This is a genomic window from Lentzea aerocolonigenes (assembly GCF_000974445.1).
Taxonomy (GTDB): Bacteria; Actinomycetota; Actinomycetes; order Mycobacteriales; family Pseudonocardiaceae; genus Lentzea; species Lentzea aerocolonigenes.
On record NZ_BBOJ01000002.1, the window covers coordinates 284,351 to 342,021 of the forward strand.

General features: G+C 69.5%; 44 protein-coding genes and 4 pseudogenes (2 of these 48 running past the window's edge). 9 read left to right on the plus strand and 39 right to left on the minus strand.

Annotation, left to right across the window (positions count from 1 at the left end):
- Together AOM45_RS05165 and AOM45_RS05170 are read left to right on the plus strand one after the other, a co-directional pair.
- Positions 1-38 carry the 3' end of an ATP-binding cassette domain-containing protein gene (locus tag AOM45_RS05165; protein ID WP_030470190.1) on the plus strand. The gene continues 2,341 nt to the left of window position 1, outside the view, so only the last 38 of its 2,379 coding nucleotides appear in the window; its start codon lies beyond the left edge, outside the window; its stop codon occupies positions 36-38.
- A gap of 17 nt (positions 39-55) precedes the next feature.
- Positions 56-613, plus strand: coding sequence for an EF-hand domain-containing protein (locus AOM45_RS05170; RefSeq protein ID WP_030470191.1), 558 nt, complete (start codon positions 56-58; stop codon positions 611-613).
- Here the strand turns inward: AOM45_RS05170 and AOM45_RS05175 are convergent.
- Positions 610-1,032 (minus strand): SRPBCC family protein, encoded by a 423-nt coding sequence (locus tag AOM45_RS05175; RefSeq protein ID WP_030470192.1) that lies wholly within the window; start codon positions 1,030-1,032, stop codon positions 610-612. The two genes, AOM45_RS05170 and AOM45_RS05175, sit on opposite strands and share 4 nt — an antisense overlap.
- 10 nt (positions 1,033-1,042) lie before the next feature.
- On the minus strand, positions 1,043-2,173 hold the full coding sequence (locus tag AOM45_RS05180) for a Glu/Leu/Phe/Val dehydrogenase dimerization domain-containing protein (RefSeq protein ID WP_030470193.1): 1,131 nt from the start codon (positions 2,171-2,173) through the stop codon (positions 1,043-1,045).
- A 93-nt stretch (positions 2,174-2,266) separates the two neighbouring features.
- On the opposite strand from AOM45_RS05180, the gene AOM45_RS05185 reads away from it, so the two are divergent.
- On the plus strand, positions 2,267-3,760 hold the full coding sequence (locus tag AOM45_RS05185; RefSeq protein ID WP_051784121.1) for an APC family permease: 1,494 nt from the start codon (positions 2,267-2,269) through the stop codon (positions 3,758-3,760).
- Here the strand turns inward: AOM45_RS05185 and rho are convergent.
- The 8 genes and pseudogenes from rho to AOM45_RS05215 all read right to left on the minus strand — a co-directional run.
- Positions 3,741-4,757 (minus strand): annotated as a pseudogene (rho, locus tag AOM45_RS05190) (transcription termination factor Rho); the annotation flags it as partial. The gene AOM45_RS05185 and the pseudogene rho overlap by 20 nt on opposite strands.
- Before the next feature lie 258 nt (positions 4,758-5,015).
- Positions 5,016-5,579, minus strand: coding sequence for a DUF4360 domain-containing protein (locus AOM45_RS05195; RefSeq protein ID WP_030470196.1), 564 nt, complete (start codon positions 5,577-5,579; stop codon positions 5,016-5,018).
- A 70-nt stretch (positions 5,580-5,649) separates the two neighbouring features.
- Entirely contained in the window at positions 5,650-9,294 is a 3,645-nt protein-coding gene (locus AOM45_RS05200; protein ID WP_236703157.1) for a hypothetical protein, read from the minus strand.
- A 600-nt stretch (positions 9,295-9,894) separates the two neighbouring features.
- Positions 9,895-10,683 (minus strand): annotated as a pseudogene (locus AOM45_RS53715) (hypothetical protein); the annotation flags it as partial.
- 52 nt (positions 10,684-10,735) lie between these two features.
- Positions 10,736-11,737: a thiamine pyrophosphate-binding protein gene (locus tag AOM45_RS05205; protein WP_269083630.1), complete on the minus strand. Its 1,002-nt coding sequence runs from the start codon at positions 11,735-11,737 to the stop codon at positions 10,736-10,738.
- A gap of 34 nt (positions 11,738-11,771) precedes the next feature.
- Positions 11,772-12,068 (minus strand): annotated as a pseudogene (locus AOM45_RS54010) (thiamine pyrophosphate-binding protein); the annotation flags it as partial.
- Complete coding sequence (locus AOM45_RS05210; RefSeq protein WP_035911820.1) at positions 12,065-14,035, minus strand: acetate--CoA ligase family protein; 1,971 nt, start codon at positions 14,033-14,035, stop codon at positions 12,065-12,067. The pseudogene AOM45_RS54010 and the gene AOM45_RS05210, both read right to left, overlap by 4 nt.
- Positions 14,032-15,198, minus strand: a complete 1,167-nt coding sequence (locus AOM45_RS05215) for an acyl-CoA dehydrogenase family protein (protein ID WP_030470199.1) — start codon at positions 15,196-15,198, stop codon at positions 14,032-14,034. Before AOM45_RS05215 ends, AOM45_RS05210 begins: the two co-directional genes overlap by 4 nt.
- A 111-nt stretch (positions 15,199-15,309) precedes the next feature.
- On the opposite strand from AOM45_RS05215, the gene AOM45_RS05220 reads away from it, so the two are divergent.
- On the plus strand, positions 15,310-15,798 hold the full coding sequence (locus AOM45_RS05220) for a GyrI-like domain-containing protein (protein WP_051784124.1): 489 nt from the start codon (positions 15,310-15,312) through the stop codon (positions 15,796-15,798).
- A 58-nt stretch (positions 15,799-15,856) separates the two neighbouring features.
- On the opposite strand, the gene AOM45_RS05225 is transcribed toward AOM45_RS05220, so the two are convergent.
- The 12 genes from AOM45_RS05225 to AOM45_RS05280 form a co-directional block, all read right to left on the minus strand.
- A complete protein-coding gene (locus AOM45_RS05225; RefSeq protein WP_030470201.1) occupies positions 15,857-16,183 on the minus strand; it encodes a GntR family transcriptional regulator in 327 nt (108 codons plus the stop codon).
- 99 nt (positions 16,184-16,282) lie between these two features.
- Positions 16,283-16,594 carry a putative periplasmic lipoprotein gene (locus AOM45_RS05230; protein WP_030470202.1) on the minus strand — a complete coding sequence of 104 codons (312 nt, stop codon included), beginning with the start codon at positions 16,592-16,594 and terminating at the stop codon, positions 16,283-16,285.
- Positions 16,595-16,610: 16 nt separating this feature from the next.
- Entirely contained in the window at positions 16,611-17,927 is a 1,317-nt protein-coding gene (locus tag AOM45_RS05235; RefSeq protein ID WP_030470203.1) for a nickel/cobalt transporter, read from the minus strand.
- Complete coding sequence (locus AOM45_RS05240) at positions 17,924-18,949, minus strand: tetratricopeptide repeat protein (RefSeq protein ID WP_051784125.1); 1,026 nt, start codon at positions 18,947-18,949, stop codon at positions 17,924-17,926. Before AOM45_RS05240 ends, AOM45_RS05235 begins: the two co-directional genes overlap by 4 nt.
- Positions 18,950-18,965: 16 nt before the next feature.
- The gene (locus AOM45_RS05245) at positions 18,966-20,375 is read right to left on the minus strand and encodes a DUF4331 domain-containing protein (RefSeq protein WP_051784126.1); all 1,410 of its coding nucleotides are present in this window, start codon (positions 20,373-20,375) and stop codon (positions 18,966-18,968) included.
- A gap of 69 nt (positions 20,376-20,444) precedes the next feature.
- Positions 20,445-20,813: a 3-aminobutyryl-CoA ammonia lyase gene (kal, locus tag AOM45_RS05250; protein WP_236703159.1), complete on the minus strand. Its 369-nt coding sequence runs from the start codon at positions 20,811-20,813 to the stop codon at positions 20,445-20,447.
- Between the two features lie 26 nt (positions 20,814-20,839).
- Positions 20,840-21,586 carry a lysine 5,6-aminomutase subunit beta gene (gene kamE, locus AOM45_RS05255; protein ID WP_030470207.1) on the minus strand — a complete coding sequence of 249 codons (747 nt, stop codon included), beginning with the start codon at positions 21,584-21,586 and terminating at the stop codon, positions 20,840-20,842.
- Positions 21,583-23,151, minus strand: coding sequence for a lysine 5,6-aminomutase subunit alpha (kamD, locus tag AOM45_RS05260; protein ID WP_030470208.1), 1,569 nt, complete (start codon positions 23,149-23,151; stop codon positions 21,583-21,585). The genes kamE and kamD overlap by 4 nt, the downstream gene beginning before the upstream one ends.
- Positions 23,152-23,154: 3 nt before the next feature.
- Positions 23,155-24,702, minus strand: coding sequence for an amidohydrolase (locus AOM45_RS05265; protein WP_030470209.1), 1,548 nt, complete (start codon positions 24,700-24,702; stop codon positions 23,155-23,157).
- Positions 24,695-25,705, minus strand: coding sequence for an L-erythro-3,5-diaminohexanoate dehydrogenase (gene kdd / locus AOM45_RS05270; protein WP_030470210.1), 1,011 nt, complete (start codon positions 25,703-25,705; stop codon positions 24,695-24,697). Before kdd ends, AOM45_RS05265 begins: the two co-directional genes overlap by 8 nt.
- A 70-nt stretch (positions 25,706-25,775) precedes the next feature.
- Complete coding sequence (locus AOM45_RS05275) at positions 25,776-27,284, minus strand: alpha-amylase family protein (protein WP_030470211.1); 1,509 nt, start codon at positions 27,282-27,284, stop codon at positions 25,776-25,778.
- Positions 27,281-28,240, minus strand: coding sequence for a TIGR03885 family FMN-dependent LLM class oxidoreductase (locus tag AOM45_RS05280; RefSeq protein ID WP_030470212.1), 960 nt, complete (start codon positions 28,238-28,240; stop codon positions 27,281-27,283). Before AOM45_RS05280 ends, AOM45_RS05275 begins: the two co-directional genes overlap by 4 nt.
- A gap of 102 nt (positions 28,241-28,342) precedes the next feature.
- On the opposite strand from AOM45_RS05280, the gene AOM45_RS05285 reads away from it, so the two are divergent.
- Positions 28,343-28,738: an SsgA family sporulation/cell division regulator gene (locus tag AOM45_RS05285; RefSeq protein WP_030470213.1), complete on the plus strand. Its 396-nt coding sequence runs from the start codon at positions 28,343-28,345 to the stop codon at positions 28,736-28,738.
- A gap of 96 nt (positions 28,739-28,834) precedes the next feature.
- Positions 28,835-28,963 carry a hypothetical protein gene (locus AOM45_RS53420; RefSeq protein WP_269083629.1) on the plus strand — a complete coding sequence of 43 codons (129 nt, stop codon included), beginning with the start codon at positions 28,835-28,837 and terminating at the stop codon, positions 28,961-28,963.
- Here AOM45_RS53420 and AOM45_RS05290 read toward each other — a convergent pair.
- Positions 28,960-29,520 (minus strand): GNAT family N-acetyltransferase, encoded by a 561-nt coding sequence (locus AOM45_RS05290; RefSeq protein ID WP_030470214.1) that lies wholly within the window; start codon positions 29,518-29,520, stop codon positions 28,960-28,962. The genes AOM45_RS53420 and AOM45_RS05290 overlap by 4 nt on opposite strands.
- Positions 29,517-29,981 carry an FxsA family protein gene (locus AOM45_RS05295; protein WP_030470215.1) on the minus strand — a complete coding sequence of 155 codons (465 nt, stop codon included), beginning with the start codon at positions 29,979-29,981 and terminating at the stop codon, positions 29,517-29,519. Before AOM45_RS05295 ends, AOM45_RS05290 begins: the two co-directional genes overlap by 4 nt.
- A 130-nt stretch (positions 29,982-30,111) precedes the next feature.
- On the opposite strand from AOM45_RS05295, the gene AOM45_RS05300 reads away from it, so the two are divergent.
- Positions 30,112-31,500: a KamA family radical SAM protein gene (locus AOM45_RS05300; protein ID WP_030470216.1), complete on the plus strand. Its 1,389-nt coding sequence runs from the start codon at positions 30,112-30,114 to the stop codon at positions 31,498-31,500.
- A 90-nt stretch (positions 31,501-31,590) separates the two neighbouring features.
- Here the strand turns inward: AOM45_RS05300 and AOM45_RS05305 are convergent, their stop codons facing one another.
- The 3 genes from AOM45_RS05305 to ccrA are packed head-to-tail and all read right to left on the minus strand — an operon-like array spanning position 31,591 to position 34,779.
- Entirely contained in the window at positions 31,591-32,448 is an 858-nt protein-coding gene (locus AOM45_RS05305) for a 3-hydroxybutyryl-CoA dehydrogenase (RefSeq protein WP_030470217.1), read from the minus strand.
- Positions 32,445-33,428: a 3-oxoacyl-ACP synthase III family protein gene (locus tag AOM45_RS05310; protein ID WP_030470218.1), complete on the minus strand. Its 984-nt coding sequence runs from the start codon at positions 33,426-33,428 to the stop codon at positions 32,445-32,447. Before AOM45_RS05310 ends, AOM45_RS05305 begins: the two co-directional genes overlap by 4 nt.
- Position 33,429: 1 nt before the next feature.
- Positions 33,430-34,779: a crotonyl-CoA carboxylase/reductase gene (gene ccrA, locus AOM45_RS05315; protein WP_030470219.1), complete on the minus strand. Its 1,350-nt coding sequence runs from the start codon at positions 34,777-34,779 to the stop codon at positions 33,430-33,432.
- A gap of 214 nt (positions 34,780-34,993) precedes the next feature.
- Between ccrA and AOM45_RS05320 the strand changes: the two genes are divergently transcribed.
- Positions 34,994-35,275 carry an Rv0250c family protein gene (locus AOM45_RS05320; RefSeq protein WP_030470220.1) on the plus strand — a complete coding sequence of 94 codons (282 nt, stop codon included), beginning with the start codon at positions 34,994-34,996 and terminating at the stop codon, positions 35,273-35,275.
- Positions 35,276-35,316: 41 nt separating this feature from the next.
- On the opposite strand, the gene AOM45_RS05325 is transcribed toward AOM45_RS05320, so the two are convergent.
- Positions 35,317-35,634 (minus strand): winged helix-turn-helix transcriptional regulator, encoded by a 318-nt coding sequence (locus AOM45_RS05325; protein WP_308202523.1) that lies wholly within the window; start codon positions 35,632-35,634, stop codon positions 35,317-35,319.
- 157 nt (positions 35,635-35,791) lie between these two features.
- On the opposite strand from AOM45_RS05325, the gene AOM45_RS05330 reads away from it, so the two are divergent.
- Positions 35,792-36,442, plus strand: coding sequence for an NAD(P)-dependent oxidoreductase (locus AOM45_RS05330; RefSeq protein WP_030470222.1), 651 nt, complete (start codon positions 35,792-35,794; stop codon positions 36,440-36,442).
- A 62-nt stretch (positions 36,443-36,504) separates the two neighbouring features.
- Here AOM45_RS05330 and AOM45_RS05335 read toward each other — a convergent pair whose 3' ends face one another.
- From AOM45_RS05335 to AOM45_RS05385, 11 genes and pseudogenes are all read right to left on the minus strand, one after another.
- Positions 36,505-37,932: an MFS transporter gene (locus AOM45_RS05335; RefSeq protein ID WP_051784127.1), complete on the minus strand. Its 1,428-nt coding sequence runs from the start codon at positions 37,930-37,932 to the stop codon at positions 36,505-36,507.
- Positions 37,933-38,023: 91 nt separating this feature from the next.
- On the minus strand, positions 38,024-38,713 hold the full coding sequence (locus tag AOM45_RS05340) for an NAD(P)-dependent oxidoreductase (protein WP_030470224.1): 690 nt from the start codon (positions 38,711-38,713) through the stop codon (positions 38,024-38,026).
- Between the two features lie 43 nt (positions 38,714-38,756).
- Positions 38,757-39,860 (minus strand): Gfo/Idh/MocA family protein, encoded by a 1,104-nt coding sequence (locus AOM45_RS05345; protein WP_030470225.1) that lies wholly within the window; start codon positions 39,858-39,860, stop codon positions 38,757-38,759.
- A gap of 2 nt (positions 39,861-39,862) precedes the next feature.
- On the minus strand, positions 39,863-41,053 hold the full coding sequence (locus AOM45_RS05350) for a cytochrome P450 (protein ID WP_030470226.1): 1,191 nt from the start codon (positions 41,051-41,053) through the stop codon (positions 39,863-39,865).
- A 14-nt stretch (positions 41,054-41,067) separates the two neighbouring features.
- On the minus strand, positions 41,068-41,292 hold the full coding sequence (locus AOM45_RS05355; RefSeq protein WP_030470227.1) for a ferredoxin: 225 nt from the start codon (positions 41,290-41,292) through the stop codon (positions 41,068-41,070).
- Entirely contained in the window at positions 41,289-42,491 is a 1,203-nt protein-coding gene (locus tag AOM45_RS05360) for a cytochrome P450 (protein WP_030470228.1), read from the minus strand. Before AOM45_RS05360 ends, AOM45_RS05355 begins: the two co-directional genes overlap by 4 nt.
- Positions 42,492-42,546: 55 nt before the next feature.
- Positions 42,547-42,891 (minus strand): nuclear transport factor 2 family protein, encoded by a 345-nt coding sequence (locus AOM45_RS05365; protein ID WP_030470229.1) that lies wholly within the window; start codon positions 42,889-42,891, stop codon positions 42,547-42,549.
- Positions 42,892-42,910: 19 nt separating this feature from the next.
- Complete coding sequence (locus AOM45_RS05370) at positions 42,911-44,134, minus strand: cytochrome P450 family protein (RefSeq protein ID WP_030470230.1); 1,224 nt, start codon at positions 44,132-44,134, stop codon at positions 42,911-42,913.
- Positions 44,135-44,147: 13 nt separating this feature from the next.
- A pseudogene (locus tag AOM45_RS05375) lies at positions 44,148-47,816 on the minus strand (type I polyketide synthase); the annotation flags it as partial.
- Positions 47,817-47,832: 16 nt separating this feature from the next.
- The gene (locus tag AOM45_RS05380; protein ID WP_059362225.1) at positions 47,833-55,710 is read right to left on the minus strand and encodes a type I polyketide synthase; all 7,878 of its coding nucleotides are present in this window, start codon (positions 55,708-55,710) and stop codon (positions 47,833-47,835) included.
- Positions 55,711-55,742: 32 nt separating this feature from the next.
- Positions 55,743-57,671, minus strand: partial view of an SDR family NAD(P)-dependent oxidoreductase gene (locus AOM45_RS05385; RefSeq protein WP_439646817.1) — the final stretch only. It continues 8,097 nt past the right edge of the window; the window shows 1,929 of its 10,026 coding nt (coding positions 8,098-10,026); its start codon lies beyond the right edge, outside the window; its stop codon occupies positions 55,743-55,745.

Consider the following 57,671-nt stretch of genomic DNA (forward strand, 5'->3'; position numbering starts at 1 on the left):
ACTACGTGGGCGCCCCCGCCCGTCGCAAGAAGCGCTGACGGGGTAAACAGGCCGCATGCACATCACGGCGTTCCTGGATCGCAAGCTCACCCGCAGGTTCGAGACCTACGACAGCGACCAGGACGGGTACGTCGAACGCTCGGACTTCGAGCAGGCGGGCGCGCGGACGACCGCGGCGTTCGGCCTGAGCGACGACGACCTGCGGGCGAAGCGGTTCCAGGAGCAGCTGCTGGGCGTCTGGGACCACCTCCACGCCGTGACGGACGCCAACGACGACGAGCGGATCAGCCTCACCGAGTACAAGGCGGCGTTCGCCCTGGGCCTGCTGGAACGCCCGGAGTCGTTCGACGACGTGTACCTGCCGTTCCTCGACTCGCTGATGGCCGTCGCCGACCACGACGGCGACGGCCATCTCGGCGTCGACGAGTACGTGCGCTGGACGGGGGCGTTGATGAACCTGCCGCCGTCCGTCGCGCGAGGCGTCCACGCCAGGCTCGACCACGACGGGGACGGTCTGATCAGCACGGACGACCTGCTGGCCGCGATCAGGGCGTACTACTTCTCCGAGGATCCGGAGGGGCCGGGAGCGTGGTTGCTCGGCCCGTTGGACTAGGAAGCCTCCGCGACCTTCTTGATCGAGGCGGCCTCGGTCTCGACGTACTGCCGGGTCATCTTGCGCGTCAGCAGCCAGCCGAGCCCCGCCATCGCGCCGGACACCGTCAGCGAGAGGGTGAGCCGGCTGCCTTCCGGGTGCGGCTCGACGAGGTGCGCGGCGACGACCGTGACGCCGCGCGACTTCGACTCCCAGGTGTACGACCGACCGTCGGTGAGCTCGGTGACCGTCCACACCGCTTCGGGGAGGCGGGGTTGCCGGAGACGGGTGCGGGAACCGACGGCCAGCGGTCCGGCGTCCAGTCGTTCCACCTCGTCGACCGTCGGGATCCGTTCGGGCCAGCGTTCGATGTCGGCGACGACGTCCCAGACGCGCTCGGGCGGGGCCGCGATCGTGGCGACGTGCTGCAAACCGGGCATGCGCCAGAGTCTAGAACCGTTGCTCGATCTCCTTCACCGCAGCGGCGGCGATGTCAGCGGCCGCGGCCCGCGGTGACGGCGCCGCGACGACCTGGGCCACGAGCCGGCGCATGTTCGTGCCGATCTTCTCGAACGCCGACTCGGCGGTGGGCTCGATGTCGCCGAACAACGTCCACCACCACCAGGAGTTCGTGGCGGAGTTCGCCACGACGTCCGGGATGACCAGCGCGTCGATCTCGGCCTCGGCTTCCGCGGTGACCGGCATGTTCGCCGCCTCGACGATCAGCGTGGCGCGCACGGACTTCGCGTTGCCGGCGTTGATCGCGTAGCTCGCGGCGGCGGGGACCAGCACGTCCGCGTCGACGTCGAGCCACTCGTCGCGGTCGAGCTGGAGATCTCCTGGACGCAGTTTCGCCCGATCGATGCCGCCGTGCGAATCCCGGGACAGCAGAAGGGTTTCCACGTCGAGTCCGTCAGGGTTCGATATGACACCGTTGACATCCGCGAGCCCGACGACCTTGACGCCCGCACGGGCGAGATAGCGGGCCGTGGCGCCGCCCATCGAGCCGAAGCCCTGGACGAACGCCCTGGGGTCGCGCAGCTTCAGGTGGTCGATGCCGGCGAGCGCGGCCTGCGCGACGCCGTAGCCGCCGACCAGTTCGTCGAGGCTCACCCCGTCGACCGTGACGGCGAAGGCGTCCGCGAGGCGTCGGCGGGCCTTGTCCTCGTCGTCCAGCAACGGGTACACGGCCTGGATCGACGACTGGAGCCCGATGTTCTCGATGGCCTCGTCGATCTCCGACTGCCGCAGCCCGAGGTCCTCCCCCATCGTCCAGAACCGTTCGATGTACGGCGACATGGCGAACAGGTACGCCGTGAGCACGTCGTTCGCCCTGGGGTCGCACGGATCGAAGTCGATGCCGCCCTTGGCGCCCCCGAGCGGCACGTAGCGCGCCCCGGGGTCGTAGTTGAGGGCTTCCTTGGCGGTCATCCCCTCGGCCAGGCCGCGGACCTCGTCGAGCGTGCAGCCCGCGCGCATCCGCAGGCCGCCGCTGCTCACCCCGCGCACCAGCCGGTCGATGACGAGATAGCCACGCGCGGCTGTGGCCGGGTCGGTCCAGGTGACCTGGAGAAAACTCATCGAAAAACACCCCCTTGACTTCAGCGTATGACCGCGGTCACATGGTCCGGGAAAATAACTGACTGACGAATCAGTCAACCATCCGGAGGGACCGTGAGCGAGGTACAGCCTCTCAGTGGCAACTGGCTCAGCGAACGCACCCACCTGCGCACGTCGCTGCGGCGGGTGGACGTAACGTTCTACCTGCTCTGCACTCTCGTCGGCCTGGACACCATCGGCAGTGTCGCCGCCAACGGGCCCCAGGGCCTCGTCTGGATGGTGATCCTGGCGGTGGTGTTCTTCCTGCCGTACGGGTTCCTGACCACCGAGCTGGGCACGGCGTTCCCGATCGAGGGCGGCCCTTACGTGTGGACGAAGCTCGCGTTCGGACGCCTCGCGGCGGGCGTGAACCAGGTCCTCTACTGGCTGTCCAACCCGTTGTGGACGGGCGGCACGCTGGCGATCATCGCGGTGACGACGTTCGAGAAGTTCTTCCTGCCGCTGGGGTTGGCGGGCAAGCACATCGCGGGCCTGGCGTTCATCTGGCTCGGCGTTCTCGCGGTCGCGGCGTCGTTGCGGATCGGCAAGTGGGTGCCCATCGCGGGGGCGTTCGCCCGGATCGTGCTGCTGGGGTTCTTCACCGTCTCCGTCGTCGTCTACGCGGTGAAGAACGGCGTGCAACCGTTGTCGGGTGGGGATTTCGTGCCGACGTGGACCGGTTTCGTCGCGCTGGTGCCCGTGCTGATCTTCAACTACGTCGGCTTCGAGCTGCCGTCCGCCGCCACCGAGGAGATGCAGGACCCGCAGCGCACCGTGCCGTTCGCGATCCTGCGCGCGGGCTTCGCGGCGTTCCTGCTGTACGGCGGGCCGATCCTCGGGATTCTGCTGGTGGTGCCCGCCTCGCGGATCCAGGGCCTGGGCGGGTTCATCGACGCGGCCAAGCAGGTGCTGACCGTCTACGGCGGTTCCGTTGCCGACGACGGAACCGTGACGCTGACCGGCGCCGGCGCGGTACTCGGCAGCGTGTGCGCGGCCGGGTTGATCGTCGGTGTGCTGACCTCAGGCGTGTCGTGGGCGATCGGCGCACATCGCGCGCAGGCCGTCGCGTGCGCGGACGGTGCCGGGCCTGCGTACCTCGGACGATTGTCTTCTCGTCACGGCACTCCGGTGCGCGTGAACGTCCTTTCCGGACTGCTGGCTTCTGTGGTTTTGGTGACGGCGTTGAACCTCACCGGCGGCGACTCCGAGAAGTACTTCACCGCCGGGCTCGCGCTGGTGATCTCGACGACGTTCATCAGCTACCTGCTGACGTTCCCGTCGATGCTGGTGCTGCGCCGCCGGATGCCGGACGTGGCGCGGCCGTTCCGCGCGCCTTTCCCCGTGCTGACAACGGTTCTGACGACCGGCCTGGTGGCGTTCACCGTGGCCGTGCTGATCTGGCCGCTGGAGCTGCCTGCCGCTTTCGCGGGCGAGCGGGCTGCTTACACGTTGTCGCAGGTGGTGCCGCTGCTGATCGTGATCGGTATCGGTTTCGTGTGCTACGCGCTGGGTGCGCCTACTCGGGCGCTGGATGGTGAGGTGCCGGAGTTCACTTCGACATCTGGATGAGGAACTCGGCGTTGCTCTTGGTCTTGCGCAGCCCTTCGAGCAGCACGTCGATGTCGCGATCGGCCATCGCCCGGCGCACCGCGTCCGTGATGGCGAGTTCCTGCTGGCCCACCAGGAGTTCCGCCTTGCGGGTGCTGGACTGGTGGAGGTCGATGGCGGGGTAGGTCCGGCGTTGCGCGGCCTTGCGGTCGAGCTTCAGCTCGGCGTTGCCGGTGCTCTTGAGCTCTTCGAAGATCACCGTGTCCGCCGTCGAACCGGTCTCGACGAGGGCGGTGGCGAAGATCGTGAGACTGCCGCCTTCCTCGATGTTCCTTGCGGCGCCGAGGAATTTCTTCGGCGGGGTGAGGGCGGTCGCGTCGACGCCGCCGCTCAGAATGCGGCCACCGTTGGGCGCGGCGAGGTTGTAGGCCCTGCCGAGCCTGGTGAGCGAGTCGAGCAGGATCACGACGTCCCGGCCGTCCTCGACGAGCCGCTTGGCGCGTTCGACCGCGAGCTCGGCGACCCGGATGTGCTCCCTGGGGTGCTCGTCGAAGGTCGAGGTGAACATCTCGCCGGGGATCGTCGTGCGCATGTCGGTGACCTCTTCGGGCCGTTCGCCGACGAGCGTGACGATCAGGTGGACGTCCGGGTCGTTCTTCGCGATCGCCTGCGCGATCTGTTGCAGCACAATGGTTTTGCCTGCCTTGGGCGGCGCCACGACGAGCGCACGCTGCCCCTTGCCGACGGGCATGACCAGGTCGATCGTGCGGCTGGTGAGCTCGTCCGGGTCGTGCTCCAGCCGGAGGCGCTCGTTGGGGTAGAGCGGCGTGAGGTCCTCGAACCTGGGCCGCTGGTGCGGCTTGCGCCCGTTGACCGTGTCGACGCTGACGAGCCTGTCACCGTCGGCCTCACCGCTGATCTGGTCGCCGCGGCGCAGGTCGTGCTGCCTCACGAGGCTCTGCGGCACCTGCGGCCCGTCGACGAGAAATGCCTTGTTGTTGCGTATGTCGAGTACACCGATGTGCATCGGGTCTGTCCTTTCAGGAGGGTTGGCTTCAGATGCGCTTCATCGACTCCGCACACAGGACGTGCCTGCGTCGGAGGAGAGCGCTGCCAGATGCTTCTTCGGCATCTGATGTGGGTCCGCCAGCGTCAGAAGCTGGGGGTGTTCGCTGCGAATCCGGGATGGTCCAGCAGCTGATCGGAACTTACGTGCGCCTGGTGCGCACCGCCGGTTACAAACGGACTGTAGCAGACAACACCGAGACCGCGCGTGTTATTCCGCGCACTTCTTCCACGAGAGCCGGTACGTGGTGCTCACGCTCGAGTCGGTCGAGTCCATCGTCATGAAACTGCCGCTGCCCTTGCCGGTGACCTTCAGCTCGGTCTCGACGGTCAACGGCTTGCGGTCCTTGCAGGGCCCGTGCGCAACCCCGTCCGGCGTGTCGGTGACGTGCCAGTTGTCGCTCATCGGCGCCTGGAACGCGCGCGAGCTGTGCCGCGTAGGAAACCCCGGGAAGTGGTAGTCGTTGCGCACGACACCCTTCGCCTTGTCCGTGAGGTGGGCGAACCCGCGGTAGTCGGTAGCCGCGATCCCGTACGTGTACCCGGCGGCGTGGTTGATCCGAAGAGCGATCGTGCAGCTCTTCTTGGCCTCGCTCCCGTTGCCCTGCAACAGGAAGTCGCTGTAGGTCACCGTGAACGCCTCGTTGTCCGGCGACATGGCCACCGATGTGGTGTTGACGGGACAGCCCGACCCGCCCACGCTCTCCACGGTGATCGTGACGGGACCGGGCGGCGGGACGAGTGAAGCAGCCAGCAGTGCCACCACGGTGAACATCGAGGCCTCCTCACATCGCTGTGGGAGAACCTATCGAGCCTGGCAATCACGCGAACGGCTCAGCGAACCTTCATCCGCTGTGACCTGCCGCCTGGTCACAACGCAGGTCTCGGAGCAAGGCGCGGGCCTCCTCGCGACACTCGTCGCTCCACCGGGCGAGCCGGCTCGCCGCTGCACGCCGAACATGTCCCGGCACGCTCGGATCAGTCGCTACTTCCCGCGCAACCAGCGCACACAAGCCCCGCTGATCTCGTGTGAGCGTGAGGATGTTGTCTGCCGCCCGCAACCGCACCACCGGCCCCCAACGCGTATCGGAGACCATAGCGCCAAGTTCCGCGACAGCCTCGCGAACCCACCAGGCACCGATGTCGAGCAGCACGCCTACGCGCTGCAACGGCTTGGCTGTCGGAAGAAGCCCACGCATGACGGCGAGCATGTCCGCGCGTTTGGTCGGTACCGTGGCGTTGACCACCGCAGCCGCCTTCGACCGCGCAGTGCCCGGCAGGCGATCGTCGTGGACCAGGGCCTCCAGCAGCCGCACGCCTTCAGCACGTCCAGCCGGGCCGAGGTTGGTGAGATCACCAGCCGCTCTCCACCGCAGCGCGGCTGGGACGGTCTGATCCGCCGCGATCTCGGTGAGAACACGGGCACAGGCCGCCCGATCGTCCAGCGACAGTTTCATCAGATGACCCACGGCCTGTCTGCGCTGGGCGGCTGGCACGCCCGTGCTGTCACGAACCGCCCGGAGCTCATCGAAGGCACGGGCATACCGCAGTTCGTCGACTCGCACTCGCCCTGGAGCGTTCCGGTCTTCCAGCAGGAAGTCCCGGACCGAGGGCTCAGCGGAGATCTTTCCGATCAGCAACGCCGCCGAACGGCGTTCCCGAATCGGGCGCGCGTCGTCCAGCACGACTTCTCGGGCCTGGTCGTGCACGCGGGTCCATGCTCCCTCGCGAGCCGCGAGTGCCAGCGCAGCCGGCGTACCGTCGGCGAACAGCAGCGCGAGTGCCTCGGGATTGATCGCGATAGACAGCCGGGAGAGAGCCTCCGCCGCTTGACGACGCTCTGCGGCGGAGAATTCCGGCGAGGACAGGACATCCCGGACAGCCGCTTCTGCTTCGGCACGCAATGGATGGTCATGCCACATGCCGGACGGGGGAACCCGTCTCGCGATCGCCACCGTGCGGTCGGCCAGCAGGACTCTCTCCACCTCAGTACGGGCCTCGCGCGGCAGCCGACGGACCAGCTTGGCCGCCAGTTCACCGGTCGTCTCAGGATGCCGCACCAGCGCGCCGATCACGCAGTTGAGCCGAGACCCCGCACATCCATCCAGCTTGCCCAGCGCCTCTGCCGCTTGTGCACGCTCTGCGACCCCGAAGTGAATGCCCTCCGCGAATCGCCACAGAACCTCGCTCATCGCCGGCAGCAAAGTGCGATCGAGCGAGCTGAGTGCGACAGCGGCACCACACCGTTCGGACACCGGAGCATCAGGATCATGCAGCACAGCGAGGTTCGCTTCGATCGCCTCGGCTCTCACCGAAGGGTCCGTCTCGACCATCATCTGGTATGCGAGCGAACGCGACTTGACGTCGACGTAGGGGTCTTGGACGTGTCTTCGCAACGTCGGGAGTCCTTCGGCACCCAGCAGGCAAGCAGCGGCGGCGACCTCCTCACGGCGGCGGTCGGGGTTGTCGGCCAGCTCCCGCAGTTGCAGCCGGACGTCGGCGCCCAGCGCGACAAGATCACCGACGAGCCCACGCCACCCGTCCAGGCTCACGTCCGCACACGCCAGGAGGACGAGGGCCACTGCTTCGGGGCGATGAGCGCGATCCGTCCTCGCCAGCATCACGGCAGCACGGGCACGGTGGACGAGATCCGCCGACGGATCAGCGACGTACGCTTTCAGGGTCTGGGCGGGGACCTGGTGTCCGAGGACATCGAGTGCCTCCATCGCCGTCCATGCGAAATCGGGCCCGGTGAGCTCATCGACGAGGATCTCGTTGAACGCCTCGACCAACGACGCTCGCACACGACATCCAGCCGAAGTGAACATCTCTGCCAAGTACTGCAGGTCGTGGATCGCGCCGGAGCGGAGGAGGTCGAGCGCGCCTTTTGCCGCGGCTCGCTCAAACGGCCCGCCGAGGAAGCAGAGACTCTGCACCGCCTGCAACCGCACATATGCGCTTCGCCCGACGTCGTCGAGCACATTGATCAGCACCTCAGCCGCTGCACAGCGATCTGCCACGTCAGTCGAACTGAAGAAGATGCCAACGCTGAACACCTGTTCGCCGTCGACGTCGTTCTGGACCAGTGCGAGCAACTCCTTCGACGCCCGCGCGCTCAGCTCCGGTCCGAGCCGGTACAGCTGCTGCCAAGTCCTCGACACGACGCCAGGACTCCGCTCGCTCCCGGCGATCTGCAGCAGGTGAAAAGCAGCCTCGGCATGGTGCTCGGGAGCCGAACCGATCAGTGCCTGTGCGGCGTCACAACGGGCTTCCGGTGTCAACCGCAAGTCCGCGAGGGCAGCACGCATCCGCATTATCGCATGACCTCGATGCGGTTCTCCAAGATTTCCGAGTCCGCGCAGACAAGAGACGAACTCGGGCCGAGAGGGCGCCATGTGGTTCAGCACGCGCAGGAACTGCGTCGCGGCCTCGTCGTGGAACGCCGGCCCGAGTTCCGCCAATGCCTCGGCCGCCGACACGACCACCATCCACGACAGGCCGGGGTCGTCGAACATTCCACGCAGGAGTCCGACTCCGACCTCCTGGGGGCACAGCCGAACCAGTCGCACGGGGTGATTCCGCCGTACCTCCAACCTGGCCCCCAGCAGCATCGGGACCAGTTCGGCCGCCTTGGCGCGTTGGGCTGGACCGAGCCTTGCCAACAACGTCACCGCACTCGTGCGGAGGTTCAGCCTGATCCGGCGGTCGGTGACGAGGGCGGCGACCGCCTCTCCCGCCAGCTGCTGCGCACCGAGCGAGGCGAGGCCGATGGCTGCGGTTCCCCTGCCACCGAGTCCATGACGAGGATCACGCAGTGCTGCCAAGAAGATTTCCTTGCACCGGTCGTGGAACTCGACACCGATCTCGGCCAGGCCCGTTGCCGCTTCGCAGAGGTCGTCGACCGATGTGTCCGTATCGGACACAATGTGCTCCAAGGCGGCGACCGCGTCCGCACGCGCCTCGCCGCCGAACGCGGCAAGGACAACGGCTGCCACACGACTGTCCCATCCGGACGCGAGCGGATCCGCCAGCACAGAACGCAGTCCACGCTCGGCGGTTTCTCGTTCGCCGCTTCCGCAGTCCGCCAATGCTTCCGCGGCGATCAACCGATGATCTACCGAAGTCGACACGTCATCGACAGCGGAACGCAGGAACGCGATCGCCTCACCTGCGCGGGGATCGCGCAACCGTCCAGCCAGCGCAGTTGCCACCTCGGCGCGGGTCGGCCAAGGTGCCAGTTCGTCGCGCAAGAGACCTACGAGCCAGTCCGCCAGGCCGGGGTGGTGGGTGGCGCGGCTGACGCTCGCCAGGATCTGGTCAGCCGGATACTGGGTGGTCATTGCCCAGCCCCGCGCGGTGGCCAGGAACTCGTCGATCAAAGGTGCGCCGGCCGGCAGGTGCCTGGCGAGCAAGCGCGCGGCGAGGAGGTGGTCGTCAGAGGTGCCGCCGTGCAACCACCGAAGCAGCTCGTCGGCCTGGCCGGTGTTCAAGTGGGTGTAGTGCAGGAGCACCGCTCGCGCGAACCGTCCTTCCTCCAGCGGTTTCGCCCTGTGCAGCAGCTCGGCGACGACGGGATGACCTGGGTCGAACTCCTCGGGGAGGTCGCGGGCGTCGGCTGTGGCGGCGACGTGCTCGGCGAAGCTGTGGTGCAGGAAGGTCAGGTCGCCGCCGCGCGGGATGAACGGGCCGATCGCCGTGAGGTGCGCGACGATGTCTTCTTCCGTCCCAGCGTCTTGGTTGCAGCGCGCCCACTCACGGATGGCCGTCGTCAGCGGAATGTCGGAGCGGAGCCTGGTGCGGCCGAGATGTTCGACCAGTGCCGTGCAGTGGCGTTCGAATGCCTCCGGTGCGGCACGGGACGACCTGATGAACGCGAGGTACGACTCGTAGAGCTGGAACTGGTTGCCCGGCAGCGGACGTTCGCCGTGCTGTTCGAAGACGATCGCGGCGATGGTGGCCAGCAAAGGCACGGTGACCAACTCGAACAGGTGGGCCTCGCGGACCTGGAGGAGAAACCTGTGGGTCAGATCCTCATCGCGGAACCAGTGCTCGGAGAACCTGCGCAGCCCATCGTCGTCGAACGGCAGAAGCTCGTATCGCACGGCGCCGGCGCGCTGCAGAGGACCGAGAGTCCCTCCTTCGGCAGGCCGCGTGGTGAGCAGGACGCGATAGGGGTCTTTGGCGGCCCAGGCGGCAAGGGTGTGCACGATCTCGGCGCGGGCGTCGCTGTCGGCGATCTCGTCCAGTGCGTCGATCAGCAGCAGCCAGCGGCAGCCGTCCACCCGGCGGGCGAAGACTGCTGAATCGAGCGGTCCGCTCAGGTACCGGCCGTACTCGGCGGACGCGCTGCCGGCCAGTGTCTGGGAGATCGACTGGCCGAGGTGTGCGGCCAGCACACGGGCCGGAAGCCGAAGGGGCAGCACAGGCTCCGCGATGACGGCGTCTCCGTCGCCCTGTGCCGACCACGCCCTGACGATGTCGGCGGTGAGCTGGAGCGTGAGAGTCGACTTGCCCTGGCCGGGGCCGCCGGTGATCACCAGGTGGTCGTCGTTGTCGAGTGCCGCCTGCATCGGTTTCGAAGGCGGGCGTGCCGCCACCCGGACGGCGGCGGGCGCCGAAGGTGACTCGACGAGTTGCCCGTGTTCGTCGAGTTTCGGGGTAGACGGCTGCTCCGCCGGCGCATCGTCGAGGCCGCTGCCCACGTCCTGCCGCACGTAGACGGTGCCGAGCGACGGTCTGCGGGCACCCGGCAGCTGGTAGGGCAGCAGGTCCGCAGCCCGTTCCTGGGCCCACAGCAGGTCCTTGACCTCCGCAGGAAGGACCGTGATCGACGTCCAGCCGCGGGCTTGGATGCCGAATCTCAGCTCGTCCTCCGCCATCGGGGGATGGTCTCACGCGACGACGGCTCATTTGCGGACAAAACAAGGACGGTCAGGCGCCTGCCAGGTCGCCCACCACGTGGATCACGGTGGGCCGGTCCGCCGCGAACGCCTTGCGCAGTGCCGCGGCGAACCTGCCCTCGTCGTCCACCGTCACGCCGTGACAGTTGAGTCCTTTGGCCACCAGGGCGAAGTCGCCGCCCGGGAGGTTCACGCCGTGCACGGGCTCACTGCGCTCCACCATCTCGCGGCGGATCTCGCCGTACCCGCCGTTGTCGCAGATGATCACGGGCAGGGCCAGCCGTTCCTGGGCCGCGGTGGCGAGCTCGGGCAACGTGAACATCGCGCCGCCGTCGCCGTGCAGGGCCACTACCTGGCGGTTCGGGGCTCCCAGTTGTGCGCCGATCGCGGCGGGCAGGCCGTAGCCGAGGGTGCCGAAACCCGTGGGGTACAGGAAGCTCGCGGGGCCTTCGAGGGGCAGGTTCGACAAAGTGCCGTAATAGCAGGCCATTGCGCTGTCGCCGGCGACGATCGCGCCTGGGGACAGGACTTCCCGCATGGCCTCGACGAGCGGGAGCCAGGCGGCGCCTTGGGTGCGGGCGTGTTTGCGGAAGAGCTTCTGCCAGCGTTCGGCGCGCTTCACCGCCTCCTCGCTCAGGCTTCCCTTGCCGAGGCGTTGGTTCAGGGCCTCGACGGTGGCTCTGGCGTCGCCGACCAGGCGGTGGTCCGGGAGGGCGTTGGTGATCATCTGGGCCGGGTCGACGTCGATGCGGATGAGGTCGCCGGGGAACTTCAGCGGGCCGTTCCACAGGTCTGTCGAGGCCAGTTCGGTGCCGATGGCGAGAACGACGTCGCAGTCGGCCACGAAGTCCGCCACGGCCTTGTGGTGCAGGCCCGCGCCGATGGAGAGCCGGTGGTGTTCGGAGAACGTGCCTTTGCCGTTGGCGGTGGCCACGACCGGGGCGCCGAGGCGTTCGGCGAGAGCGGTGATCTCTTCGGAGGCGCCCGGCGCTCTGGTGACGGACCTCGTGCAGGGTGCCGTTGCCCCGGCCAGGGTTGCGCAGGGGCGTGCCCGGCGAGATCAGCAGCACCGGTACGGAGTCCGAGTACGACTGGGTCACGGCGGTCATGGCGTTGAGCACGGCCGGGCCGCTCGTGGTGAGGCAGACGCCCGGTCTGCCGGTGACGCGGGCGTAGCCGTCGGCCGCGAAGCCCGCGCCCTGTTCGTGGCGCGGGGTCACGTGCCTGACGTCGTGTTCGGCCAGGGCGCGGTAGATGCCTAGGTTGTGCGTGCCGGGGATGCCGAACAGCAGCTCGGTGCCGTGCGCGACGAGGGCGCGCACGAGCGCTTCGCCGCCGCTGAGGCGAGTTTGGGTCATGCTCATGCCACGCGCTGGCCGCTCGTGTCGTTCAACGGGACGATCAGCGCGTCCACGGCCAGCACACCGTCCGGGCCCACGCGCACCGGGTTGAGCTCGATCTCGGCGAGGTCCGGCCTGGCCGCGAGCGTCTCGGAGACCTGGGCGACGACCTCGGCCAACGCTTCCACGTCCGCGGCCGGGGAACCGCGCCAGCCGGTCAGGAGCGGGGCGCAGACGAGGCGTGCCAGCATCTCCCGCGCCGTGGCGGGAGACACCGGCGCGAGCTCGATCGCGGTGTCCCTGAACAGCTCCGCGTGCACGCCGCCCGCTCCGACGAGGACCACCGGGCCGAACGAGGGGTCCCGCTTCGCGCCGATGATCAGCTCGACGGTGTGCTCGCGGGTGTCCATCTCCTCCAGGACGTAGGTGCCGGGGCCCAGCCTGGCCCGCATGTCCTCGAACGCCGCGGCGGGATCGGAGAGGTTGATCGCGACGCCGCCGTGCTCGGTCTTGTGGGCGAGCCAGTCGGCCTTGAGCGCGTACGGGGGCCGGAGCGTGGTGGCCGCGATGTCGGCGAGGCTCGTGACGGCGCGGGCTTCGGGGAACCTGACGAAGCTCAGGAGGTCGCGGGCGGCGAGGTAGCCGGGCCGGTACGGCGCAACCGGCGTGGCACGCGACGGTACGACCACCGGAGGAGAACCGAACCGCTTCACGTGCCCCAACGCGGCCACCGCTCGTTCGATCGTGAGCTGCACCGGCACTCCACCAGCCCTGAGCGCGCGCACCGCCGCGGACTCCGCGCACATGCTGTGCACCACGACCGGAGTGTCCCTTGCCAGAAAACAAATCCGCTCGGCCACGGCCACCTCGGCGGCCTCCAGCGACGGCGTGTCCGCGCCGTAGCTGCCGAAGTAGCCGGACAGCACGACCGCGTCCACCTCACCGCCGCGCACCAGGACCTCGACCGCGCGGGCGTAGTTCATCAGGTCCCGCTCCCCCGCCCCCGCGAGGTCGATCGGGTTCCGCCTCGACGCACCCATCGGCAGACCGTCCACAGCGGACAGAGCAGGCACCGTCAAACCAGCATCCACCACGAGATCCGCCGCGATCGCACCCTGACCGCCGGAGTCGGAGATCACCCCGACCCTGCCACCGCGCGGCACGTTGGACGACAGCACCGCCGCGAGGTCGACCAGCGCGGCCGGCGTCGTCACTCGCACCGCGCCGGCTCTTCGGCACGCCGCGTCCACCACGTCCACGGAGGACGTCAGCGAACCGGTGTGCGTGCGAGCGGCTTCCCGTCCGGCGACGGACGCGCCGACTGTCAGCAGCACCACGGGTTTCCCGGCGGCGCGCAGCTGCGCCATGGCGTCGACGATCCCCGGCCCGAAGCTCTCCAGGTAGACCCCCACCACCGTGGTCAGGTCGTGGGAAACCAGGTCCAGCAACGCTTCCGCCGCCGTCACGTCCGCCTGGTTGCCCACCGAGACGAACCGCGAGACCCCGATCCCCGAGGCCGCCGCGAGCCCGGCGATCTCCAGGCCGACCTGCCCGCTCTGCGACACCACGCCCAGCGAACCCGGCTGGAACCGGCCCCACGCCAGGTGCAACGACGTCGCCGCGTCGAACACGCCCAGGCAGTTCGGGCCCAGCAGACGGGCGCCCGCCTCACGGATCCGGCAGATCACGCGGTCGTCGATTCCCGCCGGGATGCCGACGAACCCGCGCACGCCGACCGCCAGCGCCTCGTCCACCACCGCCGGCACGTGCGCCGCGGGAACGGCCAGCACCACGAGCTCCGGCGGCTCGGCCAGTTCGGACAGCGACCGCACGGTCGGTTCCGAGAGCACCAGGCCACCACTGCGGTTCACCAGGTGCACCGCTCGGCGTGAGCGGCCGATCAACGCCCCGCGCGCGAGCCAGTGGCCCCACTTGGAGGGATCGTCACTGGCGCCGACGACCGCGACGGACGCGGGATCGGAGAAGATCATCTCGCACCGAGACCGCGGGAGATGACGAGACGCTGGATGTCCGAGGTGCCTTCCTCGATCTCCTCGAGCTTCGCGTCGCGCATCCAGCGTTCGACGGGGTACTCGCGGGAGTAGCCGTACCCGCCCAGCGTCTGCACCGCCGCGTGCGTGCACCACATCGCGTTCTCCGAGCCGACGAGCTTGGCCATCGCCGACTCCTGCGTCACCGAACACCCGGCGTCGTAGAGGGTCGCCGCGCGCACGGTCAGCAGGTGCGACGTGTCGACGCGCGTGGCCATGTCCGCGAGCCGGAACGCCACGGCCTGGTGCCGGATGATCGGCACGCCGAACTGCTCCCGTTCACGGGCGTAGGTGGTCGCGAAATCCAGTGCGGCACGGGCGAGTCCGGTCGTGGCCGCGCCGATGAGGATCCGCGAGGCGTCGAACGTCCGCATCAGACCCGCGAACGCCTGACCCTCCTCGCCGAGCCGGTTCTCCACGGGCACGCGCACGTCGTCGAGGAACACCTCGGCGTTGACGATCGCGCGCTGCCCCATCTTCCGGAACGGCGGCCCCACCGCGAGCCCAGGAGTGTCGCGCGGCACCACGAAAGCCGTGACGCCACGGGATCGCAGCGCCGGGTCGACGGTCGCGAAGATCACGAACATCTCCGCGTAGGGCGCGTTGGAGATCCAGGTCTTCTGTCCGTTGAGGACGTACGAGTCACCGTCGCGCACGGCGGACGTCTGGATGCTCGCCGCGTCCGAACCACTGCCCGGCTCGGTGACCGCGACGGCGGTGAGCGGCGGTTCGGGCGCCCCGAGTGGACCGAGGAACCGCTCCTGCTGCTCGGGCGTGCCGAGGTGCTCGACCGGCGCGCTGAAGAAGCCGTTGGACGTGATCAGGTTGCCGATGCCGATGTCGCCGTGGCACAGCTCCTGCTGGATCAGCACCTGCGTGAGCAGGTCGGTGACGCCACCGCCGCCGGCCTTCGCGGGGATCATGAACGAGGTCAGTCCGAGCTCGGAGGCCTTCTTCCAGAGGTCGAGCGGCGACTCGACGTCCGCCTCGTCGACGGCACGTGCCCGCGGGCGGATCTCCCTGGCGGCGAACTCCCTCGCCAGTTCGACGAACTGCTCCTGGTCGGCCGTGAGCCGCAGGCCGTCTCTGACGGTCCGCCCCATCGTGCACTCCTAAATTGACTGACGAGTCAGTTATTCACGATCTACCGGGCAGCCTAGCTCTGTCAAGACGAATGGGCAGGTACGCGAACGGGTGACTGTTAGCGTCCAGGGGTGGAGATCGTCGAAGGTCCGCGAGTCGTGTCCAAGCCGGAGATCCACTACGTGGGCATCCGGGTGACCACCCCGTTCCGCGGCATGCTCGCCGTCCGCAACACGCTGATGGACGAGCTCTGCACGTGGGGTCCCGGCAGGCTCTTCCACCGGTTGCACGTGATCGACATGAACGGCCCCATGGACATGGAGGTCGGCCTCGTCGTCCCAGAGCCCCACGAAGGTGACGACCGGGTGCGGCCCGGTGTCCTGCCAGCGGGCCGCTACGCCTGTCTCACGTACGTCAACCACGCGCGACGGGCGAACAAGCTGCTGCTGGAGTGGACGCGCGACAACGGTCACGCGCTCGACCGGCAGGACGGGCCGGGCGGTGACCACTTCGCGTGCCGCTACGAAGCCTTCGTCACCGACCCGCGGGTCGAGCGGATGAAGACGAAGTGGCAGGTGGAGCTGAACATCCGGCTTGCCGAGTCAGCTGTGAGCCGGTAGCGGCCCGCCGTTCGTCCACGCGTCGCGGCACCGCTCCCGCCGTCACACCGAGTGAGCGTCAGGTGCGCAGCGCGGCGCGGACGATCTCGATGGCCTCGTGCGACGAAAGACCCAGTTCCGCGGACATCGCCGCGTACTGGGCCGCCGCCGCACGAACGCGCTCGCGGTTGTTGTCCCCGTTCGCGCTCACCACGGTCCCCGCCCGGCCCCGCGTTTCGACGAGGCCGGCCTCCTCCAGCTCACGGTAGGCGCGCGCCACCGTGTTGACGGCCAGACCCAGGTCTTTCGCCAGTGCGCGCACGGTAGGCAGTTTGGCGCCCACCGGCAGTTCTCGGTTCGAGATCGCGTGCGCGTAATGCACCCGCACCTGCTCGTACGGAGGCATGTCCCCGTGGTGGTCGATCTTCACTGCGTCCCGTCCTCCCCGACGTGTAACTACCTCTGTATTGACCAACGGAGGAGTGGGGCGGAGGTTGCGGTCGAATCAGCGGAGGTTGGTCTGGTCCGCACCCATCTGCACGTAGAGCCTGCGCCAGCCCTGGTCGGCCTCGGTGGCGGCTTTCCCGTCGCAGTAGGGCTTTGCGCCGTTCGTCGTGTAGTAGCGAAGGATGGACAACGAGACGACGGTGTCCCAGTTCCCTTCGTCGAAGTACTCCTCCCCCGGTGTCTGGTCCTGGTGTCTCATGCACGCGATGTCACCCTGCTGCTCGTCGTTGAACTGGGCGGTAGCCCCGCTTTGCGACGTGCAGGCGGTCAACGCGAGTGCCGCGAACACGAACACGATCAGCTTCTTCATCGTTCTCTCTTCTCTGCTAACCGGCCAGCGCACGTGTGGCCAGACCGACTCCTACGAGCATCACCAGCGCCGCCGTGCCCAGCGGCGAGAAGTCCGCGAACCTGCGGAACCGGGCCAGGCGTGGCCCGAAGCGGTCCCGCAGCGAGACCAGGAGCAGGCCAGCCGCGGTCAGCGTCGCCGCCATGCCCAGGCCGTACGCGAGCACCAGCACCACGCCGAACCACGTGCGGCCCAGCGCGATGGCGCCCAGCAGGACGACCAGCGCGGACGGCGACGGCACCAGGCCGCCCGCGACTCCCATTCCGACGAGCCCCGCCCGGCGGTGCCCATGACCATGACCGTGGCCGTGTCCATGACCGTGCCCATGACCATGCCCGTGGTCGTGCCGCTTCCGGCCACGGGAACGCACCGCCGAGCGGAGCAGCACTCCTCCGATCACCGCGACCAGCAGACCGCTCGCCACGCCGAGCCAGCGCAGAACTGACTCGCCGGCGATCACGCTGGACACGCTGAGCAGCAGCCCCAGCACCAAGACTCCCGCCGTGTGGGTGATGGTGACCGTGGCTCCGACGAGGAGTGCGTCGCGGCGGGTACCCCTCGAACCCGCCAGGTAGGCGGCCATCACGGTCTTGCCGTGGCCGGGCAGCGCGGCATGAGACGCGCCCAGCACCAGAGACAGCAGGACCGCACCGATTCCGACCACCGGGGTGAGATCACCCACCAGTCCGACGGCCGCCTTCGTGGCTTCTCCCAGTGCGCCGGGCGGGGCCACGACGGTGCCCTCACCCGGTCGAGCGACGAACCGGACCGCCCGCACGTCGAGCGGCGACGACAGCAGGTCGTCCGGGTAGGTGCGCAGCTCGTTGCTGACCGACTCCGACGGCGCGCCCGACACCGTCATGTCGACGCCGACGACGGTGATCTCCCGCCAGCCCGGCTTGTCCTTGAGGTAGGAGTCGCTGAACGTCACCTCGACCTCGCCGCGCACCGGCAGCAGCGCGGTGTACTCGCAGGTCAAACGCATCGTGGGCAGGCCAGCCTCACCGGGCGGTAGCACGACGTCGGCGTCGCGCACCTCGAACCGCAGCTCCTGCTCGTCCGCCATGGCGTTCAACGACTTCGAGCGTTCGGCGCACCGCTTGCGGGCGTCGACGAAGTCCCGGTCCTGCAGGGTGGGGATCTCGGCGCTGTCCACGACGGACCGCAGCTCGATCCGATCGGGGAACACCCGCAGGCCGTCGTAGTGGTTGACGCTGAGGTTGCTCAGCGGGTGCGCCTGCGCGACGCCGCCCATCAGCAGCATTCCGAACACCACCAGCAAGAACACCCTCATCGCAGGCTCCCCAGGATCGCCTCGCGGTGCCGCAGGACCTCCGGGTCCCGCCACCCGAGCGCGACCGCCCTGTCCGAGTACGGCAGCGCTTCCGCGGACCGTTTGTTGACGTGCAGCGCCCACGCCAGCGCGTCGGCGGTGAAGACGCTCTGCCGCTTCGCCCACTCCTTCTCCGCGAACCGCAACGCCTCCGCGGGGTCGCCGTGATCGGCGGCGATCAGGGCGGCGGTGAGGTCGTCACCGCCCAACGCGCGCAACTGCTGCAACGCGAGGTCGTACTGCGCCCGCGCTTCCTGCGGTTTGCCCGCCTTGTCCAGAGCCTTGCCGTACTTCACGAGGTGCTCCGGCGACGGCGCCTTCGACACCAGTGCGCGGTAGGTCTCCAGAGCGCCGGTCCGACCCTCCAGCTCGTCCAGGTGGAGGCGGCAGAACTCGGCCTCGTCCGGTGACGTGGCGGACTCCAGTGCCCGCCGCATCGCCTCGCGCGCCTCGTCCAGACGGCCGTGCAGCTCGAAGTGGTAGGCGGCGCGGGTGAACGACGCGACACCGGGCCGCAGGTCGAGCATGCGTTGCAGGGCAACGGAAGCACCGGCGTCGTCACCGAGTTGCGTCAGTGCGTCGACCAGGACGCCCTGGGCCTGCGCCGAGTCCGGCAACGCGGTCACCGCGCGCCGGCCCCAGTCGCGGGCGGTCGTGAAGTCGTGCTTGGCGTTGGCGAGCGCACCACGGCCGATGAACGCCTCACCGTTGCTCTCGGGCTTGAGCCGCAACGACTCGGTGAGCGCGCGCTCGGCGCGTGTGTAGTGCTGGGGGTCGAACGTGACGCGGGCCAGCTCGACGTGCGTGGCACCGAGCTGGGCCCAGGCCGCGGCGTCCTTCGGGGTCCGGCGGAGCTTGGCCTGCAACGACTCGGCGTTGCGCTGCAAGGAAGAAGTCTGCGTGGCGGCGGGGGTTGCCGCCTGCGGGGAGGCGCAGGCGGCAACAGCCAGGACGGCTGCCAGCAGCGGAATGGTTTTCCACATGTCAGGCACCCTCGACTCAGTTGGAGTTGATCGCCCTGTTGCTCGGCAGTCCGACGTACGGGAACTTGTCTCCGAAGCGGACGTTGTTCTTGTCCACCTTGTCGCCCTTGGCGAGCGCCGGCACGAGCTTGCCGGTCAGCGCCGCGCCCTCCACGGCCTGGATCTCGATGTCGACCACGTCGTCGGCGAGCCTGCGGCCGTTCGGGAAGCCCTGCAGGTCACCGCCGAGCACGCCGAGCCGGTTCGGTTCCTTCGTGACCGGCGTGGACATGTTGAGCCGCAACATCTCCGACGGCTGGAACCTCTTCGGGTCCACGTCGGCGTTGTTCAGCTGCGAGTTGAGATCGGCCTTGATCGGGCCGCCCGCCTTCGTGGTGATCCCGGTCAGGAAGATCTCCACCAGGTCGGCTCGCGGCGTCTTCGGCGCCGGGATGCCGTAGATCTGCTGGATCAGCCGGGCCAGCTCCGGATCGTTCACCCGGTCCAGCAACGCCTGCACCTTCGCGTCGTTGACGGGTTCGAGCCCGTTGAACGCGTCCTTGATGGCCGCCGAGGACACCACCTCGTTGACCAGCGGGTTGCCCAGCCTCGACACCTGCACGAAGTTGCCCTGCGAGGTCGCCTTGCCGGGGTCGAGCTTGAGAGTGCGCTTCTCGGTGTCGCTCCACACGCCGATCACCGGGTTGCGCTTCGGGTCGCCCTTCAACGCCAGCATGGTCTTCGGCAGCTGGAGGGCGATGGTGTTGACGTTGTAGCCCATCAACGTGTCCTGGTTGACCTCCTTGAGGTTTCCGCCGTAGAGGAGGTCGAACACCCGCAGGTCCAGGAAGAACGAGTCCTCCGACGGACCGACGTAGACCTGACCGCCTCCGGGGATCTTCGCGGTCGCCTGGTCCCTGATCGCCGCGAAGTTCGGGAACGACGCGGGTCCGGTGTTCGAAGGCGCCGCACGTCCGTTGCGCACCAACGGCGTGGTCTTGTTGCCCTCGACCAGTTCGAGGTCGTAGTTCTGGCGGAACAACAGGTTGTCGTCGTTGATCGAGGTGACGGGCCCGTTGTTGTAGAGGAAGGTCTTGGTGCCGCGCCGGTCGTCGGTCTTGAACGTGAACCGGAAGGTCTTGTCCGGCACCGCGTCGCCGTCGGCGTCGATGTTGAGGTCGTAGCGGGCGTCCGTGGCCCACGGGTAGAAGTTGGGGCCACCGTTGGGTTCCTGCAACCCGAACCAGTTCGCGACGAGCGTGACGGTGTCAGGTCTGTCGGGACTGGTGAAGGCGTACACGTCGGTGTTGTCGACGGCCGGGTCCGCCGCGATCAGCGGTGCCTCGCGGTGGCTCGACGCTTGCGCCGCGGGTATCGCCGCCGCCGTCGCGATGACGGCAGCGGCGATCGCACCCCGGCGTAATCGCTGTTTGTTGCCAGTTGGCATTGTCCTGCTCCCTTCCAACAGCCAGGGATTCGGAGCAGGACGCCCACCGGTTCGGTCGAGATTTTCTTGTTATTCGGCGGCTTTCGGCGCGACGACGGTGCCACGAGCGCGCGTTACGACGATCGGCTCAGCGAGCACGTCCGCCGCGGAAGGACCGCGTTCGGGCGCGGAACGGCACACCACCCGTGCCTCGAACTCGATCTCACGCGACCGCTTCCCGATGCGCACCAGCGTCGCCGTCGCCTCGACGACGTCACCGGCCTGGATCGGCGCCGCGAACTCGACGGAGCTGTACCCCGCGAACAGCCCTTCGTCGGAGTCCGTGTGGATGAGCAGCTCGGTGGCGACGTCACCGAACATGCCGAGCCCGTAGGCGCCGTCGACCAGATTGCCTCCGTAGTGCGCGTGCGAGTGCGGCACGTAACGCCGGTGCGTCACGGAAAAACCTTCGACCAAAGCCCCGCTCACGCGGCGACCCCCTTCTTCTCCTGCATCGCGTGCACCAGGTAGCTCGCGACCTCACCCGGCGTGGTACCCCGGGAGAAAACCCGATCAACGCCCAGTTCGGCGGCCATCAGCGGGTCGAACCGCGGCCCGCCCGCGACCAGCAGCGGGCGCTTGTCCCCCATCGCCTCGCGGAACGCCGCGGACATCTCCTGCGTGTTCAGGATGTGCGCGTCCCGTTGCGTGACGACCTGGGAGATCAGCACGGCGTCGGCCTTCTCCGCGCGAGCGCTGCGGACCAGTTCGGGGACGGAGACCTGCGCGCCGAGGTTCACGACCTTGAGCTCGCGGTAGTACTCCAGGCCCTTCTCCCCCGCGAAGCCCTTGATGTTGAGGATCGCGTCGATGCCGACGGTGTGGGCGTCGGTGCCGATGCAGCCGCCGACGACGACAAGCTTGCGCCGCAACACCTTCTTGAGCGTGGTGTTCACTTCGGACGGTGACAGCAGCGGGTACTCGCGCTCGACGACCTTGACCTCGTCCAGGTCCACGATGTGCTTGACCGAGCCGTAGACGACGAAGAACGTGAAGTCGTCGCCGATCGGGTTCGAGTGGACCACCATCGCGGGGTCCATGCCCATCTTGTTCGCGAGCTGCTGCGCCGCGCCGTCCGCCTTGGGGCCGTAGGGGATCGGCAGCGTGAACGACGTCTGGATCATGCCGTCGCCGGTGGTGTCGCCGTACGGCCTCACGTACCTGCTGCTCATGCCTGGGCCTCCAGCATCTCGCTCGCCGGGTTGAAGTACGCCGATGCCTTCTCGATGACTCCGTCCGCGCCCTTGCCCTTGTCCGCAGGGCGTTTCATGAGGCCGAACGTGCCGTCCGCGATCGCGTTGAGCAGACCGTCGTCGACGATGCGTTCGAGCAGGTCCACCGCCTCACCGAGCACCTGGTGCGCGCGCTTGACGATGAGCCCGTCCGGCGCGGGCCGGAAGTCCTCCGCGAGGCTGCCCGCCGCGTTGAGCACGTACCGGACGTTCTGCAGGGCGAGGTCGCGGTCGGACAGGAACGGCGTCACGACGGCCTCGGTCATCATGCCGACGAGCAGGATGGACTGTCCTGTCAGGACACCCGCGAGGTTGAAGAACCCGTCCAGCAGGTAGCCGTTGAAGACGTCGCCGGTCATGTGCTTGGTCGGCGGCATCCACTTGAGCGGCGCGTCCGGGAAGAGCTCCCTGGCCAGCAGCGCGTGCGCGAGCTCCAGCCGGAACGAGTCGGGCACCTTCGGGTTGATCTCGAACGCGTGCCCGAGGCCCAGCAGGTGGTCGGGCAGTCCCGCCTCGTGGGCGAAGTGCTCGTTGAGGAGCTGGGAGACCGTGACGGTGTGCGCGGCGTCCACGGCGTCGGCGGTGGTGAGGTAGTTGTCCTCGCCGGTGTTGATGATGATGCCGGCGCGCGCGTGGACCTGCCGGGAAAAGCGCTGGTCGACGAACGTCCGGATCGGGTTGATGTCGCGGAACAGGATGCCGTACATCGAGTCGTTCAGCATCATGTCGAGCCTCTGCAGGCCCGCCAGCACCGCGATCTCCGGCATGCACAGCCCGGACGCGTAGTTGGTCAGCCGCACGTACCGGCCGACCTCCTTCGACACGTCGTCGAGCGCCGCCCGCATGATCCGGAAGTTCTCCTGCGTGGCGTACGTGCCGGCGAACCCGTGGTGCGTGGCGCCTTCCGGCACGTAGTCGAGCAGACTCTGCCCGGTCGACCGGATCACCGCGATGATGTCCGCGCCCGCCCGTGCCGCGTTCTGGGCCTGGACCACGTCCTCGTCGATGTCGCCGGTCGCGACGATGAGGTAGATCCACGGCCGTTGCGCGGGGTCACCGAGCTTCTGGACCAGCTTGTCGCGCTGGGCCCGGTTGCGGTCAACGGTCTTGAGCCCCTTGGCGACGGCGCTCGTGGCAGCCTTCTTGGCAGCCGTGAGGTCCTTCTTCTCGGGGATCCTGAACTGGATCTGGCCGGCCGCCGTGGCCTCCGCGAGCTCCGTGAGCGTGCCGAGGTCGTGCTCCTTGAGCGCGTGGAACGCCGGAAGCACCACCCCGTGCTCCAGCCCGCACTGCTCGCGGACGGTGTCGATCACGCGGTTGACCCACGGCACGTCACCGGCGCGGTGCGTGGAGTCCGCACCGGTGATGCCGGCCAGACGAAGGGTGGCGCGCTCGACCGCAACGGTGGTGTGCGCCTTCGCGATGGACACCACCGGTTCGGCCGCCCGCGCGGCGAGTTTCCGCGCGGTGGCGACCACCTTCGGGTCGAGGTCGAGCAACGCCATGAGTCACTTCCTCTCGTAAATGGTCCGGCCGTTCAGCACGGTCCGCACGCAGACGGGCGCCGGACCGGTCAGGTCAGGCAGTCCGGGCACACCGGACCGCGGGTCGAGCGACCAGCGCTGCACCCGCGAGTCACTGCCTGCCACGACCAGGTCGCCGGTCTCCCACACCGCGTACGTCGCAGGTGCGCCGGGCTGGAGCGTGCCGGTCACACCGTCGTCCACGCCCGCCGCGCGCCAGCCACCACGTGTGTGTGCGGTGAACGCCGCGCGCGGGGAGATGCCATAGCCCTCGGTCCGGTGGTGCACACCTGCCTTCACCGCGGCCCACGGGTCGATCGCGGTCACCGGCGCGTCCGAGCCGAACGCCAGCACCACGCCCGCCGCCGCGAGACGGGAAAAGGGGTTCAGCCCCACTCCGCGTTCGGCACCGAGGCGCTGGACGTACATGCCGGTGGGGCCGCCCCACTCCGCGTCGAACAGCGGCTGGACGGAGGCGATGACGCCCCACCCGGCGAGTTTGCGGGCCTGGTCCTCGGACACCATCTCGACGTGTTCGAGGCGGTGGCGGGCGCTCGCGAGGGCCGGAGCGCCGAGCACCTTCTCGGCCCGCTCGAAGCCGTCGACGATCGCGGCCATGCCGGCGTCGCCGATGACGTGGAACCCCGCCTGCACACCCAGCTCGGTGCACTTGACCAGGTGGTCCGCGATCTGCTGACCGTCCAGGTAGAGCGCGCCGCACGTGTCCGCGTCGGCGTACGGCTCGACCAGCGCGGCCGTGCGGGAGCCGATCGCGCCGTCGACGAAGTGGTCGCCGGCGAGGCCGCGGACGGGGACGCCGGGCAGCTCGTGGGCGCCCCAGTAGGCGACGACCTCGGGGCCTTCGTCCAACGCGAGGAGCTCGCGCAGGTCGCCCTCGCCGGAGATGTCCGGTCCGGCGCACTCGTGTACGGACGCGATGCCCATCGACGCGGCGTGACGTAAGAACGCCCGTTGGGCGGCTTGGCGTTGTTCGGGCGTGATGGCCGCTTTCGCCGTACCGCGCACGTGGTGGTGGGCGGCACGCGAGAGAGGGCCCTGGTCCGAGAAGCCGTCGGCGTCACGGACGTCGTCAGTGATCAGGTCCGACGACACGAGCGCCGAGTGCACGTCGATGCGCGACAGGTAGACCGTCTTGCCCTGCGCGGCCTCGTCGATCTCGGCACGCGTCGGCGGACGGTTCTCCGGCCAGCGCGTCTCGTCCCAGCCGTGCCCCCACACCAGGGGGCCTTCCGCCTCGCGCACCTGCTGGAGCAGTTCGTCCACAGAGGACGTCTTCGTCAGGTCGAGGCCGGTCAGGAGCAGTCCGGCGCTCGTGGCGTGCACGTGGGCGTCGACGAACGCGGGCGCGACAAACGCCCCGTTGAGCTCGACGACCTCCGCGTCGGGGTGCAGCGCACGGCCTACGGAGTCCTGTCCGATCCAGACGACGACGCCGTCCGTGACGGCCATGGCCGTCGCATCCGGTGCGTAGATGCGGCCGCCGACCAAAAGTTGCGTACTCACGTCACGCAGTCTGCCGTTGCTCGAACAGCGCCCGCACACCCGCCTGCGTCCGGACCAGGTCCAACGCGAACTGGGCGTGACCGGGCACATAGCCGTTGCCGACCAGCATCTCCACGTCCGCGGCCAGCCCCTCGGCACCGAGTGCCGCGGCGCTGAACGACGTGGCCATGGAGAAGAAGATCACCGTGCCGCCGTCCGCCGTCGCGAGGATCGCGCCGTGCTCACACCCAGGCACGTCCACACACACGACAGTGACATCGACCTGCTTGCCCACCGCCTCGGCAACAGCGACGGGGTTGCGCGCGTCCGCGATCACGACCTCGTCCGCGAGACCGGACTTGCGAACCTGCTCGGCCTCCTTCTCCGTCGGCACGAGAGCGACAAGACGTTGCGCACCCGCCTGACGTGCCGCCGCGAGAGAGAGCGACCCGGACTTACCCCCACCGCCAAGAACGAGCACATCAGCACCAGGGTGCTTGCGCACGACACGGTCCGTCAGCGCCGGTGCACCACACACGTCCAGAACAGAGAGCGCCAGCTCGTTGGACATGTCATCAGGCAACACGGCCGCGATGGACCGCCCGAACAACACCGCCGTTCCCCGGCACGGCACCTGCTCGTCCTCGCCGCTCCAGTCCTGCAGCCCGTCGTTGATCTTCAACGGCGTCAGCGTGAGGCTGACCAGCGTCGCGATCCGGTCGCCGGCCTTGAGCCCGAGCGGCGACTCCGGCCCCACCTCCAGCACGGTGCCGAGCAGCATGCCGCCCGACCCGGTGACGGGGTTCTGCATCTTCCCGCGCTCGCCGACGATGTCGAGCACGGCCTGCCGCACCGCGTCGCCGCTGCCGTGCGCCTCCCTGAGCTGCCGGAACGAGGCCGCGTCCAGGTTGAGCCGCTCGACCGCGACGATCACCTCGTCGGCGGCGGGGACGGGTTCCGCGTCCAGCCGCCACGCCTGCTGGGGCAGCACACCCCTGGGCTCGAGGACGCGGTGCAGTCCGTACGCGCTCACCTGAAAATCCTTCGGTCGACGACGCTGTCTCGACAATATCTTCACGTGAAGCGCTAAGAAACCGCAAGCATCACTCGGTGATCAGGCGGAACCAACGGCAGTCGTAGGGCGCGAGATCGATCTTGGCACCGGACTTCGCCGGCCGCACCTTCCCACCGGTCAGCAGATCCGTGAGCACCCCGTCCGCCGGAACTCGCACGGTGATGTCCTCGTTCGCGAAGTTGTGCACCACGATCACCGTGCCGCCGTCGCAGTCGGCGCGGTGGGCGAACACCTTCGGGTCGCCGGCGTCGAGCACCTGGAAGTCGCCCCACGCCAGCTCCGGGCACTCGCGGTAGAGCTGGACGAGCCTGCGCAGGTACACCAGCAGCGAGTCGGGGTCGTGGCGCTGCGCCTTCTCGGCTTCCCAGTCCATCGGTACGCGCACCGCGAGCCGGCCTTCCAGCGACACGTCCTCCACCAGGCCGAGCTCCTCGCCGTAGAACAGCACCGGCGTGCCGGGGAGCGTGAAGAGCAGGCTGTAGACCATGCGGATCCGGCGCTGGTCGCCGTTGAGCATGCTCGGCAACCGTCGGCGCAGGCCGCGGCCGTAGAGCTGCATCGACGGGTCCGGGCCGAAGGCGTCGAAGACCTCCTGGCGCTCGTCCTCCGGCAGCTTGTCCAGCGTCAGCTCGTCGTGGTTGCGGACGAACGTCGCCCAGTGGCCGTCGCGGGGTGGTTGCGGGCGTTCCTGCAGCGCCTTGGCCAGCGGGCCGCTCGACTGCCGTGCCAGGGCCAGGTACATCGCCTGCATGCCGATGAAGTCGAAGCACATCGTCAGCTCGTCGCCCACGCCCTGGCCGTAGTAGGCCATCGTGTCCTTGTACGGCAGGTTCACCTCGCCCAGCAGCACGCCTTCGCCGTTGCGGCGGTTGAGGAACGCCCGCAGGTCGGTGAGGTAGTCGTGCGGGTCGGGCAACGACAGCGCGTCGGCGGCGTCGTTGTGCTCCAGCAGGAACGGGACGGCGTCGACGCGGAACCCGCTCAGCCCGAGCTCCATCCAGAAGCCCATGATGCGCGCGATCTCGTCGCGGACCTCGGGGTTGGACACGTTCAGGTCGGGCTGGTGCTTGTAGAAGCGGTGCAGGTAGTACTTCCCGACCTCCTCCGAGTACTCCCAGAGCGAGTTCTCCTTGTCCGGGAAGGTGATCCCCTGCGGGCCGTCGGTCTGCGGCTCGTCGGCCCAGACGTACCAGTCGCGCTTGTCCGGGTCGTGGAACCACGGGTGCTGGTCGGACGTGTGGTTCACGACGAGGTCGGCGATGACGCGCAGGCCGCGGTCGCGGGCCGCGCGCACGAACTCCACGAAGTCGCCGAGCGAGCCCAGGCGCGGGTCGACGCCGTAGAAGTCGGTGATGTCGTAGCCGTCGTCGCGTTCGGGCGTTGGGTAGAACGGCATCAGCCACACACATGTGACGCCGAGTGAGTGGAGGTGGTCGATGCGTTCGGTAGCGCCGCGGAAGCCGTTGTCGGAGAACGTTTCCACGTCCAGGCAGTAGAGGACGGCATTCTTCCACCAGACGTCAGACGTGCGGATCACTTCGTCACCTCCGGAAGGACGTGCTCGCCGAACGCGTCGATGAACGGCATCAGGTCTTGGCCCACGTGGTGCAGGTAGATCTCCTCGAAGCCCATCGAGGCGTACTGGAACAGCTGCTCGGTGTGCCACTTCAGGTCCGCGGACACGTCGACGACCTCGGCGACCTCCGACGGCGTGACGTGCTCGGCGACGACGTCGAAGTGCTCCGCCAGCTCCAGGTCCCAGCAGACCGGTGGACGGAACACGTTGGTGCGCCACTGCTCGTGTGCGATCGCGAGAGCGGAGTCGTCGTCTTCAGCCCAACTCAGATGCACCTGCAGATGGAGCTTGCCCCTGCCGCCGGCGTCCCGGTAGGCGTCCGCGACCTCGCGCAACCGGGCAGGCGGCGCGTTGACGGTGATCAGCCCGTCGGCCCACTCGGCGCACCATCTGGCGGTCTGGGGGCTCACGGCGGCGCCGACCAGCAGCGGCACCTCGTCCGGCAACGTCCAGAGCCGGGCGCGGTCGACGGTGACCAGGCCGTCGTGGCTGACCTCCTCGCCGGAGAGCAGCGCGCGGATGACGTCCACGCACTCGCGCAGCCGGGCCGTGCGGACGTCCTTGCGCGGCCAGCCGTCGCCGGTGACGTGCTCGTTGCTCGCCTCACCGGTGCCGAGCGCGGCCCAGAACCGGCCGGGGAACATCGCGGCGAGGGTGCCGATCGCCTGGGCGCTGATCGCCGGGTGGTAGCGCTGGCCGGGGGCCGTGACCACGCCGAACGGCAGCGCGGTGGCCTGCAGTGCAGCGCCCAGCCACGACCAGGCGAACCCGGAGTGGCCCTGGCGCGAACTCCACGGTGAGAAGTGGTCGGAGCTCATCGCCGCGCCGAACCCGGCCTCCTCGGCCCTGCGGACGGCGGTGAGCAGGCCGACGGGGTGTATCTGCTCGTGTGATGCGTGGATGCCGTAGACCGTCATGCGACTTCAGGTACCCACAGAAGAAGTTCGAGAAAGCTTTGAACCGATCCCAGACGGTGTCCGTGTGGAGTGCAGCACCCTCACTGCGGAGGAGGAACGACGATGTTCAACGAGACTCGTGTCGGCACCGTGACCGTCGTTGAGTTCGTTCGGCCGGACGGCTCCATCGAGCCGATGAACGTCGACCTCCAGTACCGCTCAGACGATCCGCACGCAGTGACGATGCGCTTTCAGGCACGTGACCAGGAGTCGACCTGGCTGGTTGGACGCGAGTTGCTCGCGGACGGCCTGCTGGCGCCGACCGGCCTCGGGGACGTGCGGCTGCGGCCGGAGGGCGGGGACGTGCTCGTGCTGGAGCTCTTCACCGAGGACTCGCACGCGGTGTTCCACATGTCGGCCGAGGAGTTGGACCGGTTCCTGCGGTCCACGTACGCCGCGGTGCCGGCCGGGCGTGAGGTCGTCGACTTCGAGCTGCTGCTGAAGAACCTTCTCGCCTGATCCACGGACGGCGAGTACATCGCCCTCTGGTCGAACGACGACGTCCTGCACGTTCGGGACACCGGCAGCCGCAAGACCGTCGCCACGTTCAAGGACGTGTGCGGCGCCGTCTTCCTCGACAACACGGTGCTCGCGGTCGGCAGCGGCGAGGAAGATCTGCCGGACGGCCTGCTCGCCACCGGAGGCGCAGACAACGTGGTCCGGCTGTTCCGCAGGCAGGATTAGAGGCGCAACCCTAGGACCAGTTTCTCCGCGGAGTCGATCACGCGGAAACCGAGGTGTTCCCAGAAGCCGATCGCGTGTGTGTTGTGGTGGCGTACGTGCACGTGGACGCCCTTCTCGAGACGTTCCAGCACGGTCCGTACGAGCGCACCGCCGAACCCCTTGCCCTTCGCCCGTGGCAGCAAGTTGGCGTGCATGTGCGCCGGGTAGTCGCGCGCGAGCATGAGATCGACCTTCGACGGCTGGTGGATCAGCTGCACGGCCCGGTTCGCCTTCGCCGTCAGCGGATAGCGAACCCGCAGGTCAGGCCACCAGTCGCGGTCGCAGCGATCTTCGAACGCCTCGGTGTCGGACGCCGCGATCGCGTAACCGCAGATGCCTAGGTCGTCCTCCACGACGAACGCCAGGTCCGGCTCGAACGCGACGTACGGACCGACGTGGACGTGCCCGAGCACGCGCGGGTCGTCGAACAGGTGACGCGCGCCGAGGCCACCGTTGCCGGTGTCGAGGCAGATGTCGTAGAGCGCGTCCAGGTCAGCGGGCCGGTACGCGCGGATCACGTCAGTTCGCGCCGCTCGGTGACGACCACCGGACCGGCGTCGACGTCGATCACTTCGCCCTCGACGACCTGGCCGCGCCCGAAACGGCGTTCGTGCTCGAACTTGAGCGCCGCCGCCTCGGCCTTGCGCGCGATCCGGCGGCTCACGAGCTTGCGCGTGGGCGGGAAGAGCAGGAACAACGCCGCCACGTCGCTGATGAAGCCCGGCACCATGATCAACGCGCCCGCCGCGGCGATGAGCACTCCGTCGGCCATCTCCTGGTGCGGCTGCTGACGCCTCCACACGGCCTCGGAGAACGCTGCCATCGTCTGCGCGCCCTGCCTGCGCACCAGCGACAGGCCGACGAGGGTGCCGGCCAGGAGCAACGCGATCGTCCAGAGGCCGCCGATGGCGTTGCCGACGGCGATCATGACCGCGATCTCGGCGAACATCCCGAGCAGCAGCAGCGCGAAGAGGGGCATGCCTGTTCAACGCACGACGTCCTCCAAATGCTCCCGACCAGGCGTCCACCAGGCGTTGATCTGAAATATTTACGGCGGGCTAGCGGTATGACAGGATATCTTTACGCGACCTCGACGCTGAGGAGTACGGATGACTGCGCTGCACGACGCCACCACGGCGCTGGAGCGGCTGGACCGCCAGCCGTACACGTATGTCCGCAGGGAGCTGGTCGAACCCGACTGGCGTCGCTTCCCCGGCTGGGCGCACGTGACCGAAGCGCAGTGGCGCGACGCCCAGTGGCAGCGGGTGAACTGCGTGAAGAACGTCAAGCAGCTCCGCAAGGTCGCGGGGGACCTGCTGACCGACAAGTTCTACGACGACCTCGCCGCGGACCAGGAGAAGTTCGCGACGATGTCGATGCTGATCCCGCCGCAGATGTTCAACACGATGGCGGTCGACGCGGCACTGACGCCCGACGAGTTCACCGAGGCCTTCCTGGCCGACCCGGTGCGCCGCTACATGCTGCCGGTCTCCTCCGACCGCGACCCGCGCTGGCCGTCGCACCCGCACTCCCAGCGCGACTCGCTGCACGAGGCCGAGATGTGGGTCGTCGAGGGGTTGACCCACCGCTACCCGACCAAGGTCCTGGCCGAGATGGTCTCGACCTGCCCGCAGTACTGCGGCCACTGCACGCGCATGGACCTGGTCGGCAACTCCACGCCGTTGATCGACAAGCACAAGCTCTCGCTCAAGCCGGTCGACCGCCAGGACCAGATGATCGAGTACCTGAAGAAGACCCCGGGCGTCCGCGACGTGGTCGTCTCGGGCGGCGACGTGGCGAACGTGCCGTGGCCGCAGCTGGAGTCGTTCCTCATGCGACTGCTCGACATCGAAACGGTCCGCGACGTCCGCCTGGCCACCAAGGCCCTGGCCGGCCTCCCTCAGCACTGGATCCAGCCACGGGTAGTCGAAGGCCTGGAGCGCGTGGCCCGCACCGCCTCCCGCCGTGGCGTGAACCTCGCGATCCACACACACGTGAACCACGCACAGTCCGTGACGCCCCTCGTGGCCGAAGCAGCGCGCACCGCACTGGAAGTCGGCGTCCGGGACGTGCGCAACCAGGGCGTGCTGATGAAGGGCGTCAACGCGACGCCGGACGACCTGCTCGATCTTTGCTTTGCGCTGCAAGGGGAAGCGAACATCCTCCCCTACTACTTCTACATGTGCGACATGATCCCCAACGCGGAACACTGGAGGGTGTCCGTGTGGGAGGCGCAGGAGTTGCAGCACGCGATCATGGGCTACCTGCCCGGCTACGCGACGCCGCGCATCGTGTGCGACGTGCCGTACGTCGGGAAGCGGTGGGTGCACCAGCTCGAGGGCTATGACCGCGAGCTGGGCATCTCGTACTGGACCAAGAACTACCGCACCGGGATCGAGCTGGAAGACCCGGAGGCGTTGGACCGCCGCTACCCCTACTACGACCCGATCTCCACCCTCGGTGAGACCGGCCAGAAGTGGTGGGCCGACCAGGCCTGACAGGTTGCGATGGGGCCGTTTTCGGGACAAGTTCCGGAGGCGGCCCCATCGGCAGTCGCGAGCGCCACGTCTTCGGCGACGAGCAGCCGGTCAGTACGGGTAGAAGCCCCTGCCGCTCTTGCGGCCGAGGTACCCGCCCTCGATCATGCGGAGCAGCAACGCGGGCGGGGCGTGCAGTGGTTCCTTGGTCTCGTCGTACATCGCCTCGCCGACGGCCGCGACCGTGTCCAGGCCGATGAGGTCGATCAACGCCAGCGGGCCCATCGGGTGGCCGCATCCGAGTGTCATGCCGCGGTCGACGTCCTGTGCGGACGCCGTGCCCGACTCGACCATCCGCACCGCTGCCAGCAGGTAGGGGATGAGCAGGGCGTTGACCACGAAACCCGCCTGGTCCTTCGCCGTGATCACCTGTTTGCCGAGCAACTCGGTGAGGAACGACGTCGTGCGCGTGATCGTCCCGGGCGCCGTGGCGAGCGAGCTGATCACCTCTACCAGTGGCATGATCGGCACGGGGTTGAAGAAGTGCACGCCGATGACGCGGGCCGGGTTCTCGGTCGCCCGAGCCAGCTTCATGATCGGCAGTGACGAGGTGTTCGACGCCAGCACGGCCTCGGGGTCGGTGACCACCTCGTCGAGCGTCGCGAAGATCTCGAGCTTGGGTTCCAGCTTCTCGACCACGGCCTCCAGCACGAACTGGCGGTCGGCGGCGTCCTTCAGGTCGGTGGACCAGGTGACTCTGGCCAGTGCGGCCTCCTGGTCGGAGGTCGTCAGCTTTTCCTTCCGCACCAAGCGGTTCAGCGACTTCTCGAGCTGGCCGCGGGCTCGTTCCGCGGACTGCGGGCGCGCTGCGACGACGAGGACGTCCAGCCCAGAGCGGGCGCAGACCTCGGCGAAGCCCACGGCCATCTGGCCGGAGCCGACGACGCCGACCCGGTCGATCGCGGTCATGCCGACCACCGGACCAGGCTGGTGCCGACGGACATGCCGCCACCGAAACCGGCCAGCAGCACCAGGTCACCGGCGTTGATCTTGCCGGTGCGCACGGCGTCGTCCAGGGCCACCGGGACCGAGGCGCTGCCGAGGTTGCCGAACCGGTCGACGGTGAGGTGCGTGTGGGCGTCCCCGAGTCCGCTGCGGACTGCCAGTTCCCGCAGCAGGACGCCGTTGGCCTGGTGCGGGACGAAGCAGTCGACGTCGGCGAGGGTCAGGCCGGCCTTGGTGACGAGCTTGTCCAGCAGCGGCGGCAGGTTGTCCATGACGAAGTCGCGGACTCCCCTGCCCTGCATGGTGAAGTAGTGCCCGCCGGCGGCGACGGTCTGCGCGCTGGTGGGCACTCGGCTGCCACCGGCCACCACCTTGATGAGGTCCTGTGCCGCGCCGTAGCTGCTCAGGTCGACGTCGATGATGCCGCCGTCCTCGACCTCGCCGACGACGACAGCGCCCGCTCCGTCTCCGAGCAGGACCGACGTGCGCCGGTCGCTGAAGTCGAGGATGCGCGAGTACACGTCGGCACCGATGACGAGCGCGAGCGCGCCGGGTTTCGCGGCCACGAGGGACCGCGCCAGCTCGACGCCGTAGACGAAACCGGCGCAGACGGCGTTGATGTCGAGGCACGCCGCGCCGTGCGCGCCGATGACGTCCTGCACCAGGCACGACGTCGGCGGCTGCGGGAAGTCACCGGTCGAGGTGGACAGGACGAGGTAGTCGACGCGGTCGGCGGGCACTCCCGCCGCCTCCAGCGCCCGCACGGCGGCGACGGCCGCGAGGTCCGACGTGGCCTCGCCGTGACCGGCCCAGCGGCGGGTGGCGATCCCGGTCTTGCGCAGGATCCACTCGGGGGTCGCGTCGGTGACGAGCTCGGCGATCTCCTCGTTGGTGACGACGCGGTCGGGGACGAACGAGCCGGTACCCAGAAATCCGATGGCCATGTCACTCACCGATCCCGGGGGTGAAGCCGCGCAACGGGTTCAGCCTGTCCTCGCCGATCTCGGCCCGCAGCTGGGGGTCGGTGACGCCGAGTCCTCGCTCGGGCGCCACGCACAGCACCGCGACCTTGCCGATGTGCCGGTTCGCCTGCACCAGGCGGGTCGCTTCCGCGACGTCGCCGAGAGGGTAGACCGCGGACATCGTGGGCGCGATGTGGCCGAGCTCGAACAGCCGGTTCGTGTCCCACACCTCCTGCAGGTTCGCGACGTGGCTGCCGATGACCCGCTTGAGCTTCATCCAGAGGTAGCGGTTGTCGAACACGTGCTGGTAGCCGGTGCTGGAACCGCAGGTGACGACCGTGCCGCCACGACGCACGACGAACACCGAGATGCCGAACGTGGCGCGGCCGGTGTGCTCGAACACGATGTCGGGGTCGCGGCCGACCTTCTCACGGATGATCGAGCCGAGCCTGCGGCCGACCTCCAGCACGCGCTCCGGGTCGTCGGCGGTCTCGTCGCCGAGGCCGAACTGCTCGCGGTTGATCACGATGTCGCAGCCGAGCGCCCGCAACGCCTCCGCCTTGCGCTCGGAGCTGACGATGCCGATCGGGATGCCGCCGCCGTTGCGCACGAACTGGACGGCGTACCCGCCGAGGCCACCGGCGGCGCCCCAGATCAGCACGACGTCACCCTGCTTCATGCGGGCGCCGCGGTCGCTGACGAGCATGCGGTAGGCGGTGCCCGCGCACAACGTGTTGCTGGCGGCTTCCTCCCACGTCAGGTGGGCGGGCTTCGGCGCGAGCTGGCTGGCTCGGACCACCGTGTACTCGGCGAGCCCGCCGAAGTTGGTCTCGAAGCCCCAGGCCCGCTGCTCGGCACCCATCATGCCGTCGGCGTGCGTCGCGGGTTCCTGGTCGTCGACGTAGGCGGGGCTGACGACCACGTGGTCGCCGGCCTTCCAGCGCCGCACACCGGAACCGGCGCGCACGACGACGCCCGCGCCGTCCGAGCCGACGACGTGGTGCGGCAGGTCGTGCCGGGTGGCCCAGCCGCCCGTGCGGGCGAACTGCTTGAGGAAGCGGAACGTGGGGATCGGTTCGAACATGGCCGACCACACCGTGTTGTAGTTGATCGAACTGGCCATCACGGCCACCACGACCTCGTCCGGCGCCGGCTCCGGCATCGGCACGTGGCCGAGCCGCAGCGACTTGCGGACATCCTTGTCGGCCACCCCGCGGAACATGTCGGAATCCTCGACCCGCAGATGCGCGGCCAAATATTCCGCGGGCAGCGGAATGCGCTCGATCTCCTCGGATGTCGCGCCGCCGAGCAACGCGTCAGTCAAAGAGCTCATGGTCGCCTCTCGTGTGCATCACGATTCTCCGCGCCGAAAATGGCGACGAGAACACCCCCATAAAGGCCAGATCAGCCAATCGCACGCTATCGAGAGGGATCTGCCGCCGAACACCCCCTAGACCCCCAGTCCGGCACCCCGGGCACAGGGGGTTGCCCGGTTTTACCGGCGGCTGGCACATTCGGCGCTCGGACACTCGCCCACCGGGGGAACAATGACGCGCGACGACATCACCGAGATCAGGGCACTCGTGCGCAGACTGTGCGAGCGGACCACCGCGCTCCGCGCCAGATCGGGCCGTGACCCGGTGGTGCGGCGGCTGGTCAACGACGTCGAGCGGATCGCGATCGACCTCGACGAACTGGACGACCACTTCGGACCGGTCCCGCGCCAGCGCGAGGACGTGGTGATCGTCTCGGACACGCCGTACGACCCGGCTCTGTGGCACGGGGCCGACGACGAGGGTGTGGGGGGCCATCGGCCCCACTACTACTGATCACGAACGAAGAGGCTGCCCGGCTGGGCAGCCTCTTCGCGTCAGACGGCGCGTTCCTGGTAGGCCCGCCTGGCCTGCAGCAGCTCGGTGAGGTGCGCCGCGGTCCAGTCGCAGGTCGTCTCCATCAGTTCGAGCAACGTGCGCCCCAGGTCGGTGATCTCGTACTCGACCCTGGGCGGAACCTCGGGATGGGCGTGCCGGAGCAGAAAGCCGTCGCGTTCCATCGCGCGCAGGGATTCCGTCAACACTTTCGGCGTCACACCCTGCAACGGGACCTGCAGCTCCGAAAAACGACGTTTGCCGTCTTTCAGGCACACCAGAATCTTTCCAGTCCATTTGTCACCGATGCGCACGGGCACCGAGACTTCCTCGCACCCGCTGAACATCCCGGGCTCCAGTGGCTTGCTCACACAACCAGGGTACGTAAGTATCGTTGCGGAAACCAGGGTGTCACCCACTAGCGTTCGCCACATCGGCCGGAGAACAGTGCCGGCCCTGTCGAACGGAGTACCTGGGGTGAGCAGAATTGTTGTGTTCGGTGCTGGGGGCAAGGCCGGCAGCAAGGCCGTGGCCGAAGCGGCATCCCGCGGTCACCAGGTGACGGCCGTCGTCCGCGACACGGCCAAGTACGCCCACCTCGCCGGTGACAACGTGAAGGTGGTCTCCGGCGACGTGACCGACGCCGCCAGCATCGCGGCCGTGGTCGCGGATCACGACGCCGTCGTCCAGGCCGCCTACCAGCCGGGCCTGCCGGTGGACGAGTACTTCGGCAAGGCCGCCCAGGCCCTGCTCGACGGCCTCACCGAGGCGGGCGTCGAGCGGCTCGTCGCGGTCGGCATCGGCACGACCCTGGAGGTCGCGCCGGGCGTTCTCGTGCACGACACCGAGGGCTTCCCGGAGGAGGGCCGCACGTTCTCGCTGGGTCACATGGCCCAGTTGGAGGCCTTCCAGGCGTCCGGCGAGAAGGTCGACTGGGTGGTCATCGCACCGCCGCCCGCGGTCCTCGACGCCGACGCCGAGAAGTCCGGCAAGGTCCGCTTCGGCGGCACGTCGGTTCTCCCCGCTGAGGAGGGTGCGCCCGCGTTCTCCTACGCCGACCTCGCGGTCGCGCTGATCGACGAGATCGAGAACCCCAAGCACCACCGCGTGCTGGTCGCTGTCGCCTGACACGCGCTCTTCACGCGGAGAGGCCCCGCCACCCACGTGGCGGGGCCTCTGCGCATGCGCTGTCAGGCCTTGCGGGTGTCCACGGTGATCGCGAACTTCACCACGACCGCGCCGACGAGCGCGATCGCCGCGGTCCACGCCGAAGCCGTGACGAACCCGTGCACCGAGGCTTCGAGCCCGGCACCGGGATGCGTCGCCAGATAGCCGGCGGCGGCACTGATGGACACGGTGTTGAGCAGCGCGGCGCCGACGGATCCGCCCGCCTGCTGCGAAGTGCCCACCAGCGCGGACACGACCCCGGCGTACTTGGGATCGATGGACGCCATGGCGGTGGTCATGGCCGGCACGGTCAGCAGCCCCACCCCGAGCCCGAACGCCAGCAACGCGGGAAGCACGTCGACCACGTACGAGGACGAGGGCGAGAGCCGCAGCAGGTACAGCAGCGCGACCGCGAAGATCAGGAGCCCCAGCGAGATCATGGTTCCCGGTTTCATCCGCTTCACGAGCCGGGTGGCGATCTGCGTGGAGCAGAACACGGCGGTCAGCACGTAGGCGAGGAACGCGAGCCCGGTCTGCACCGGGGAGTACTTCATGACCACCTGCAACTGGTAGGTCATCCCCAGCAGCATGCCGTAGGTGGCGAACGCCGAAACGGCCATGGCGAGGAACGCCGTCCCGCTGTTCCGGTTGGCCAGCACCTCCAACGGCAGCAAGGGATTGGCCGACCTGGCCTGCAGCCGGACGAACCCGGCCAGCAGGGCCACCGCGGCCACCAACGCCCCGATGATCACGCCGGATCCCCAGCCGTACCCGGCTGCCTCCCCCAGCCCGTAGATGAGCGCCACCATGCCCGCGGAGCACAGCAACGCGCCGAGCACGTCGAGGCGGGCACCGGGGTGCCGGGCCGCATTGGGCACGAACGCGCTGCCGACGAGCACGAGCACGGCGATCGGCACGTTGACGTACAGACACCACCGCCAGCCCGCGAAGTCGGTCAGCACACCACCCATGACCAGGCCCAGCGCGGCGCCGGACATGCCGGCGGCGGCGAAGAAGCCGAACGCACGCGCCCGTTCCTTCGCCTCGGGGAAGGTGGTGCTGACCAACGACAACGTGGCGGGTGCGATCAAGGCCGCGAACACGCCCTGCAGCGCACGAGCGGCGATGAGCATCCCAGCGTTGACAGCGGCACCGCCGAGCGCCGACGCGAGCGCGAACCCCACGACGCCGATGAGCAGTGCCCGCTTGCGTCCGGTGAGATCACCGATGCGGCCGCTCAGCAGCAACAGCCCGCCGTACGCGAGGGTGTACGCGGTCACCGCCCACTGGCGGCCCGCGTCCGTCAGGCCCACGTCGGCCTGCACGGACGGGAGTGCCACGGACACGATGGTCGAGTCCAGCGTGGTCATCAGCTGGGCGACGCAGATCACGGCCAGCGCGACCGCCCGGCGGTCCGTGCGTCCCGCGGTGACCGGTTCGGCTTCGGTCATCTTCCACTTCCTTCCGGTCAGGAGGACCCACCCCAAAGATCACGGCCACCGTCCACACAGGACGATGGCCGTGGCCTGGGAACGGATCTGCTCAGTGCGAGACGCCGACGAGCTCGCGGTGGTGCTTGGGGTCGACCGCCTCGTCGACCAGTGCGACCGCGAGGTCCGTGAAGGTGAACTTCGGGCCCTTGTCGTCGTAGGGGTAGTCGAAGCGGGGACCGCTGCCGTCGTCGTAGGGCAGCAGGCGGTTGCCGGTCACCTGGTAGCGGCCGGTGCGGGCCCTCTGGTTGTCCAGCGGGGTCGGCGGTGCCGCGACCACGACCCAGTCGACGTCGGTCTCGGTGGTGCGCAGCACCTCGAGCTCGACCGCGCGGCCGAGGTTGAACGGCATGAACTCCAGCGGGAACTCCGGCTGGTCCATGAACCGCACGCCGGGCGCGCTCTCCAGCAAGGTGCCGATGCCCAGCACCACGAGCCGGTGCACACCGGCCTTGCCGAGACCTTCCAGCACCGCGCGGGCCGCGTTGCCGTAGAACTCGTCGGCCGGCACGTCCGGCCGGTACACCGACACGATGGCGGCGTCGTGGCCCTTGGCCGCGTTCGCGACGTCAGCGGCCTCGGTCACGTCGCCCTGGACGACCGTGACGCCGGCTGCCGCGAGGTCGCGCGCCTTCGCCGGGTCGCGCACCACCGCGGTCACCTCGTGACCGCGGGACAACGCCTCCTCGATCACGCGTCGCCCGCCACGGCCACCGGCACCGAAAACAACGATCTTGCTCACCCGAGGAACCCCCAGACTCGATCCGTCACCCACGCGAACGACGCTAGCGCCCGGTACCTCGGTTCCCGCAACGATAGTCAAGGCGCTCGCCCGAATCCGAGGCCGAGACGATGGTGTCGAGCAGCCGGTGCACGTCCGTCGCGGTGGCGAAGTCGGGCTCCACCGGCGTGCCGTCCGCGATCGCCGAGGCGAGGTCGCGGTAGACGCGGTTGACGTTGCGGACGGCGGGTGGCGCGTCGATCAGGTCGTCGGCGTGACTGTCCGGCAACGGTTCCAGCTCGGCGCGTCCAAGTGCGCCGAGCAGCCGCCACCGCGTGCCGACCAGCTCGTCGCTCTCCGAGAGCAGCACCAGCCTGCCCTTCGTGCCGTGCACCTCGATGCGGTAGCCGGTGCCGAACGGCCCTCCGGTGATGATGTGCGCGGACGCGACGGCGCCGGAGCCGAGCACGCCGGTGACCGAGATCTGGTCGGGCCACCCCACGGGCACCTTCTCGCCCGTCTCGGCGAGCTCGGCTTCCGGCAGGCGGGTGGCCGTCGTGGCGGACAACGACGTGAAGTCGCCGACCGCGCGGCGGAAGACGTCCAGTGCGTGGCCGCCGACGATGATCAGCCTGTTGGTGGCACCCTGCTCGATGTACTGCTTGTACCGCGCCGGCCACTTGTCCGGTGTGGACAGTGAGTAGGTGAACGTCGCCGACAGCGGTTCGCCGATCCACCTGTCCTCGACGCGGGCGCGCACCTGCCGCACGGCCGGGTGGTGCCGGCTCTGCAGGCCGATCACGTGCCGCACACCGGCCGCGTCCGCCGCGTCGCGGAAGCCTGCGGCGGTGCCGGCGTCCATGGCCAGCGGCCACTCGCAGTACACGTGCTTGCCCGCCGCGATGGTGGCGTCGACGAGCCCTTCGCGGCGTGGCACCGGCACGGCCAGCACCACGAGGTCGACCTCCGGGCTGTCGATCAGCTGACGCGCGTCGGCGAACGCGTGCCGCGCCTGCCACAGGCGTGCCGCGGCGGCGGCCTTTCCGGGCGAACTGGAGGCGACCGCGGTCACCTCGTACTCGGGTGCGGCGGCGAGCGCGGGGAGGTGGGTCGCGCTGGCCCACCCCCGTTCCGCGCTCGCGCCGACCACTCCCACTCTGATCCTCATGGTCACCAGGTGACCATGAGTTCGAGCGGGCCGCGCAGGATCGAGCCCTTGCGCCACGGGATGTCGTCCACGTCCACGGCGAGCCGCAGGCCGGGGAACCGGCGCAGCAGCGACGCGATCACGACCTGCAGCTCCATCCGTGCCAGCTGGGCGCCGAGACAGTGGTGAATGCCGTAGCTGAACGCCAGGTGCCCGGTGGCGTCGCGGGAGAAGTCGATCTTCTCCGCGTTCGGGTAGACGGTCTCGTCGCGGTTGGCGGCCATCATCGACGGCAGGACCGCCTCGCCTTTGCGGACGAGCGTGCCGCCGAGCTCCACGTCCTCGGCGGCACGCCGCGGGTAGAACGACGCCGAGGTGAGCGGGACCTGTCGCAGCAGCTCCTCGACGGCTCGTTCGACGAGGCCGGGGTCGTCGAGCAGCGCTTTGAGATGCTCGGGGCCGGTGAGCAGCGTGTAGGCGAAGTTGCCGATCTCGTAGGCGGTGATCTCGTAGCCGGCCAGCAGGACCGACCAGGCGAGGCTCACCATCTCGTCCTCGGTGAGGCGGTCATCGGTGTCGTGCGCCTCGGCGAGCACGCTGAGCAGGTCCTCGGCGGGTTCGGTTCGCCGGAGCGCGATGAGCTTGCCGAGGTAGGCGCGCAGGTCCTCGTTGGCGCGCATGAGCTCGTCCACGCCGACGCCGGAGGACGCGGTGGAGGCGAGGACGGAGCTCCAGTCGTGGAACCGGTCGCGGTCCTCGTAGGGAACGCCGAGGAGTTCGCAGACGACCAGCATCGGCACCTCGAGCGCGTACGAGCGCATGAGGTCGAGAGGGCCGCCCTCGTTCTCCATGCGGTCGAGCAGCGCGTCGACGATCTGCTGGGTGGACGGGCGCAACGCCTCGATCCGCCTGGCGGAGAACGCCTTGGACACCACGCGCCGCAGCCTGCTGTGCCGCGGCGGGTCCATGGTGGTGAGCGCGTCCGGCCGGTGCACGTACGGCATCACCCGCGGCTCGTCCTCGCCGACCGCGAGCTCGCGGCTGAACCGCGGATCGGACAACAGGCTTTTGACGTCCTCGTAGCGCGTCGCGATGTAGGTGGGTGTGCCGTACGGGAGTTGTACGCGGGTCAGGCCCTCGCCTTCGCGCGTGCGCGCGTAGCCGGGGTCCACCTCGAGCCGTTCCGGTTCGCTGAACGGGTAGCGCTCGGTCATCTTCCTTCTCTCCTTCAGGCCTCGGGCACGAGCACGTCGCCCGTGGCCTCGTCGCGCACCCGGATGGCCTCGGCGGGACACGCGAACGCGGCGTCCAGCAGGTCCTCGTCCGGTTCGACGTGGTCGTGCACGGGCACGGACTTGCTGCTCTTGCGCTGGAAGTACTTCGGCGCGGCGCCCACGCACATGCCGGTGCCGATGCAGGTCCTGGCGTCGATCTCGACGCTCCAGCCGCTCACCACGTCACCAGCAGGGAGCTGGGGCCGCGCAGGATGGACCCGGAACGCCAGGGCAGTTCGTCCTCCGCGACCAGCCGCAGGCCGGGCAACCTGCGCAGCAGCGTGCCGATCGCGACCTGCAGCTCCATCCGCGCGAGCGGGGCGCCCAGGCAGTGGTGGATGCCGTAGCTGAACGTCAGGTGCGCGTTCGAGTCGCGGTGGAAGTCGAGCTGGTCGGCGTTGGGGAAGACGGCCTCGTCGCGGTTGGCGGCCAGGGTGGACGGGAGCACGGTCTCGCCCTTGCGCACCAGCGTTCCGCTCAGTTCCACGTCCTCGAGCGCCATGCGGGGGAAGAAGGACCCGACGGTGAGCGGCACGAACCGCAGCAGCTCCTCGACCGCCTTCTCCAGCAACCCGGCCTCCTGCACCAGCTGTTCGCGCTGGTCGGGGTTCGTGAGCAGCAGGTAGACCGAGTTCACCAGCATGTTGGTGGTGATCTCGAACCCGGCGAGCAGCACGGACCAGGCGAGGCCGACGATCTCTTCCGGGGTCAGCGGGTCATCGGTCTGCTCGGTCTCGACCAGCACGCTGAGCAGGTCGTCGCCGGGGTTCGCGCGCTTGGTGTCCACCAGCTCGGCGAGATAGTCGCGCAGTTCCTTGTCGGCCTGCGCGATGTCCTCCTTGGTGTGCTTGGAGGACCGGGTAGAGGCGAGGATCTCGCTCCAGTGGTGGAACTTGTGCCTGTCCTCGTACGGTCCGCCGAGCAGCTCGCAGATGACCATCATCGGCACGGCGAGCGCGAACTGGCGCACCAGGTCGGCGGTGTCACCGGCGGCGACCATCTCGTCGAGCAGCTCGTCGACGATCTGCTGGGTGCGCGGCCTGATGGTCTCGATGCGGCGTTTGGTGAACGCGCGCGCCACGGCTTTGCGCAGCCTGGTGTGGCCGGGCGGGTCCATGGTGAGGATCGAGTCGGGGCGGTGGGTGAACGAGAGAATGCGCGGCTCGTCCTCGCCGAGCGCCTTCTCGCGGCTGAACCTGGGGTCGCCGAGCACGATCTTGACGTCCTCGTGCCGGGTGGCGAGCCAGGTGGGTTTGCCGAACGGCAGCTGGACGCGTTCGAGCTCGCCCTGGTCGCGCAGCTCCCCGTAGCGGGGGTGGACGACGAGGCGGTCGGGCTCGCTGAACGGGTACGCGACGGGTTCGGGGTGGGTGGTCATGCGGCCTCCTCGTGTGAGACGGGACCGGGGCCTCGTCGCCCCGGTCCCGGTGAGCTCAGCCCTTGCCGAACACGTCCTTCACGACGATCTTGCCGTCGCGCATCTTGAAGATGTCCACGAAGCGCTTGAGCTCCGTGCCGTCGGGCGCGTTGACCGTGGCGCCGATGAAGACGGTGTCGCCGACCTCCGCGATCCCGGTGTAGTTCACCGTGATGCCCTTTTCGTTGAAGTCGTACAGGACACCGATCTGCTGCTCGAGGTAGGGACGGATCTCCTGTCCCGCGTAGACCTTGCCGTCCGGGTCGATCCACACGCCGTCCTCGGCGAAGCACTCCATCGCGCTGTCGACCTCGTTGGCCTCGCTCGTCTTGAAGAACAGCTCGACGACCTCTTTGGACATTGTTCTTTCCCCTTCCTGGTTATTCGGCGGACATGCGGACCGGCAGTCGGTCGAGTCCGCGGAACTGCGCGCTGTACTTCCACTCCAGTTCGCGCGCGGGAACGGTGAGCTCCCAGCGTCCGAAGCGGTCGAGCAGCTTCCCGAACACGATCTCCCCCTCCATCCGCGCCAGCGGGGCGCCGACGCAGTGGTGGATGCCGTACCCGAAGGACAGGTGGCCCCGGTTGGGCCTGGTGACGTCGAGCGTGTCCGGGTCGGTGAACTTCGCGGCGTCCCGGTTGGCCGACAGCAGCGAGATGAACACGATCTCGTTGGCCGGGATCGTGACGCCGCCGACCTCGACGGGGCTCGCGGTGTACCGGATGGTCGACATGTTGAGCGGGCTCTCGAACCGCAGGAACTCCTCGATCGCGCCGGGCAGCAGCGTGGAGTCCTTGCGCAGCAACGCCTGCTGGTCCGGGTTCTCGAGCAGCGCGAGCACGCCACTGCTGATCATGTGCGCCGTCGTCTCGTAGCCGGCGTTCATCATCAGGTAGATCGTGGACAGCAGCTCGGGCTCGCTGAGCTTGCCGCCGTCGACCTGCGCCTCGATCAGCGCGGAGATCATGTCGTCGTCCGGGGCGGCGCGTTTGTCCTCGATGAGCTGCCGCAGGTAGTCGAACGCGGCCTTGTGCGCGACCTGCTTCTCCTCGGCCGAGGTGTCGAGGCTCGCGAGCGCGCCGTTCCAGGTGCGGAAGTCCTCGTGCCGGTCCTGCGGAACGCCGAGCAGCTTGCCGATCACGAAGATCGGCAACGCCAGCGCGAGGGTGTGGACGAGATCGACCTCCTCACCGTCGGGGATCTTGCCGAGCAGGTCGTCGGTGAGCTCCTCGATCCACGGCCGCAGCTTCTCGACGCGCCGCATGGTGAACGCGTTGCCGAGCAGCCGCCGCAGCCGCGTGTGGTCCGGTGGGTCGCTGAACAGCATGCTCGGCGGCGTCCGGGTGATCGTGTCCCCAGCGTTGACCTTGTTGGCGTCCATGGCGTCGAGGAGCTTCTCGGTCTCCTTCGACAGCCGCGGATCGGCGAGCAGTTCACGCGCCTGCTCGTAGTCCGTCACCACCCACGCGTTCAACGCGGTGGCGAGCGTCTTGACGACGTGCTTGCGCACCACGCCGTCGTTGCGCATCCGCGCGTACCGCGAGTGCGGGTCCTGGGCGAAGTCCCAGCTGAGCAGGTCGACATCGCTCACGGCGTTGGTCATGACCAACCCTTTCTCACAGCTCGGTCAGCCACTTCTCGACGGCCTCTGCGGTGTCGGAAGCGAAGTTCTCGATCATGGTCAGGTGGGTGCCCGGCACGACGACCCTGGTGTGCGGCAACGGCCACACGGCCTGCCGCTCCGGGTCGGCGCCTTCGGTGAAGGCGGTCGCCGCCACCAGCAGGGTCGGCACGTCGGTGTCGCCGGGAGCCCAGCCGTCGAACAGCTGGAGGTAGCGCCCCATGGCGGCGAGCGACGTGTCGTCGACCAGGTTCACCAGTTCGTCCTTTTCGGACAGTTCCCGGTAGAGGTCGGCCTGCAGGTCGGCGACCTCGCCGGTGCCGGGCAGGTGGCTGTCCAGCAGCACGACGCCCGCGGGCGGCTCACCCTGTTCCGCCAGCGCGTTCGCGATCTCGTGGGCGAGCCAGCCGCCGGAGGAGTAGCCGACGAGCACGACTCGTCCGCGGACGGCCCCGGCGTGCGCCTCGACTGCTCCCCGCAGGGTCGCCGGCAGCTGCTCGCCCTTCCGGTATCCGGGCGGCACCAGCACGTTCACCTCGCGGACGCCGCGGAACGTCTCGGCGATCCGCGCGAACTGGAACGCGGTCGCGGGAGCCACGAGCGACGGAACGCAGAACAGAGCGGGTCCGTCCGGCCCGCTCGCGAACCGCGCGGTCCGCACGGTGAGCTCGTCCGTCGTGTGGTCGTGGAGGTCGGCGGCCGCGGCGAGCAGCCGGATTCCCTGCGCCGCACGCCCTGCCGCACAGGCCTGCCGGAACAGGCTGACCAGCGGCGTGCCGGTGTCCCGGCTCGGCTCGGGCAGGCCGGAGCTGATGTGCTTCGCGAGCGCGTCGATGGTCGGGTGCTCGAGAACGGCCGTGGCGGCGAGCCGCTGCCCGGTGGCCCGGCTGATCCTGTCCCGCAGTTCCACCGCGGTCAACGAGTTCAGCCCCAGTTCGGCGAAGTCCTGGTCGCCCGGCACGTCCTCGTCGGTGTGCCCGAGCACCGCGGCGAGCGCACCGCGCACGAGCCGCGGAACGTCGCTCAGGTCGCCGCGCGGCTGCTCTTCCTCGACCGCCTGCCGGTGGCCGGCCTGAACCGCGCCGGGCCAGAACCGCTTGCGCTGGAACGCGTACGTGGGCAGGTCGACCTTGCGCGCACCGCGTCCGAAGAACGGTGTCCAGTCGACCTCGACACCTCGGGTGAACAGCGTGCTCAGCGCCGTCAACACGGCCAGCGGCTCTTCCTGGTCCCTGCGCAGCGCGGGCGTCGCGGCGACGGCCTCGGGCCGGGTGGCGCAGTCGCCGACCATCGCGGTCAGCACGCCGTCCGGGCCCAGCTCCAGGAACGTCGTGACACCGTCCGCCTCGAAAGCCCTGACGGTGTCGAGGAACCGCACGGGTTCACGCACATGCCGCACCCAATACTCCGGGTCCGTCACGTCGCCGTGCATGGCGATCACCGGCTCGTGGAAAACAAGCCCTTCCACGACCTTGCGGAACTCGTCGAGCATCGGATCCATCAACGGCGAGTGGAACGCGTGCGACACCCTCAACCGCTTCGCCCGCTCGAACCGACCGGCCACCGCGAGAACAGCGTCCTCCTCACCGGAGATGACCACCGATCGCGGCCCGTTCACCGCCGCGATCGCCACACCCTCGGACAAGTGCGGCAGCACCTCGTCCTCGCTCGCGACCAACGACACCATCGCCCCACCACGGGGCAGTGCCTGCATCAACGACGCACGCGCCGAGACGAGCCTGCACGCATCCCTCAGCGACAGCACACCGGCCACGTGCGCGGCCGCGATCTCACCGATCGAATGCCCACCCACGAACTCCGGCCGCACACCCCACGACTCGAACAACCGGAACAACGCCACCTCAACCGCAAAAATCGCCGGCTGAGCAAACCCGGTCTCATCCACCGCCAACTCAGGCAACGTCAGATGAGCCAGCACATCGTCGTAGGCCTGCCGGAACACCGGGAAGGCGGCACCCAGCTGCTTCCCCATGCCCTCGCGCTGCGACCCCTGGCCGGTGAACACCACCCCCAACCGGCCGGGCGAGACCCGCCCGTTCGCGACCTCGGCACCGTCCAGCAACACGGCCCGGTGCTCCAACGCCGCCCGCGTCGTCACCAAGGAGAACCCGACATCGACCGGATCCAGCTCCTGCGCCAGCTCCACGATCCGCCGCACCTGAGCGCGCAACGCGGCCGGGCTCCTCCCCGACACCACCCACGGAACTCCCGTCCCCGGCAGGCCGAGCGCTTCCTGACCGCCCGAGCCTGGTTCCCGAGAGTCCGGCTCCGGTGCCTGTTCGAGGATCACGTGCGCGTTCGTCCCGCTGACGCCGAACGACGACACACCGGCCCGCCGCGGCCGGTCGACGGTCCACTCCCGCGCCTCGGTCAGCAACGAGACCGCACCCGCCGACCAGTCCACGTGGGGCGTCGGCTCATCGACGTGCAACGTCCTGGGCATGACCCCGTTCCGCAGGGCCATCACCATCTTGATCACACCGGCGATCCCGGCGGCGGCCTGCGTGTGCCCGATGTTCGACTTCAACGCCCCGAGCCACAGCGGCGAGGTCCGGTCCTGCCCGTAGGTCGCCAGCAGTGCGTCGGCCTCGATCGGATCCCCGAGCGTCGTCCCGGTCCCGTGCGCCTCGACGACGTCTACGTCCGAAGTGGACAGTCCAGCGGAGTCAAGCGCCGATCGGATCACCCGCTGCTGTGAAGGGCCGTTGGGCGCGCTCAACCCGTTGGAGGCCCCGTCCTGGTTGATGGCGGATCCGCGGACCACGGCGAGCACCTGGTGCCCGAGCCTCTGCGCGTCGGACAGCCGTTCGAGGACGACGACACCAGCGCCTTCACCCCACCCGGTGCCGTCGGCCGCACCGGCGAACGCCTTGCACCGCCCGTCGGCGGCGAGTCCACCGTTGCGGGAGAACTCGACGAACCCCGACGGCGACGACATGACGGTCACACCACCGGCCAGTGCCAGCGAGGTCTCACCCGACCGCAGCGACTGCACGGCCAGGTGCAGTGCCACGAGCGAGGACGAGCACGCGGTGTCCACCGAGATGGCGGGCCCGACGAGCCCGAGCTGGTAGGAGATGCGGCCGGACACGACGCTGGCGGCGTTGCCGGTGACGAGAAAACCCTCCACGTCGCCGGGCGACTGCGTCATCAGCACGAGCGGGTAGTCCTGCCCGTTGCCACCGACGAACACACCGGTCTGGCTGCCGCGCAACGAGGTCGGGTCGATGCCCGCGCGTTCGAACGACTCCCAGGCGATCTCGAGGATCAGGCGTTGCTGGGGATCCATCGCCAGCGCCTCACGCGGTGAGATCCCGAAGAACGCCGCGTCGAAATCGGTGACGTCGCGAACGAACCCACCTTCGGCGGTGTTGCTCTTGCCACTGGCCCGCGGGTCCGGGTCGTACAGGTCGTCGGGCCAGCCCCGGTCGTCCGGGAACGGCGTGACGGCGTCGCGGCCCTCGGCGACGAGCTGCCAGAGATCCTCGGGCGACCGGACGTCGCCGGGGAACCGGCAGGCCATGCCGATGATCGCGATCGGCTCGTTCGCGGCGGCGAGCAGCTGTGCGTTGTGCGTGCGCAGCCGCTCGACCTCCTTGAGCGACGACCGCAGCGCCTCGACGTAGCGATCGACATCTGTGGTCATCGGTTCTCCCCCATCAGTGGCCCACTGCCAGGCGCAGCAGGCTTTCCGCGTCCATGTCGTCGATCGAGACCGTCTCGGCGGGCGCCACGGCCGCGGTCTCCGGTTCGGCGAGCTTCAGCACCAGGTCGAGCAGACCCGCCTGGCGGAACCGGGTGATCGGAATCGTGGCCAGCACCCGGCGCAGCTCGGTCTCGGTGTCGTCCGCCTCGCGCACGGGCGCGAGCGCGCCCAGGAGGTAGGCGGCGACCGCGGCGGGCGTCGGGTGGTCGAACACGAGCGCCGCCGGCAGCGGCAGACCGGTCAGCGCCTTCAACCGGTTGCGCAGCTCGACCGCGGTGAGCGAGTCGAAACCCAGTTCCTTGAACGCGCGTCCCGGATCGACACCGTCCACATCGGAGTGTCCGAGCACGGTGGCGACCTCGGCGCGCACCAGCTCGACGAGCTCGCGTTCGGACGAGCCGGTGAGCCGCCTTCCCGTGGACGCGGCGCGCCGCGCCGCACCGGCGAGCCCGCGCAGCAACGCGGGAACCCGGTCGGCCTGCGCTCGCAACGTCCGCACGTCGAACCCGGCGGGCACGACGACGGAACGGTCCTGCGCGAGCGCCGCGTCGAACAGCGCCATGCCCTCCGCGCCGGTGATGGCCCGGACACCCGCCCGAGCCATGCGCTTGAAGTCGGCGTCGGTCAGCGAGCCGCCCATGCCGCTCTCGGTGGCCCACAGGCCCCAGGTGAGCGACGTCGCCGGCAGGCCCAGGGTGCGGCGCGTGCGGGCGAGTGCGTCGAGGAACGCGTTGGCGGCCGCGTAGTTGCCCTGCCCAGCACCGCCGATCAGACCGGCGACCGAGGAGTACAGGACGAACGCGGTCAGGTCGCGGTCCTTGGTGAGCTCGTGCAGGTGCCACGCCGCGTCGGCCTTCGGCCGCAGCACGAAGTCCACCCGCTCGGGCGTCAGCGACTCGACGACCCCGTCGTCGAGGACACCGGCCGCGTGCACGACACCGGTCAGATCGGGCGTCGACGTCACGAGCGCGGCCAGCTGGTCGCGGTCGCCGACGTCGCACGCCTCGACGCGAACCCTGGCGCCGAGCCCGGTCAGCTCGTCGACCAGCTCGGTGACGCCTGGCGCGTCCGGTCCGCTCCTGCTCACCAGCAGCAGACCGCGCACGTCGTGCTCGGTCACCAGGTGCCGGGCGGCGAGCGCGCCGAGACCGCCGGTGCCGCCGGTGATCAGCACGGTGCCGCGCGAGCTCCACACCGACCCGTCGCCGACTACGTTCGCGGCGCGGGTGAGCCGCGGTGCGAACACCTGGCCGCGCCGGACGACGAGCTGCGACTCACCGGACGCGGCGGCGGCTGGGATCGCGAGGCGCGACCGTTCGTCGTCGTCCACGTCGACCAGCACGATCCGCCCCGGGCTTTCCGCCTGGGCGGCACGCAGCAGACCGCGGGCGGCCGCGAGCGGCAGGTCCTCGGCGCCGTCGCCCACCTCGACCGCGTTGCGGGTGACGACGACGAGCCGCGCGTCCTCGGACTGCCGTTCCCGCGCGAGGTTCAGCGCCCTGCCGGTCACCTCGCGCACGGCGGCGAGGACGTCGCCGGACGCGGTGCCCAGCTCGACGACGTCGATCGGGCCGGTGTCACCGGAGGTCGTGACCGGCACCCAGTCCAGGAGGAACAACGAGTCCTGGTGCCCGGTCACGGCACCGCGCAGCCACTCGTCGGTCACCGGCCGCAGCGTCACCGACTCCGCGACCGCGACGGGCGCGCCCGCGCCGTCCACGATCAGCAGTGACGTCGTGTCCGGCCCGGTCCGCGACAGCCGCGCGCGCACGGTCGTGGCGCCGGTGGCGAGCACGCTGACCCCGTGCCACTCGACCGCGGCCCCGTCGGCGGGTGCGAGTGCCGCGGCCAGCGTCGCCGGGTGCAGCACGAACCCCGTTCCGTCCTCTGTGGACTCGATCTCGGTGTCGGCGGTCAGATCGTCCGGCACGCCGGCGGGAAGCTCGGCCAGCACGCCAGCGGCGTTGCGGGTCCAGGGCCGTCCGTCCTGCCGCGAGTGGATCGTGATCTCGCGATCGGCGTTCACGACGACCTGCAACTCCACGGAGCCGCGCAGCAACACCGGCGCGGTGATGGTGAGCTCGTCGATCCGCGCGCAGCCGACCCGGTCGGCGGCGGTCAGCGCCAGTTCGACGAGCGCGGTCTCCGGCAGCACGTCGAGCTCGGCCAGCCACGGCTGGGTGCTCGCCGACACACGTCCGGTGAGCACCAGACCGTCGTCGCCCGCGAGCTCGACCGCGGAGCTGAGCAGCGGATGGCCGGCGTCTTGCGGGCTCGCCCCGGACGAGGCGGGCAGCCAGTAGGTCTCGCGTTGGAACGGGTAGGTGGGCAGGTCGACACCGCGCGCGCCGTCGAACAGCACCTTCCAGTCCACGTCCACACCGCGGACGAAGACCTGCGCGACCGAGGAGAGGAACTGTTCCAGGTCGCCGTTGCCGCGCTTGAGGGTGCCGACGACCACCGGATCCGTTGCGACGTCCTGCACGGACTCCTCGATGCCGAGCCCCAGCACGGGATGCGGGCTGACCTCAGCGAAGACCCGGTGCCCCTGCTCGGCCAGCGCCCGCACGGCGTCCATGAACCGCACGGGTTCGCGCATGTTGCGGTACCAGTAGTCGACGTCCAGCCCGGCGGTGTCGAGCGGTCCGCCCGCCACCGTCGAGAAGAAGGGCACGTCCGACGACTTCGGCTCGATGCCGGCGATCACCTGCAGCAGCTCGTCGCGCAACGCCTCGACCTGCGTCGAGTGACCGGCGGCGTCGACACCGGGAATCCGCTTGGCCTGCACGCCTTCCGCGGCCAGCCCCGCGAGCAGCTCGTCCACGGCCTCCGGCTCACCGGAGACGACGGTGACGCCCGGCCCGGTGATCGCGGCGACCGACATCCGGTCACCCCACGCGGCCAGTCTCGCCTCGACGTCCGCGGCGGGCAGTGGCACGGACGTCATCGCGCCCTTGCCCGACAGCCGCAGGATCAGCTTGCTGCGCAAAGCGACGATCCGCATCGCGTCGCCGAGCGTGAGCGCGCCCGCGACGTGCGCGGCGGCGATCTCGCCCTGCGAGTGCCCGACCACGGCGGCCGGCTCGACCCCCAGCGACCGCCACAGCCTGGCCAGCGAGACGTTCACCGCGAAGAGCACGGGCTGCAGCACGTCGACCCGTTCGAGCGGTGGCGTGCCGGGCTCACCGCGCAGCACCCCGAGCAACGGCCAGTCCACGAACTCTCGCAGGGCCGCCGCGCACTCGGCCATGGCTTGCGCGAAGACGGGTGAGCTGCCGAGCAGCGGCACGGCCATGCCGGCCCACTGCGAGCCCTGGCCGGGGAACACGAACACGACCCGGTCGTCCCCGGTGGACGCGGTACCCGTGACGGTCCGATCCCCGACGCGCACCGCCCGGTGCTCGAACAACGACCGCGTGGTCACGAGGGACCACGCCTGGTCCACTTCGGACAGTCCGGCCAGCCGGTCGACCTGCGCGCGCAGGGCCGCCGGGGTCCTGCCGGAGACCACCCAGGGGATCACCTCCGGGGTCACGCCTTCCGGCGCATCGCCGGGATCCGCCGGTTCCGGGGCCTGCTCGATGATGACGTGGGCGTTGGTTCCGCTGAACCCGAACGACGAGACGCCGGCGCGGCGCGGCCGTTCCGCGGGCCACTCACGCGCCTCGGTGAGCAGCTCGACCGCACCGGCCGACCAGTCCACGGCCGGGGTGGGCTCGTCCACGTGCAGCGTCCGCGGCATCTTCCCGTGCCGCATCGCCATGATCATCTTGATCACGCCCGCGACGCCGGACGCGTGCTGCGAGTGCCCGATGTTCGACTTCAGCGAGCCCAGCCACACGGGCTTCGCGCGGTCCTGTCCGTAGGTCGCGAGCAGCGCCTCTGCCTCGATCGGGTCGCCGAGTCGCGTGCCGGTGCCGTGCGCCTCCACCACGTCGACGTCCGAAGTGGACAGACCGGCGTTCGCCAGCGCCTGCCGGATGACCCGCTGCTGCGACGGTCCGTTGGGGGCGGTGAGCCCGTTGGAGGCACCGTCCTGGTTGACCGCGGTGCCGCGCACGATCGCGAGCACCCGGTGCCCGTTGCGGCGCGCGTCGGACAGCCGTTCCACGGCCAGCACGCCGACGCCCTCGGCGAAGTCGGTGCCGTCGGCCGCCGCGGCGAACGCCTTGCACCGCGCGTCCGGTGCGAGCCCGCGCTGCCGGGAGAACTCGACGAACGCCCCCGGCGTGGACATCACCGTCACACCACCGGCCAGGGCGAGCGAACACTCACCGGACCGCAGCGCCTGCGCGGCCAGGTGCAACGCGACCAGCGACGACGAGCAGGCCGTGTCGACGGTGAGCGCCGGTCCGACGAAACCGAACTGGTAGGAGACGCGCCCGGACATGATGCTCGGCGCGCCACCGGTCAGCAGCCGTCCCTCGACGACCTCCGGCGCGTCCTGCAGCTGCGGCCCGTACGCCTGCCACGACGCGCCGATGAACACGCCGGTCCGGCTGCCGCGCAGCGCGTGCGGGTCGATGCCCGCGTGTTCCAGCGTCTCCCACGACGTCTCCAGCAGCAGCCGCTGCTGGGGGTCCATGCCGAGCGCCTCACGCGGCGAGATCCCGAAGAACGCGCCGTCGAAGTCCCCGGCGTCGTGCAGGAACCCGCCTTCGCGCGTGTAGGTCTTGCCGGACGCCTCGGGGTCCGGGTCGTACAGCCCTTCGACGTCCCAGCCCCGGTTGACGGGGAACGGCGTGATCGCGTCCACGCCGTCGTCCACGAGCCGCCACAGGTCCTCCGGCGACGAGACGCCGCCGGGGTAGCGGCAGGCGATGCCGATGATCGCGATCGGGTCGTCGTCGTCGACACGGGTGGCCACGGCGTCCACCACGCGATCGCCGCTCAGCTCCGCGGTCAGGTGGTCGACGACAGCCCGCACCGTCGGCGCGTCGAACGCGAGCGCGGAGGGCAGCCGCAACCCGGTCGCGGTGCTGAGGCGGCCGCGCAGGTCGACCGCGGTGAGCGAGGTGAGTCCGAAGTCGGCGAACGCGCGCGCCGGATCGATGTCCTCCGGGTTCTCGAACCCGAGCACGGCGGCCGTCACGCCCCGGACCAGCTCGACGAGCACCCGGTCCCGATCGGCCGCGGACAGCCCTTCCAGCCGTTCGTGCAGCGGCGACTTCGGCTGCTCCGGCAGGCCGGCTCCGGGCAGCCGCGGCCGCCCGTCCCGCGCGCCTTCCGGTGCGTCCAGCCAGAACCGTTGCCGCTGGAACGCGTACGTGGGCAGATCGACCCGCCGGCCACCGGTGAGGAACGGCATCCAGTCGACTGCCACACCCCGCACGAACACACCGGCCAGCGCCGACAACACCGCCTGAGGCTCGGGCTTGTCACCGCGCAACGACGACACCGCGACCGCGTCCTCAACGCACTCAGTGATCATCGGCGTGAGCACGGCGTTCGGCCCGAGTTCCAGAAACGTCGTGACACCGTCGGCCTCGAAAGCCCTGACCGTGCCGAGGAACCGGACCGGTTCGCGCACGTGCCGGACCCAGTACTCGGGGTCGGTGACGTCGCCGTGCATGGCGATCGCCGGCTCGTGGAAAGCAAGTCCTTCCACGACTTTGCGGAACTCGTCGAGCATCGGATCCATCAACGGCGAGTGGAACGCGTGCGAGACCTTCAACCGCTTGGTCCGCTCGAACTTCGCCGCGACAGCGACGACCGCCTCCTCCTCACCGGAAATGACGACCGAACGCGGCCCGTTCACCGCCGCGATCGCCACACCTTCGGACAAGTGCGGCAGCACCTCGTCCTCGCTCGCGACCAACGACACCATCGCCCCACCACGGGGCAGTGCCTGCATCAACGACGCACGCGCCGAGACCAGGACACACGCATCCCGCAGCGACAACACCCCGGCCACATGCGCGGCCGCGATCTCACCGATCGAATGCCCACCCACGACGTCGGGCCGCACACCCCACGACTCGAACAACCGGAACAACGCCACCTCAACCGCGAAAATCGCCGGCTGAGCAAACCCGGTCTCATCCACCGCCAACTCAGGCAACGTCAGATGAGCCAGAACCTCGTCGTAGGCCTGCCGGAACACCGGGAAGGCGGCACGCAGCTCCTCCCCCATCCCCGCGCGCTGCGAACCCTGCCCGGTGAACATCACGCCGAGCCGGCCGGCAGACACCTCGCCGGTCGCGACCTCGACACCTCCGAGCAACACGGCCCGGTGCTCCAACGCCGCCCGCGTGGTCGCCAGCGAGAAACCGACATCGACCGGATCGAGCTCCGGCGACAACTCCAGGACCCGCTCGACCTGAGCGCGCAGCGCCGCTGAGGTACCCCCGGAAACCACCCAGGGGACACCCCACGGGGGGACCGAGGCCCCCACTCCAAGCGTATCGCCGAGGTCTGACAATTCCGGAGCCTGCGAATCAGTTACCTGCGAGTCCGGGACGTACTGCTCGAGGATGACGTGCGTGTTGGTGCCGCTGATCCCGAACGCCGACACGCCGGCCCGGCGCGGCCGGTCAACGGTCCACTCCCGCGCCTCGGCCAACAGCTCGACCGCGCCGAGCGACCAGTCCACGTGCGGCGAGGGCGCGTCGACGTGCAACGTGCGCGGCAACACGCCGTGCCGCATCGCCATGATCATCTTGATCACACCGGCCACACCGGCAGCGGCCTGCGCGTGCCCGATGTTCGACTTCAGCGAACCCAGCCACAGCGGCGAGGAACGGTCCTGCCCGTACGTGCGCAGAATCGCCTCTGCCTCGATGGGGTCGCCCAGCTTCGTGCCCGTGCCGTGCGCCTCGACGACGTCGACGTCCGAAGTGGACAGACCGGCGTCGGCCAGCGCGGCACGGATGACTCGCTGCTGCGACGGCCCGTTGGGCGCGGTCAGGCCGTTGGACGCACCGTCGGAGTTGACCGCCGACCCGCGTACGACGGCCAGCACCTGGTGCCCGTGGCGGACGGCGTCGGACAGCCGCTCGACGACGAGCACGCCGACGCCCTCACCCCAGCCGGTGCCGTCGGCGGACGCGGCGAACGCGCGGCACCGTGCGTCGGCGGACAGCCCGCGCTGCCGGGAGAACTCGATGAACCCGGACGGCGTCGACATCACGGCGACGCCACCCACCACGGCCATCGAGCACTCGTTGGACCGCAGTGACCGGACAGCCAGGTGCAGCGCGACGTTCGACGAGGAGCACGCCGTGTCGACGGTGAGCGCGGGCCCGACGAACCCCAGCTGGTAGGCGATCCGCCCGGACATGACGCTGAGCGTGCTGCCGGTCAGCAGCGTGCCCTCGACGATCTCCGGCGCGTCCTGCACGCGCGGCCCGTATTCCTGCGTGGTGGCGCCGATGAACACACCGGTCTGGCTGCCGTGCAACGAGGTCGGGTCGATGCCCGCACGTTCGAACGACTCCCAGGCGACCTCCAGCAGCAGCCGCTGCTGGGGGTCCATGGCGAGCGCCTCGCGCGGTGAGATCCCGAAGAACCCCGCGTCGAAGGAGGCGACGTCGGACAGGAACCCGCCCTCCCGCACGTAGCTCGTTCCGGCGACCTCGGGATCCGGGTCGTACAGCGCCTCGAGATCCCAGCCGCGGTCGTCGGGGAACGGTCCGATCGCGTCCACCTCGCCGGCGACCAGACGCCACAGGTCCTCCGGCGACCGGACGCCACCGGGGAACCGGCAGGCCATGCCGACGATCGCGATGGGCTCGGTGCTCGCGGACTCGACGTCCTGCAGCCGTTTGCGCGTCTTGCGGAGGTCGGCGGTGACGCGTTTCAGGTAGTCGACGACCTTGTCCTGCTGCTCCATGCTTCACTTCCTCGTCAAGGCTGCTGGACTGGTCACGAAAGGTCGAACTCGGTGTCGATGAGGTCGAGCAGCTGATCGACCGACGCCGACTTGATGTCCGCCTCGGCACCCGCCACGCGGGCGGGTTCCCGCAGCCGCAGCACGAGCTTCTCCAGCCGTTCGGCGATCGCCTCGTGGTCGGCGTCGTCGGCCGCCCGCAGCCCCGCCTCCAACCGGTCGAGCTGGCTCAGCAGCCCGTCGGCGGCGCTGTGCGAGGGCAGCTCGGCGGCGAGGAACCTCGCCACCGCCTTGGGCGTCGGGTGGTCGAACACCAGCGTGGTGGGCAGCCGGAGCCCGGTCATGCCGTTCAACCGGTTGCGCAGCTCGACCGCGGTGAGCGAGTCGAACCCGATGTCCCGGAACTGCTTGTCATTGCCCACCGACGCGGTCGTCGCGTGCCCGAGCACAGCCGAGGCCTCGCCGCGCACGACGTCGATCAGCACCCGTTCCCGTTCCGACGCGCTGAGGCCCGCGACCCGCTGCGCCAGCGTCGGTCCGCTCTGCTCACCCGCGCCGGCGACACCGCGCTGGGACGGCGCGCGCACGAGTCCCTTCAACAGCTCGGGAACCGTGCTGTCGCGCAGTGCGGCGACGTCGATCCTCGCACCGACCACGAGTGCCGCGTCCGCACCGGGCGCGGCGTCGAACAACGCCATGCCGTCCCCCGCCGACAACGGCAGCACACCGCTGCGCCGCATCCGCGCCAGGTCGACCTGGTTCAGGTGGCCGGTCATCTCGCTCGAGTCCGCCCACAGGCCCCACGCGACCGACACCGCGGGCAACCCGGCGGCCCGCCGGTGCTGGGCGAGTGCGTCCAGGAACGCGTTCGCCGCGGCGTAGTTGCCCTGCCCGGCCGAGCCGAGCACGCCCGCGAACGAGGAGTACAGGACGAACGCGTCGAGCTCCCGGTCCTTGGTGAGCTCGTGCAGGTGCCAGCCGGCGTCGACCTTGGGCCCGAGCACACCGCTGAGCTGCTCGGCCGTCATCGACGCGACCACGCCGTCGTCCAGCACCCCCGCGGTGTGCACGACGGCGGTCACCCCGTCCAGCAGCTCCGCGAGTGCGGCGCGATCGGTCACGTCACACGCCACGACGTCCACGTCGGCGCCGAGTTCCAGCAGCTCGGCGAGCAGCCGCTGAGCGCCGGGCGCCGCGGGTCCGCGGCGACTCGTCAGCACGAGCCTGCGCACGCCGTGCTCGACGACGAGGTGCCGCGCCACCAACGACCCCAGCACACCGGTACCACCGGTGACCAGCACCTTGCCGCGCGACGTCCACGGCGCACCGCCACCCGGCGCGCGCATCCTCGCGAGCCGCGGCACGAACAGCTCTCCGTCGCGCGCCGCCAGCTGCGGTTCACCTGTCGCCAGCGCCGCGGGCACCAGGTGCGCGAAGTCGTCGGTGTCGACGTCGAGCAGCACGAAACGGCCGGGGTTCTCAGTCTGAGCGCTGCGCACCAGGCCGAGCGCCGCTGCCAGCCGTACGTCCACATCGGACTCGCCGTCGGTGCTGACCGCGTTGCGCGTGACGAGCACGACCTTCTCGGCGTCGCCCTGCACCACCTCCAGCGTCCGCCGCAGCACTGCGCGGACGTCCGCGACCACGTCCTGGCCGCCCGCGGTGAGCACCTCGACCACATGCGGCTCGGCGGCCGCGCCGCCGGCGGGAGCGGGCACCCAGTCGACGCGGAACACCGTGTCCCTGGTAGCACTGCCGACGCCGCGCAGGTCGTCCAGCGACATCGCCCGCGACACCAGCGAGTCGACGGTCGCCACCGGCGCACCGGTGCCGTCGGCGACGGTCAGCGACGCCTGCTCCGGCCCGGTCCTGCTGATCCGCACCCGCAGCGACGTGGCGCCGGTGGCGTGCACGCTCACCCCGGACCAGCTGAACGGCAACCCCGGCTCCCGGTCGTGGTCGAC

Excerpts from the sequence above, each read along its gene's own strand:
- AOM45_RS05245 (WP_051784126.1), bottom strand. The coding sequence starts at position 20,375 with ATGCCAACTGGCAACAAACAGCGATTACGCCGGGGTGCGATCGCCGCT.
- AOM45_RS05235 (WP_030470203.1), bottom strand. The coding sequence starts at position 17,927 with ATGAGGGTGTTCTTGCTGGTGGTGTTCGGAATGCTGCTGATGGGCGGC.
- AOM45_RS05195 (WP_030470196.1), bottom strand. The coding sequence starts at position 5,579 with ATGTTCACCGTGGTGGCACTGCTGGCTGCTTCACTCGTCCCGCCGCCC.
- AOM45_RS05310 (WP_030470218.1), bottom strand. The coding sequence starts at position 33,428 with ATGGCCATCGGATTTCTGGGTACCGGCTCGTTCGTCCCCGACCGCGTC.
- AOM45_RS05175 (WP_030470192.1), bottom strand. The coding sequence starts at position 1,032 with ATGCCCGGTTTGCAGCACGTCGCCACGATCGCGGCCCCGCCCGAGCGC.
- AOM45_RS05335 (WP_051784127.1), bottom strand. The coding sequence starts at position 37,932 with ATGACCGAAGCCGAACCGGTCACCGCGGGACGCACGGACCGCCGGGCG.
- AOM45_RS05320 (WP_030470220.1), top strand. The coding sequence starts at position 34,994 with ATGACGCGCGACGACATCACCGAGATCAGGGCACTCGTGCGCAGACTG.
- AOM45_RS05300 (WP_030470216.1), top strand. The coding sequence starts at position 30,112 with ATGACTGCGCTGCACGACGCCACCACGGCGCTGGAGCGGCTGGACCGC.
- kamD (WP_030470208.1), bottom strand. The coding sequence starts at position 23,151 with ATGGCGTTGCTCGACCTCGACCCGAAGGTGGTCGCCACCGCGCGGAAA.
- AOM45_RS05210 (WP_035911820.1), bottom strand. The coding sequence starts at position 14,035 with ATGATCTTCTCCGATCCCGCGTCCGTCGCGGTCGTCGGCGCCAGTGAC.
- AOM45_RS05280 (WP_030470212.1), bottom strand. The coding sequence starts at position 28,240 with ATGACGGTCTACGGCATCCACGCATCACACGAGCAGATACACCCCGTC.
- AOM45_RS05230 (WP_030470202.1), bottom strand. The coding sequence starts at position 16,594 with ATGAAGAAGCTGATCGTGTTCGTGTTCGCGGCACTCGCGTTGACCGCC.
- AOM45_RS05370 (WP_030470230.1), bottom strand. The coding sequence starts at position 44,134 with ATGACCAACGCCGTGAGCGATGTCGACCTGCTCAGCTGGGACTTCGCC.
- AOM45_RS05365 (WP_030470229.1), bottom strand. The coding sequence starts at position 42,891 with ATGTCCAAAGAGGTCGTCGAGCTGTTCTTCAAGACGAGCGAGGCCAAC.
- AOM45_RS05295 (WP_030470215.1), bottom strand. The coding sequence starts at position 29,981 with ATGCCCCTCTTCGCGCTGCTGCTGCTCGGGATGTTCGCCGAGATCGCG.
- AOM45_RS05380 (WP_059362225.1), bottom strand. The coding sequence starts at position 55,710 with ATGGAGCAGCAGGACAAGGTCGTCGACTACCTGAAACGCGTCACCGCC.
- AOM45_RS05170 (WP_030470191.1), top strand. The coding sequence starts at position 56 with ATGCACATCACGGCGTTCCTGGATCGCAAGCTCACCCGCAGGTTCGAG.
- AOM45_RS05350 (WP_030470226.1), bottom strand. The coding sequence starts at position 41,053 with ATGACCGAGCGCTACCCGTTCAGCGAACCGGAACGGCTCGAGGTGGAC.
- AOM45_RS05285 (WP_030470213.1), top strand. The coding sequence starts at position 28,343 with ATGTTCAACGAGACTCGTGTCGGCACCGTGACCGTCGTTGAGTTCGTT.
- kamE (WP_030470207.1), bottom strand. The coding sequence starts at position 21,586 with ATGAGCAGCAGGTACGTGAGGCCGTACGGCGACACCACCGGCGACGGC.
- AOM45_RS05215 (WP_030470199.1), bottom strand. The coding sequence starts at position 15,198 with ATGGGGCGGACCGTCAGAGACGGCCTGCGGCTCACGGCCGACCAGGAG.
- AOM45_RS05360 (WP_030470228.1), bottom strand. The coding sequence starts at position 42,491 with ATGACCACCCACCCCGAACCCGTCGCGTACCCGTTCAGCGAGCCCGAC.
- ccrA (WP_030470219.1), bottom strand. The coding sequence starts at position 34,779 with ATGAGCTCTTTGACTGACGCGTTGCTCGGCGGCGCGACATCCGAGGAG.
- AOM45_RS05240 (WP_051784125.1), bottom strand. The coding sequence starts at position 18,949 with ATGTGGAAAACCATTCCGCTGCTGGCAGCCGTCCTGGCTGTTGCCGCC.
- AOM45_RS05345 (WP_030470225.1), bottom strand. The coding sequence starts at position 39,860 with ATGAGGATCAGAGTGGGAGTGGTCGGCGCGAGCGCGGAACGGGGGTGG.
- AOM45_RS05180 (WP_030470193.1), bottom strand. The coding sequence starts at position 2,173 with ATGAGTTTTCTCCAGGTCACCTGGACCGACCCGGCCACAGCCGCGCGT.
- AOM45_RS05225 (WP_030470201.1), bottom strand. The coding sequence starts at position 16,183 with ATGCCTCCGTACGAGCAGGTGCGGGTGCATTACGCGCACGCGATCTCG.
- AOM45_RS05305 (WP_030470217.1), bottom strand. The coding sequence starts at position 32,448 with ATGACCGCGATCGACCGGGTCGGCGTCGTCGGCTCCGGCCAGATGGCC.